49 protein-coding genes, 2 pseudogenes and 1 riboswitch (1 of these 52 only partly in view) are annotated in these 57,671 nt (G+C 37.2%); of the genes and pseudogenes, 14 read left to right on the top strand and 37 right to left on the bottom strand.

Translation table 11 applies throughout. From position 1 onward, the window contains the following. Window positions 1–803, bottom strand: the 5' portion of a protein-coding gene (locus LGO15_RS11400; protein ID WP_226087654.1) for a tetratricopeptide repeat protein. 157 nt of this gene lie to the left of the window's left edge; only the first 803 of its 960 coding nucleotides appear in the window; its start codon is at window positions 801–803; its stop codon lies off the left edge, out of view. 121 nt (window positions 804–924) lie between these two features. Here LGO15_RS11400 and LGO15_RS11395 point away from each other — a divergent pair, with 121 nt between their 5' ends. Then, entirely contained in the window at window positions 925–2,211 is a 1,287-nt protein-coding gene (locus LGO15_RS11395) for a M20/M25/M40 family metallo-hydrolase (protein WP_226087653.1), read from the top strand. A 45-nt stretch (window positions 2,212–2,256) separates the two neighbouring features. Here the strand turns inward: LGO15_RS11395 and LGO15_RS11390 are convergent, their stop codons facing one another. Genes LGO15_RS11390 through LGO15_RS11380 form a run of 3 tightly spaced genes read right to left on the bottom strand, consistent with a single transcriptional unit; the run spans window position 2,257 to window position 5,796 of the window. Next, the gene (locus LGO15_RS11390) at window positions 2,257–3,018 is read right to left on the bottom strand and encodes a DUF6339 family protein (protein WP_226087652.1); all 762 of its coding nucleotides are present in this window, start codon (window positions 3,016–3,018) and stop codon (window positions 2,257–2,259) included. 2 nt (window positions 3,019–3,020) lie between these two features. Then, window positions 3,021–3,866: a hypothetical protein gene (locus LGO15_RS11385; RefSeq protein ID WP_226087651.1), complete on the bottom strand. Its 846-nt coding sequence runs from the start codon at window positions 3,864–3,866 to the stop codon at window positions 3,021–3,023. Continuing rightward, window positions 3,856–5,796, bottom strand: coding sequence for a hypothetical protein (locus tag LGO15_RS11380; RefSeq protein ID WP_226087650.1), 1,941 nt, complete (start codon window positions 5,794–5,796; stop codon window positions 3,856–3,858). Before LGO15_RS11380 ends, LGO15_RS11385 begins: the two co-directional genes overlap by 11 nt. A 255-nt stretch (window positions 5,797–6,051) precedes the next feature. Here LGO15_RS11380 and LGO15_RS11375 point away from each other — a divergent pair, with 255 nt between their 5' ends. Further along, the gene (locus tag LGO15_RS11375) at window positions 6,052–7,440 is read left to right on the top strand and encodes a Sau3AI family type II restriction endonuclease (RefSeq protein ID WP_226087649.1); all 1,389 of its coding nucleotides are present in this window, start codon (window positions 6,052–6,054) and stop codon (window positions 7,438–7,440) included. Between the two features lie 122 nt (window positions 7,441–7,562). Continuing rightward, window positions 7,563–7,976 carry a very short patch repair endonuclease gene (locus tag LGO15_RS11370; RefSeq protein WP_226087648.1) on the top strand — a complete coding sequence of 138 codons (414 nt, stop codon included), beginning with the start codon at window positions 7,563–7,565 and terminating at the stop codon, window positions 7,974–7,976. 44 nt (window positions 7,977–8,020) lie between these two features. Here the strand turns inward: LGO15_RS11370 and LGO15_RS11365 are convergent, their stop codons facing one another. Next, window positions 8,021–9,268: a DNA cytosine methyltransferase gene (locus LGO15_RS11365; protein WP_226087647.1), complete on the bottom strand. Its 1,248-nt coding sequence runs from the start codon at window positions 9,266–9,268 to the stop codon at window positions 8,021–8,023. 400 nt (window positions 9,269–9,668) lie between these two features. On the opposite strand from LGO15_RS11365, the gene LGO15_RS11360 reads away from it, so the two are divergent. After that, on the top strand, window positions 9,669–12,746 hold the full coding sequence (locus tag LGO15_RS11360) for a UvrD-helicase domain-containing protein (RefSeq protein ID WP_226087646.1): 3,078 nt from the start codon (window positions 9,669–9,671) through the stop codon (window positions 12,744–12,746). An 11-nt stretch (window positions 12,747–12,757) separates the two neighbouring features. Next, window positions 12,758–15,418 (top strand): hypothetical protein, encoded by a 2,661-nt coding sequence (locus LGO15_RS11355; protein WP_226087645.1) that lies wholly within the window; start codon window positions 12,758–12,760, stop codon window positions 15,416–15,418. A gap of 430 nt (window positions 15,419–15,848) precedes the next feature. Here LGO15_RS11355 and LGO15_RS11350 read toward each other — a convergent pair whose 3' ends face one another. The 11 genes from LGO15_RS11350 to LGO15_RS11300 form a co-directional block, all read right to left on the bottom strand. Next, the gene (locus LGO15_RS11350) at window positions 15,849–17,696 is read right to left on the bottom strand and encodes an AIPR family protein (RefSeq protein ID WP_226087644.1); all 1,848 of its coding nucleotides are present in this window, start codon (window positions 17,694–17,696) and stop codon (window positions 15,849–15,851) included. An 18-nt stretch (window positions 17,697–17,714) separates the two neighbouring features. Next, window positions 17,715–18,719 (bottom strand): PD-(D/E)XK motif protein, encoded by a 1,005-nt coding sequence (locus LGO15_RS11345; RefSeq protein WP_226087643.1) that lies wholly within the window; start codon window positions 18,717–18,719, stop codon window positions 17,715–17,717. After that, window positions 18,716–21,409, bottom strand: a complete 2,694-nt coding sequence (locus LGO15_RS11340) for a Z1 domain-containing protein (protein ID WP_226087642.1) — start codon at window positions 21,407–21,409, stop codon at window positions 18,716–18,718. The genes LGO15_RS11345 and LGO15_RS11340 overlap by 4 nt, the downstream gene beginning before the upstream one ends. Further along, the gene (locus LGO15_RS11335; RefSeq protein ID WP_226087641.1) at window positions 21,402–22,874 is read right to left on the bottom strand and encodes an ATP-binding protein; all 1,473 of its coding nucleotides are present in this window, start codon (window positions 22,872–22,874) and stop codon (window positions 21,402–21,404) included. The genes LGO15_RS11340 and LGO15_RS11335 overlap by 8 nt, the downstream gene beginning before the upstream one ends. Window positions 22,875–22,983: 109 nt before the next feature. Continuing rightward, window positions 22,984–24,789 carry a DNA cytosine methyltransferase gene (locus tag LGO15_RS11330; protein WP_226087640.1) on the bottom strand — a complete coding sequence of 602 codons (1,806 nt, stop codon included), beginning with the start codon at window positions 24,787–24,789 and terminating at the stop codon, window positions 22,984–22,986. Window positions 24,790–24,933: 144 nt separating this feature from the next. After that, window positions 24,934–25,167, bottom strand: coding sequence for a hypothetical protein (locus tag LGO15_RS11325; RefSeq protein ID WP_226087639.1), 234 nt, complete (start codon window positions 25,165–25,167; stop codon window positions 24,934–24,936). Window positions 25,168–25,183: 16 nt separating this feature from the next. Next, on the bottom strand, window positions 25,184–25,492 hold the full coding sequence (locus LGO15_RS11320; RefSeq protein WP_226087638.1) for a helix-turn-helix domain-containing protein: 309 nt from the start codon (window positions 25,490–25,492) through the stop codon (window positions 25,184–25,186). Window positions 25,493–25,766: 274 nt separating this feature from the next. Beyond that, window positions 25,767–26,705 (bottom strand): DNA/RNA non-specific endonuclease, encoded by a 939-nt coding sequence (locus LGO15_RS11315; protein ID WP_226087637.1) that lies wholly within the window; start codon window positions 26,703–26,705, stop codon window positions 25,767–25,769. Window positions 26,706–27,082: 377 nt separating this feature from the next. Continuing rightward, a complete protein-coding gene (locus tag LGO15_RS11310) occupies window positions 27,083–28,174 on the bottom strand; it encodes an ABC transporter permease (protein WP_226087636.1) in 1,092 nt (363 codons plus the stop codon). Beyond that, entirely contained in the window at window positions 28,171–29,097 is a 927-nt protein-coding gene (locus tag LGO15_RS11305; RefSeq protein ID WP_226087635.1) for an ABC transporter ATP-binding protein, read from the bottom strand. The genes LGO15_RS11310 and LGO15_RS11305 overlap by 4 nt, the downstream gene beginning before the upstream one ends. Before the next feature lie 367 nt (window positions 29,098–29,464). Then, the gene (locus tag LGO15_RS11300) at window positions 29,465–30,331 is read right to left on the bottom strand and encodes a nitroreductase family protein (protein ID WP_226087634.1); all 867 of its coding nucleotides are present in this window, start codon (window positions 30,329–30,331) and stop codon (window positions 29,465–29,467) included. A gap of 502 nt (window positions 30,332–30,833) precedes the next feature. On the opposite strand from LGO15_RS11300, the gene LGO15_RS11295 reads away from it, so the two are divergent. After that, window positions 30,834–31,568, top strand: coding sequence for an SDR family NAD(P)-dependent oxidoreductase (locus LGO15_RS11295; RefSeq protein WP_226087633.1), 735 nt, complete (start codon window positions 30,834–30,836; stop codon window positions 31,566–31,568). A 175-nt stretch (window positions 31,569–31,743) separates the two neighbouring features. Then, window positions 31,744–32,250 carry a PadR family transcriptional regulator gene (locus LGO15_RS11290; RefSeq protein ID WP_226087632.1) on the top strand — a complete coding sequence of 169 codons (507 nt, stop codon included), beginning with the start codon at window positions 31,744–31,746 and terminating at the stop codon, window positions 32,248–32,250. 169 nt (window positions 32,251–32,419) lie between these two features. On the opposite strand, the gene LGO15_RS11285 is transcribed toward LGO15_RS11290, so the two are convergent. The 7 genes from LGO15_RS11285 to LGO15_RS11255 form a co-directional block, all read right to left on the bottom strand. After that, window positions 32,420–33,001 (bottom strand): CBO0543 family protein, encoded by a 582-nt coding sequence (locus LGO15_RS11285; protein WP_226087631.1) that lies wholly within the window; start codon window positions 32,999–33,001, stop codon window positions 32,420–32,422. Between the two features lie 347 nt (window positions 33,002–33,348). After that, the gene (locus LGO15_RS11280; RefSeq protein WP_226087630.1) at window positions 33,349–34,233 is read right to left on the bottom strand and encodes a proline dehydrogenase family protein; all 885 of its coding nucleotides are present in this window, start codon (window positions 34,231–34,233) and stop codon (window positions 33,349–33,351) included. A 227-nt stretch (window positions 34,234–34,460) separates the two neighbouring features. Then, on the bottom strand, window positions 34,461–35,165 hold the full coding sequence (locus LGO15_RS11275) for a DUF2711 family protein (protein WP_226087629.1): 705 nt from the start codon (window positions 35,163–35,165) through the stop codon (window positions 34,461–34,463). A 70-nt stretch (window positions 35,166–35,235) separates the two neighbouring features. Further along, entirely contained in the window at window positions 35,236–35,802 is a 567-nt protein-coding gene (locus LGO15_RS11270; RefSeq protein ID WP_226087628.1) for a GNAT family N-acetyltransferase, read from the bottom strand. Window positions 35,803–35,839: 37 nt separating this feature from the next. Further along, window positions 35,840–36,478 (bottom strand): PAQR family membrane homeostasis protein TrhA, encoded by a 639-nt coding sequence (gene trhA, locus LGO15_RS11265; protein WP_226087627.1) that lies wholly within the window; start codon window positions 36,476–36,478, stop codon window positions 35,840–35,842. A gap of 153 nt (window positions 36,479–36,631) precedes the next feature. Then, a complete protein-coding gene (locus tag LGO15_RS11260; protein ID WP_226087626.1) occupies window positions 36,632–36,904 on the bottom strand; it encodes a hypothetical protein in 273 nt (90 codons plus the stop codon). A 257-nt stretch (window positions 36,905–37,161) separates the two neighbouring features. Next, window positions 37,162–38,667, bottom strand: a complete 1,506-nt coding sequence (locus LGO15_RS11255) for a phytoene desaturase family protein (RefSeq protein WP_226087625.1) — start codon at window positions 38,665–38,667, stop codon at window positions 37,162–37,164. A gap of 232 nt (window positions 38,668–38,899) precedes the next feature. On the opposite strand from LGO15_RS11255, the gene LGO15_RS11250 reads away from it, so the two are divergent. After that, the gene (locus LGO15_RS11250; RefSeq protein ID WP_226087624.1) at window positions 38,900–39,250 is read left to right on the top strand and encodes a DUF2200 domain-containing protein; all 351 of its coding nucleotides are present in this window, start codon (window positions 38,900–38,902) and stop codon (window positions 39,248–39,250) included. Between the two features lie 259 nt (window positions 39,251–39,509). Here LGO15_RS11250 and LGO15_RS11245 read toward each other — a convergent pair whose 3' ends face one another. The 5 genes from LGO15_RS11245 to LGO15_RS11225 form a co-directional block, all read right to left on the bottom strand. Further along, the gene (locus LGO15_RS11245; RefSeq protein ID WP_226087623.1) at window positions 39,510–41,639 is read right to left on the bottom strand and encodes a heavy metal translocating P-type ATPase; all 2,130 of its coding nucleotides are present in this window, start codon (window positions 41,637–41,639) and stop codon (window positions 39,510–39,512) included. After that, complete coding sequence (locus LGO15_RS11240) at window positions 41,632–42,000, bottom strand: ArsR/SmtB family transcription factor (protein ID WP_226087622.1); 369 nt, start codon at window positions 41,998–42,000, stop codon at window positions 41,632–41,634. The genes LGO15_RS11245 and LGO15_RS11240 overlap by 8 nt, the downstream gene beginning before the upstream one ends. A 573-nt stretch (window positions 42,001–42,573) precedes the next feature. Beyond that, window positions 42,574–43,467 carry an amidase gene (locus LGO15_RS11235; RefSeq protein ID WP_226087621.1) on the bottom strand — a complete coding sequence of 298 codons (894 nt, stop codon included), beginning with the start codon at window positions 43,465–43,467 and terminating at the stop codon, window positions 42,574–42,576. Window positions 43,468–43,508: 41 nt separating this feature from the next. After that, window positions 43,509–43,606: riboswitch (cyclic di-GMP riboswitch) on the bottom strand. 300 nt (window positions 43,607–43,906) lie between these two features. Further along, window positions 43,907–44,191: a hypothetical protein gene (locus LGO15_RS11230; protein ID WP_226087876.1), complete on the bottom strand. Its 285-nt coding sequence runs from the start codon at window positions 44,189–44,191 to the stop codon at window positions 43,907–43,909. Window positions 44,192–44,308: 117 nt separating this feature from the next. Then, window positions 44,309–44,815 (bottom strand): hypothetical protein, encoded by a 507-nt coding sequence (locus tag LGO15_RS11225; protein WP_226087620.1) that lies wholly within the window; start codon window positions 44,813–44,815, stop codon window positions 44,309–44,311. Window positions 44,816–45,743: 928 nt separating this feature from the next. Here LGO15_RS11225 and cspC point away from each other — a divergent pair. Beyond that, complete coding sequence (cspC, locus tag LGO15_RS11220) at window positions 45,744–45,944, top strand: cold shock protein CspC (RefSeq protein ID WP_044394619.1); 201 nt, start codon at window positions 45,744–45,746, stop codon at window positions 45,942–45,944. A gap of 373 nt (window positions 45,945–46,317) precedes the next feature. Here the strand turns inward: cspC and LGO15_RS11215 are convergent, their stop codons facing one another. The 8 genes and pseudogenes from LGO15_RS11215 to LGO15_RS24345 all read right to left on the bottom strand — a co-directional run bounded on the left by LGO15_RS11215 (window position 46,318) and on the right by LGO15_RS24345 (window position 51,282). Next, a complete protein-coding gene (locus LGO15_RS11215; RefSeq protein ID WP_226087619.1) occupies window positions 46,318–46,959 on the bottom strand; it encodes a class I SAM-dependent methyltransferase in 642 nt (213 codons plus the stop codon). Between the two features lie 132 nt (window positions 46,960–47,091). Further along, window positions 47,092–47,442 carry a cell division protein FtsK gene (locus tag LGO15_RS11210; RefSeq protein ID WP_226087618.1) on the bottom strand — a complete coding sequence of 117 codons (351 nt, stop codon included), beginning with the start codon at window positions 47,440–47,442 and terminating at the stop codon, window positions 47,092–47,094. A gap of 193 nt (window positions 47,443–47,635) precedes the next feature. Next, entirely contained in the window at window positions 47,636–48,265 is a 630-nt protein-coding gene (locus tag LGO15_RS11205; protein ID WP_226087617.1) for a hypothetical protein, read from the bottom strand. Window positions 48,266–48,279: 14 nt separating this feature from the next. Continuing rightward, on the bottom strand, window positions 48,280–49,158 hold the full coding sequence (locus tag LGO15_RS11200; RefSeq protein WP_226087616.1) for an aminoglycoside 6-adenylyltransferase: 879 nt from the start codon (window positions 49,156–49,158) through the stop codon (window positions 48,280–48,282). A 107-nt stretch (window positions 49,159–49,265) separates the two neighbouring features. Beyond that, window positions 49,266–49,742: a hypothetical protein gene (locus tag LGO15_RS11195; RefSeq protein WP_226087615.1), complete on the bottom strand. Its 477-nt coding sequence runs from the start codon at window positions 49,740–49,742 to the stop codon at window positions 49,266–49,268. 22 nt (window positions 49,743–49,764) lie between these two features. Beyond that, entirely contained in the window at window positions 49,765–50,355 is a 591-nt protein-coding gene (locus LGO15_RS11190; RefSeq protein ID WP_226087614.1) for a group-specific protein, read from the bottom strand. Window positions 50,356–50,395: 40 nt separating this feature from the next. Next, the gene (locus LGO15_RS11185; RefSeq protein WP_226087613.1) at window positions 50,396–50,833 is read right to left on the bottom strand and encodes a hypothetical protein; all 438 of its coding nucleotides are present in this window, start codon (window positions 50,831–50,833) and stop codon (window positions 50,396–50,398) included. A 3-nt stretch (window positions 50,834–50,836) separates the two neighbouring features. Then, window positions 50,837–51,282: pseudogene (locus tag LGO15_RS24345) on the bottom strand (DUF4275 family protein). Window positions 51,283–51,486: 204 nt separating this feature from the next. On the opposite strand from LGO15_RS24345, the gene LGO15_RS11175 reads away from it, so the two are divergent. From LGO15_RS11175 to LGO15_RS11160, 4 genes are read left to right on the top strand one after another with little or no spacing between them, the layout of a single operon-like run. Then, window positions 51,487–53,607, top strand: coding sequence for an MMPL family transporter (locus LGO15_RS11175; RefSeq protein WP_226087612.1), 2,121 nt, complete (start codon window positions 51,487–51,489; stop codon window positions 53,605–53,607). A 49-nt stretch (window positions 53,608–53,656) separates the two neighbouring features. Further along, window positions 53,657–54,328: a response regulator transcription factor gene (locus LGO15_RS11170; protein ID WP_226087611.1), complete on the top strand. Its 672-nt coding sequence runs from the start codon at window positions 53,657–53,659 to the stop codon at window positions 54,326–54,328. After that, entirely contained in the window at window positions 54,325–55,719 is a 1,395-nt protein-coding gene (locus LGO15_RS11165; protein ID WP_226087610.1) for a sensor histidine kinase, read from the top strand. Before LGO15_RS11170 ends, LGO15_RS11165 begins: the two co-directional genes overlap by 4 nt. A gap of 3 nt (window positions 55,720–55,722) precedes the next feature. Then, on the top strand, window positions 55,723–56,118 hold the full coding sequence (locus LGO15_RS11160; protein WP_226087609.1) for a hypothetical protein: 396 nt from the start codon (window positions 55,723–55,725) through the stop codon (window positions 56,116–56,118). Between the two features lie 55 nt (window positions 56,119–56,173). Here LGO15_RS11160 and LGO15_RS11155 read toward each other — a convergent pair whose 3' ends face one another. After that, window positions 56,174–56,956 (bottom strand): GNAT family N-acetyltransferase, encoded by a 783-nt coding sequence (locus LGO15_RS11155; protein WP_226087608.1) that lies wholly within the window; start codon window positions 56,954–56,956, stop codon window positions 56,174–56,176. A 257-nt stretch (window positions 56,957–57,213) separates the two neighbouring features. Here LGO15_RS11155 and LGO15_RS11150 point away from each other — a divergent pair. Beyond that, a pseudogene (locus tag LGO15_RS11150) lies at window positions 57,214–57,616 on the top strand (TrmO family methyltransferase). Window positions 57,617–57,671 lie beyond the last annotated feature (55 nt).

The raw sequence follows: 57,671 nt of genomic DNA, 5'->3' as shown, positions 1-57,671 counted from the left end.
CGGCTGATCATTTGCCGAATATTGTCCTCAGTGACTTCCAGCTCGCTCCACAATGTAATTTTATGTTTTAAGTCCCGATAGGTTAATAACTCTTCCGCTGTTATTAATCCGTAGAATAAATAGAAAGATACCGGGTTTAAGCTTAATGTAAAACCATCTGGAAAAAGAATTTCCCTGCCTTGATCGGAAATTCGCAACATTACTTGCTTACCCTTTGGCTGAAAAACAGCAAATTCAGACTCACTAATTCTCGATGCCATTCCGTTTTCAATTTTCCTATAAAACATCCTTTCAAAAACGTCTTCATCCAGAACCAGGATCTCGTTCCGGTACTTTTCTACCCTTTCTTTTTCCAACTCGGAGTACAAATTCTCTTCTATACTTTGAATCTCCAAAATTGACTCTTTCGCAATTCTGATTCCACAGTTGACCATAAACATATTAGCAAGCATGGTTTGGGTATCATTCAACCCTTCTGTCGTACTCCCATCCAATGCTTTTCCAAAGTGAAAGATGGCCTTCGTGTATTCATTGTTTCGGTAAAATAAATAACCAAGTCGATAATTTGCTACAGGATGGTCCTTTTGAATTCTTAAAGCTGTTTCTAAATACCTTTTTGCAATATTTGGATCAGGCTTTTCCGCCATTTTGAAGTATTCAGCCTGAGAGACATAGAGCTTTACTAATTTTTTCTCAATTAGATGTTGACTGGTTCTATCCCTTTTCTTCCTGGCTTCCATTAGTTCGTCCTTTAACCGCTTTTCTTCGTCTTTAGGATGCAATTCCCTCTCTTGTCTAGCCACAGCGACTCACCTCAATATTCATTTCAACTTTTGCATGTAAAATCCCTCTTTTTCTACTGTGACTCGGTGTCACAACACGCTTGCTAAACTAAGCTTACCAAACAAAGGGAGATGATTATGAATGAAAAACAACATTCTATTGGCAAGACATGGGTTGCAAAAGGAAGATGCAAAGTCCTCACCGCAAGGAATCACTTCACAGTTACTAAACCGACTTATGATTGCACCTGGCTCTTTAGAAAATGATTCATCTATAATTAGCACATTACTCGAGGCTGGCCGGGAAATAAACTCTCCGGGTCCTGGAATGCTGATTGATCCGCTTGGAGGAGAATTGCCGCTTACTGACTTTGATCCTTACATTCGCGGCATCGTACGTTGGTTAAACGAGTTAGGTATCCATACCTTTGGTTCCTGTGACGGCCATGGCAAAAGGCCTGCACATATCTTTCTGAAGAAATTCCCGAACAGCAAACAGACTGAAATCATAAATGCCGCAGTTCCCGCAAATGTGAAATGCAGAATTGACGGTAAAAATGTCCGTCTTACTTATCCGCTAGATAATCAAATGCCGCTTCTCGAGATGGCTGAAAATTTATATCAACTTTCTCAGAATCCCGGCTACTTAAGAAACCTTCAAGCCGATAATTTTAAATATCAATTAATTGAATTGCTCAATATTCCTGGAGCAAGTACAGATGAGAGAGCCATTCGTTTAACTCTGAAAAATAAGCTGAATCGCGTACTCGACAACTGTTTCATCGATAAAAAAGGCAATCTTCTCGGCTATATGGAGTGCGGGACCGGCCCAACCATTCTCCTTTCGGCTCATATGGATACAGTAGAAGAAATTATATGTGGCCGTGAAATTATCGAGGAAGGCACTACCCTTAGTAGCTCAAAAGGAATTCTAGGAGCAGATGACCGTGCAGGAATTGCTGCTATACTTTCGATATTAAATAGAGTACGAAAGACCAATTTCAATGGAACGATAAAAGTGGCTTTTACAGTTGAAGAAGAAATTGGATGCCGAGGCTCACGTGGAATAGACAAGGATTTTATCGAGGATGTAGATGCAGCGATTGTTATTGACCGAAGAGGTAAAAGAGATATTGTGACATCAAACGGAGGTTTCGTTTTCTGCTCGGAAGAATTTGGCAAGCTATTCGAACAAGCAGGAAAACTGACAGGCATGGAAGATTGGCAAGTAACCCCAGGTGGAATCAGCGATGCTAAAGTGTTTGCCAATTACAGTATACCATCAGTCAACCTGTCAGCCGGATACCAAAATGAGCATACTGATTTTGAGACAGTTGACTATTTGGCTACGTTTGAGACCATGTTATTAGTTGAATCTTTGTTGCATAACAACTTAATTCAATCAGAAAAAGATACTATTGAATTTTAATATATTTTAAAACAAAAAGCATACCTTAATAGTATGCTTTTTGTTTTAAACAGGCTGCTCAACTTCAATCCCATAATACTTGACCAAATAATTATCTATCATCCTCTCAACTTCATCAGTCGTCAGCATATCCAGAATCATTGCACCGCCAACGACGTTCAAATACTTGTTAGCCTGAACAAAGTGATCTCGTTTTATGCTGATTCCTCTATTCTGCAACTTTATTATCGATTTTAGGATACCTTTTGTGATATTTGGATTTGATGTGAAGTTACTTGAGAAAAACACGACACTTCTTGCTGAAAAGTCCTTTTCACAAAAGAAGTCTGTAAGCCAATAAGGATTCTCAGTATTAGCTTCATCGTATGTCATATATCCAACCCACCATAACCGTGCCAGGATATGAACGAACAGCGATCTTTTGTTGCCGTTTTTGAAGAACATAGCGGTATTTATACGTGTATCATTTCCACTCTCCAATTCATTCTTCAGCCGATAAAAGGCAAAATCCCTAAATTGCAGGTGAGCCAATCCTGACCAAAGTCTTTCCTGGGTGGCTTGTGATACCGTTAAATGCTTTAATGCCTCATAAATTACCTTCACATTCTCTTTGTCACTCACTGAGTAATCTTCATCTAGATTCAAAGCTGGCATTTCAAAAGATACACTTGATTCTATTACTCTACCTTCTTCTTTAAAATATTCGTCGAACCATTGATGATTTTTATTATAATAATTTTCTTTATAGGCATCATAATTCGTCCGTAAATCCATTAATGTTTCGTCTGAGATAAATTTAAGTTTCAATGTCAATCCTCCGCACGGTTGAGTTTTTCAATCTCTTCAAAGCTTGTTTTCAATGGTTTTCTCAAGACCAGTTGAGCAGCTTTCAATGCAGAAAAAGTATCGGAACCAACATCCTCGAGTTTATGATTGTTTTCATCGAAGATTTTATCTAGCACTTGATACCATGTATATTCCTCAAAGTCCCCTTGGCTATCTTTGATTTTAGAAAAAATATATACCAAAGCTGGCATGAAAACCGCTGACAAAATAGTGTTTTTCAATCGAGAATTAGCATTTCCAGCATATTGATTATATTCATACTCTGGGAGTGCAATCGTAATATTGTTCGAATTTAAATCGACTTCCATAAACTCTTTCTTTTGAGATTTACTCACTGTAATAATAGAAGGTAAATTTAAAAGCTCCGCATTATCCTCAAACAATGTCGTTTCGATCGCCTCGCCAATTGCGATGAAGTTCCCTTTCTCAAACGTAATCGGAAAGCCTTTATACCAGTCACTCAATGAATCATTGAGATAATCCGTTATTCTATCTTTAGCGATGATAAAAGAATGAATTTGGATTTTTCCTCTTAAATTACTCGAAGGAATCGAAATCTCCAAAGAATCTTGGAAAGATTCATATGCTTGTCGAAAACTGGTTTGACCGCATTCAACATGGATTAAGAAAACAGCTTTCTGTTGATGAATTACCTCTTTAACGCCATTGTTGTCCAGCTGGAAATGGGCATTAATTTTCACTTCACCAAATGACTCAGCCACTTCAATTCCGGTTGAAAAACTGGAATCTATATAATCATCATTATTCATATAAAGCACAGGATATGGATATGCACTACTAATTTTCATACAGCTCCACCTCCATTACACAGTAATCCGAGTAGTCAATTTCAACATCAAGCATAAAGCTTTTATTCGCTTTAAGAGATTGCAAATAGATAGTATTAGCAGTATATTTCTCTACTAAAACCTCTGAGTTATCAGTTGCCGCCTTTCTAATTGGAAGATCATAATCACTTTGTTCTCCCACAACCTTAAATACCAGGCGACCGCTTGCCAAGGACTTTTGAGGAGTAACCATGAATCGGTATTTCCCATCAATCTTATCAACACATGCATACCTTTGTTGCATTTGAACCGGCTTCTTGCTTGGTTTACGCTCTCTCTTTTTGTCTTGATCTCCTGGATCATTATCATCCAGTTTATTATTCCCACCAGTTTCAGTTGATCCGCCTCCAGCATCTCCACCCCCACTGTGTTGACCAGTCCCGTTTCCACCCTGATCTCCAGTCGGCGTAATACCGAATTCACCTTTTAACTGTTCCTCTATGTCTTCATCTTGCTCACCCTTAGTAACAGCCTTCTTTGGGGGCTCTTCCTTTTTCTTTTTAGAAACAAGCGATTTAATCGAAGATGTTAAGGACTCAGTCTTATTCTTGCCACTGTCTGAGAGCAAATTTTTATTTGGCAGGAAATCACTTAATCCAACCGCATCCATGCTATCCGTGATTTTCTCCTGGAATAGCTCGTTCACCGTCTTTCTTATATAACTCCTCAAATCAGAATAAATCTTTTTTGCCAATTTCGGATCCTTCTCATATCTTTCAGGAGCCCATTCATTATGAGCAGGGTTCTCCATTTGCTTAAAAATGTTGTTCATATGGTTACCAGTGATCATTAGGATACCAGTAAAAGAAATGCTCCCGCTGATATTTTTCTGTTCGAACAGACGCATACCAGTTTTTCTCGTCATTAACACACGTCGATTCAAATCTTCCCCTTTAAACAAAAGCAGTTCAGCTTCGCCTTCTTCAAATGAAATACCATTCTTATATTGTTGTGCTGGATATTTTAGTTTTATGGTTTTCTCAGAGTTTAGGAGATTGAAATAATTTTTGAGAATCTCGTTCTCCTCAGTGCTCTCCAAGTCATGTATTAACTGTCCAAGATTTTCATGAGTGATTTCAAAATCATTAATCCTGACAACCAACTTCTTTTGGAAAATCGTAATGAAAAAATTATGTAAAACAGATCTTTTCACTTCATTTTCCCAATCCCCAACAGGTTCGAATGCAGAGACATAAATATCCGTACCAGTCTCTTTACGAATAAATTGAGAATCAAGCTGGATTGATCCAGGAATGGCAAGGGACCTTTCATTATGTGTAAAGTAACCGTTACCTAAAGTAATTTGATTTTCGTTCTTCTGGAAGGACATGATGTTGGCCACGCCAATATAAGATTCATATTCAGTAATATCTTTGGATGAATAAAAAAGTGTCCTTAGATTCGAATTCAGGAAAGGAGCCGATTTCCCTATGCCGAAGCTTCCGCCAGAGCTTTCACCCTTATTAGAAGATCCCGCTTCTTTGACTAATGAGCTCCATGGACTGCCTATTTCACCATCACGTGCACCTTCAAGCCCTTTAGTATTGAAGTCACTAATTCTTAAAAAGTTAATATTGCTTTTCCCTAAGAGACTTAAAGCGTTTTCGATAAAATCTTCACTTTTCTTATTTCTGCCACTCCAAGTAGCTTCACATTTATGGAATACATCAACAAGCTCATCCTTCTCAGGAAAGTCATTAGTATTCATCTGGAATTGCGAAAACTCCACTATGACAGGACTCTTTGTATCCTTTACGGCATCGAGGGAGTTCTGACAAACCTCCCTAGTCAATGATTCCAAAGCATTCCCTCTAAAAGTCTCTAGACCGGCATTATTTATTGAATTGATTAACCCACCAGTAGCAGCTGGAAAGTTCCAATAAGTATTCATTGTTAACCCCCAATTCCCCTTCAACAACTCTAATGTAATATTTTATGTTCTCTATATAGTAATATATTCACACTATTAATTATTTTAACATATTAACCCTTGAAAAATGGTAATAAATTTACTATTTCCAAGACCTTCTGTAGTCAATCTAAATAGGCAATCTAGTAATTCTATATGTGATGCTTTATACTATAGTTACATTTTTGTAAAATTTACCCTTTTGATATAAAAGCAATCTAGTTTGAGGTGATTGGTATGAAATACCTTACTTTGGATGAATTAGTGGAGAAGGCACAAGAAGCGGAGGGAAAAACCTTCGGAGAAATCGACACGTATGACAGATTGGAAAAGAAGAAAGCTAAGGGTGGATTAGGGCAAGTAATCGAAGAAAGTTTTTTTGGTTACACGGTGAATTCAGATGCAAAACCTGACTTTGAACATCTGGGTGTGGAATTAAAAGTTACCCCATTCAAACGCAATAAAAATGGTTCACTTTCAGCAAAAGAACGCTTGGTTCTAAACATCATTAATTATATGGAAGAAGTTAATAAACACTTCCAGACATCAAGCTTTTGGAAGAAAAACGAGAAACTACTCCTTATGTTCTATGAATGGCTTCCTGAAATTGACCGGAATGATTATCGTATTTATAAAAGTGTCTTATTTACTTACCCTAAAGCTGATTTAGAAATTATCAAACAGGATTGGGAAACCATCCTAGAAAAAATTAAGAATGGCAAAGCACATGAAATTTCAGAAGGAGACACTAATTATTTGGGTGCATGCACAAAAGGAGCCAATAAACAGAGTTTACGAACCCAACCTTTTTCTAATGTTTTGGCAATGCAGCGTGCATATTCTCTGAAGCCATCTTATATGACTGCCTTAGTTCGGAAATATATTAAGAATGAGGATTTGGTAAGTTTTGCTTCTGCAGTTGAATTGGAAAAGAAGACACTCAAAGAATTGCTTGTCGAAAAATTCTCCCCATATATTGGATGTACTGACAAACAAATAGCTGATCATATTAATATTAAGTACAATCCAAAATCCAAAAGTTTTGTACCCAATATAGTCAGTTCTTTTTTAGGTACCAAGGGAACCAGGTTGGATAATATCGAAGAGTTCGCAAAGGCTAATATTCAATTTAAAACAATACGGCTTGAACCGAATGGAAAACCTGAACAACATATGTCTTTTGAGAACATAGATTTTCAACAGTGGACACAGGAAACTTGGGAAGATAGCTATATTAGGCAGCGTTTCCAGGAAACCAAATTTTTGTTTGTTATATTTGAGTTTAAAGAAACCAAAAAGCAGAACCCGAATAGGAAGTTATATTTAAAAGGTATCAAGCTTTGGAATATGCCTTATGAAACGATTGAAACAAAGATAAAGGAATTATGGAATGAAGTAAAAAAAGTGGTCGACGAAGGGGTAGCGATTGAATACAAATATCATGGGGAAAAGTTAGTTGAAACAAACAACCTTCCTAAAATCGGATTCAATGGAGTCACCCACCTAAGACCAAAAGGTATAGATGGAAGAGATAAAATCATCCTGCCGGATGGTCAAAAAATGACGAAACAATGTTATTGGTTAAATAATAGTTATATAGCAGAAATAGTTAAGGAATTAGATTGATTTTTTGGTGTTTAAATGTCTAATAAGGACTTTTCATAAATTAGACCATTTACCTTTTCCATGTTTATTTTTCTTTCTAGTTGGTAGAAGATATTAACACTGCCCTGGGGAGGAGATAGACAATGGTAGACCAGCAAAGAAGTAAAATTATGTCTTCAATCAAGGCTGTTTCAAAATTGGAATCCCTTGTGACACAGGAGCTTTGGAAAAAAGGGTTCAGATTCAGAAGGAATGTACGTGGGATGGTCGGGACCCCTGATATAGCTATAAAGAAATATAAAGTGGTTATTTTCATAGACTCATGCTTTTGGCATTTTTGTCCTATCCACGGTAGAATGCCTAAAAGTAATATTGAATTCTGGAAGAAGAAACTTGAACGTAATCAAGAACGAGATAAAGAACACACTCAATTCTACCTTCAGAAAGGGTGGCATATTTTAAGGATATGGGAACATGAAATCAGGCAAGATTTTGATGAAACAATCCTAAAAATCGCTACTTTCATTAAGCATGCGAAAGAAGTGGAAGCTATATAAGCAAGAGGCCTTGACTAATCCCGTCAAGGCCTCATCTTTTTGCCTTAAAATAAACTTAGCTGCTGTGGATCATTTTTAATAGCTTCTTGCTCTTCTTCCTCAATTTCAAGTATGCGTTCGCCCATACGCTGTACCAAGCCGACAACAAGAGCGTTACCCATGCAGAAATACCTCATTCGATCTGACATGCCTTCAGTCCAGTTATCTGGAAAGCCATTGAGTCGTTCACACTCGACTGGAGTCAAAACACGAACTCTTTTGGTTTCTGGATCCTCAATCACATGACTGCTCCTGTTGGTTGTAGCCTCGCTAGTCAACATAGTTCGACCTGGCTTATCCAATGGCTCTGGAAATGCCATACCACCCTCCGAAAAAATGTAACTATGCCCACTTGCAGAAGTACGCTCTATTTTTTTGGGCCCTTTTAAATACTCGAATTTTTCGATTTGTGCATCTGATAGATAATATTTCTCATCCACGCTTGATTCTACAATCTCACTTAGCGTTATTGGTGATTCAAGTTTTGGTGTGAGTTCTTCTGTATAAACAACTCCATCCCGCATGATGCCCGCATTCATATATTTACTGCAGAAATGCTCAGAGATATCTACTAAATCCTGCGGCAATATAAATGAATCAGGTTTATATTTTGACGGCTCGTCTGTGACCGGAAAAGCATTAGCGAAGAAGCCCTCTTTTTTAATCATAAGTTCATCATCAATATTTTGTCTGGTCTTAAGATATGGAGAATCATTACGGATTGCGAAAATAAATACCCTTCTTCTCCTCTGAGCCTGTCCATATTCAGCAGCATTGATCACACGCCATTCTACGGAATACCCGAGGTCCCGGAAACTTGCAAGCATGACAGAAAAATCTCTGCCCCGTTGTGTGGAAGGGGATTTCAACAGACGATCGACGTTTTCTAAAAGTAAGTATTTTGGACGCAAATCGGTCGCTAATCTAATAATCTCCCAGAACAAGACCCCCTTCTTCCCTTGAATACCTTTTTCTCCGGAAAGTGTGCGAGCTACCGAATAATCCTGGCATGGGAATCCACCCACAATCATATCCACGTTTAAATCTATAAATCTATTCGCATCAACTTTTGCGATATCTTCATTAGAATGAATCCCTTTTCCATAGAAACGTCTAGCATAGCAATCAAAAGCATCTTGTGCCTTCTTTGAAGGTTCCCATTGATTACCCCAAACCACTTCAAATCCATTTGTTGCTTCCAAACCTAGCCGGAAACCACCTACGCCGGCAAACAATTCTGCTACTTTTATCATTCGGAACATCCTTTCGGTATGTTTTATACCTAAGAAATATTATATTAAATTTACCTAAAAAGATCAACAAATATTATTTTAAGGCATTAAAAATTCTACCTAAATTTTATATCCATTAGATTATATTATCATAATTTCCTCCTTCTGAAACAAACTATTTAATTTACAACTAGTTCCATACTTTTGCTTTCAACCTTGTTATCATTTCATCACAACAAGAACATTTGTTCTGCATTATTCCAGTGACTATTAATAATTCTACTTTAAGAAATGTCCAACTTTGTGTTATTACTTGTTTTAAACACACTCATAAAATAGTACAATTATAGTATTTAGTAGTATGTCTAATTGAGATATAGGTAGGATTTTTGCATTAGATTTTTATTAAGGTGGCATCATAATGTCTTTTAACATTCAAAAAATATTAAAGTATCTTGACTCAGCAAAAAATATTGAACAAATACTTGTTAGTACCTATCGCGAGGTTAAATTCCCTTTCAATAGACCAGGGGTTTACGAGAGAAACTTGGCTCTTTTCAATAAAGAATTATATGATTTGATTAATGACCTAAAACGCTTACCAGAGGTCAAGGAATTTGAAGAAAGTTACTTAAACAAATACTTGACTCGCCCTGCAAATAAAGTAGCCCTTCAATATTATGCGAATAACGCCTATAGAGCATTGGTATCTGAACTGCATTTTTATTTTTCTTTGAAAGAATCCAATTTATTCGATGATGTAAGAATGGATTATACCTATGACTTAGAAGCAAAAACAGATGTATTACTATATAAAAACGGCAAATCTCTCGGTTTACAATTATTTAGTGGGGATGAAAATTACCGATTATCAAAAGAAAAATCGATAAAAAATTTAAAACTAGGCTATAAGTTAATATTATATAATTTACGTGATTTCCCAGAACAGAAAAAGGAAATAACCTGTGATAACGGATCAAAATTAGTTTTATATGGAAAGAAGGATGTCCATTTTCTTTCAGAGTATTTACGTAATTTAGACAGTCATACTCCTGAAGAATTAATGGAAGTTGAATTAACAGATAGGTTTGAAATAGTACCGGACAAAATGAAACAAGTTGGCTACACTTCTTACAGCGGAGAAGTGCAATATTCATATATATATATTGGGGTGCAAACAAATCAAATTGAAGAATACCTTATGGTCCTTCGCAATAATGGTAAAAAAGTGTTCGTTTCGTATCACAAAGCCCAAGGCGATACATTCATCGCGATTGATGGTAATATTTTCACACTAAATGGAAAGCCTTTAAGTAAAATTGAGGGATTTCACTACTTAGAAAGTTATGGTACTTTGCTTAAAAAGTTCAGTTTTCACCAATATAAAATTGAGCATGCCGAGCCTGCAAATAACATTGCAGTAAATGCAGGAGCTGGCAGTGGGAAAACAACTACTCTTGTATCGCGCATTTTGTATTTATTATTCACTAAGCAAATTAATGCCTTACATGAAATCATTATGATTACATTCACAAATGAAGCAGCGAGCAACATGAAAGAAGCCCTAGAAGAAAGGTTAGAAAATCTATACCGTACAACCGGTAATGAAGTTCACTACCAATACCTTCAGCAAGTAAGTCTTATGAAGATAGTGACAATTCCAACGTTCGCAAAAGATATTTTAAGTCAGTTTTCCCACTATATCGGTTTAGCAGCCAATATTCAGATTACTGAGATGACGGTTAAGCGCCGAGAAATTTTGGAGGAATATTTAGACAAATGGCTTGCGAATTATGAAAAAAATCCATTTAACAACCTAGAATATTATAAAATCATTCGCTTTTTAGAAGATGTCTGGGATAAATTTAACCAAAAGGGAATTGTTGAAAAAGAACTTAATGATTATTTAAGACTTAATATGCAAGACGATTTACTTAAGGTTGCAGTAATTAATATTCTTAAAAATGCTGAGAACAGATTTACTTCGATAAAATTTGATGAGGATTTTTTAACAGTTTCTGATTTAACGCGATTTTTAAAGGTTCTAATAGATCAACAAGTTCCATTACATGAACTTAATAAGAGTTATAAATACTTATTAGTGGATGAATTCCAAGATACCGATATCGCCCAAATTCAATTTATCGCAACGATTGCCGCAAAAGCCAAGCTACGTCTAACCGTCGTAGGTGATACTAAACAAAGTGTTTATCGCTTTCGCGGAGCAGACTCAACAGCGTTTAGTGTACTCGATGAATATTTAGAACAGCTTAACTATCACAGGCTGCATATTTATCATTTAATTGAAAACTTTCGTTCTTCACGTTTATTAATTGAAGATGTAGAAAAGATATTTGGAAAATGGCGTATGAAGGAATTACTACCCTCAAGTGAGCTACCGATGTTTTCTCTTCAGGAAAATCATATGGATCAGGATAATATATTCAGGCTTTACAACCAAGAATTCACAATCGAGTATTTGCTCGAAGATTTTGCGCTAATGCCTTCGAAAGATGAAAAGTCAAATGTATTGGCAGTATTAGTCCGAAATAATCATGAAGCAATTTCTATTGGCGAAGAGCTAAAAAAATTGAATAACGGACCTCAATATGAAGTACGTACTGAGGGAACTCTTTATGTTTCAAAAGCAGCACGCGATTTAAGCATCCTTCTACATTCTTGGCTCTATTCGAAAAGTGATGATATCGGCCGAAACCAAGCACTATTCTCCCTTAGTGAAACAGCTTTTTGTATTAAAATTGATCAGGTGCATTTCACACTCAAATCAAGGAATCGAAATAAAAAATTCATTAACGCTGATGACTTTACTTTTAACATACCAGTCTCCTGGTATAATGCCTTAGAATTGATGAAAGCAAAACCAGTACTGTCCATTCTACAGGAGTTTTTAGACCAAAGCGATTATGAATCAAATTTAGCAGACCGTGGTTTTAATAAAATCGAGATTTTGAAATACGAACTTAATCTTGAAAAAATCATTACAGAGATATATGCGAAGTTCAACAACAGTGCGACATTAATTCAAGTGTATGATTGGTTAAAGCTACAAATTTTAACAAACCGTGAAAGTGATGAGGCAGAAATTGAAGAATCCTCATTTGAAGACAATTTTGTACGTGTTATGACGGTACATAAGTCGAAGGGATTACAATTCCACACTGTTCTTATCCCTTACCCTAATAACGCCTTCATACGTAAAGAAGATAATATAAAACAAGATATTATCGTACAAATTGGTGAGAAAGATCAATTAAATCTAGGATGGAAATATAAAGATGATAAGAGTGGATTCGAGGATAAAACAACTAATTATATCAAATTGCGTACTGAAGAGAACGAAGAACAACGACGTGAAGAAGCCCGTATTTTGTACGTAGCTATGACTCGTGCAAAACAATCATTAAAAATTTATGGTTTGAAAAATGTGCATGAGGAAGTGACCCATCCGAATACTTGGGGAGAATTATTGTTTATATAAGGAGAATAATAATGCCTGGCTATAAGAATTTGATTTTTACAAATGCAGAGGAGCTTTTAAATCCCAATAGCGCATTTGCAACCTTTAAAAATGCTATCCATATTACAGCAACCAATTCATTAAAAGCAGGAATGATGAAAAGTAATAGTGGCCTGAATCGCTGGTTTACAGGACCTATAATTTCATTTGCTGAATTAATGAAATACATTGGTGATGGCTGGACAAAAAGCAAGACAAGCCTAAAGCAGTATACATTATTATCCAAAGAACTACGATTGATGAGCGAACAACCCCCCTCTTCAAATCGTGATTTATTTGCAGCTATTGATAAAAATCAAGAGCTTTTATTAAAAACTATTCGATTATTGAGCGAATGTGGTTATACAAGTACTCAAGTGCGAAGTGTGTTAAGTAACTTGACTGAACAGGAAAACATCCTTTTAGATATATGGAAGAAAGTTGAAAACGATGAATCCTATTCAACCATACATGAATGGTTCACACAACTTTCTGCATCACCTAAAAAAGTTTTTCGTAAAACACTAAAAAAATTGTTCATGGATGTCATTGATGACGCTGAAAAGCGCATCAATGCCAATATTCCACATACTGAAACAGCTGATGAAGTAGTGTATAGCCGTATTAAACAAGGAAAAAAAAGTGTACTTGTATTACATGGGTTCTACTTCCTCGTGCCAATCCAGAAGCGCTTATTCGATCTGTTAAGCAAGAAATTTGATATCATTCATGTTGTCAACTATCAACCAAATTATAAACATGGTTTCCAAACGATTGATCAATTCCTGAATATACCGCAACTGGGTTATACACGTGCATTACCGTATACATCTACAGTGAACTACCACGCAAAAGAATTTTTAGATGCAATTAACGGTTCGTTTACAGCTCCTGTAATGGTAAACAATGAACAGGATATTAAAAAAGTGAACTATTTTGAATTTCAAACCCTTCAACAGTTTAAACGTTATAATCATAACAACGATGAGCGGTACGTTTCACCCCGTACAATTGAAGTGCGAGATTATTTAGCGCCTATTGAACAGGCTGAGCATAAAAAACTATCCGATTTTCCTTTGGGTGCATTTCTAATAAATATTCATCGTATTAATAGGCGGAAATTTAACGTAAATACCGCAAAATACGATGATACTGAGAATGTGACGCATACATTGTTACGTGAAATAATAAGTTCTGGATACTTATTGGTGGACGGTATTAACGCTCAGATAACACTCAGATCATTAGACATGATGGAGGAAATTTCGAGGAAATTCAAAACCTTTAGTGAGTGGTCAATATGTCTTGATGAACTTATTTTAATGAAAAAGGAAGCTGAGAGCCAATTTGCACATAGAAACTCATATGATAATGATGAACACCGGATGTATTCATTTTATCATGAAGCAATTGGTTATTTTTACAGTTCAGAGGAAGAGTTACTTTTATTAAAAAACGCTATCCTTAAAATTGAAGAATTATTTAACTCTCTCTTTAAGGGGACAGAAATCAACATTTCTCAATACATGGATATTCTAGAAACACATGTATCACAAAATATCCTACCTTCCTTAACAGAAGAACTTGATAATGAAATCGCTAAAAATATTCTTTCTGTATTGGAAGAACTTAAAGATGATTCATTAGATTATTTAGACCGTAAAGACTTAATGCAAGGCTTGCAATATTTCCTAGGACAGAACACTGATCTAGAAGATGAACATGAAGCTGAATTATACGGTCATGTCGATTATAGCTTAAACGGATCAATTAACTCTTTATTAAACAGTGATGGCCTTCAGTTTGAAGATAACCGTGTTATTCACTTTGGATTAATGGATAATGAAGCATTTCCGACAACGCAACCACTAAACATTTGGCCACTTTCAAGAGAATCTTTTGATTTGCTTTGTAAAGACAATTTGTATTTACGCCAATTACGAATGCGCAAAGAACTGGAAGTCGAAATTGCATGTTACCAGTTTTATCTTATTATGAGTAACGCAGTAAAGTTGAATTTCTCTATTGTTCGACGTCTCAAAGATCGAAAGCACTTAAAGAATAGTTTTTACTTAAACTTTTTAACATTAATAAAAGGCTCTAATAAACAGGTGAATGAGCTAATTACGAAAGAAAAATCAACAACATATGTACAGAAGGATATACAATTTAACGAGCGACAATATGAAATCCTTCCAGGGAAAATATTCAACAGGTGTCCAAAACGTTTTGTATACACGTTATTACTTGATCGCCGTCCAATGTTTTATAGTAATTTTCATGAACCATTTTTATTTCAACAGCTCATTGAGTATGATTACGTTCACGCACAAGAAGTCCTACAGAATAGACTTGCACAGTATCGTGACTGGTTTCCACATTGGTCGGAAACAAAGAAAGATGTATATCAAGCAGCAGCCATTGATTATGCTTCTAAGCATCCTGAAAGAATACCACGAAATTACACAGTAATTAACCATTGGACATACCATCATATACGTTCAGGTTTAAGTCTATTCGGTTCTCGTTCTAAAGGAGAGATAACTGATAGACGCGAAGAGAATGTTAATAATGTACCTTTCACTCGACCTGGAGATAATTGCAAGTACTGTCCTTTCCAACTTGTCTGTGAAGAGTCACAACTGTATAAATAATAATGAAAACCACCCGGGACGGGTGGTTTTTCTACGGTCGAATGCATTCCAATGAATCAGCTCTATATAGGCATGACGAGAAATACTATAATCGCCACCTTATATAGAGAGAACAAATGGAACCTCTTACGAATATGGGAGCATGACTTAAAAACAGATTTTAATGAGACCATTAATTTTATAGCTAATTTTATTGATGATGGTAAATCTAACAACTAGTTATCTGGATACAAGGACAAAGTTATTCCAGCCGGTTTTTTAAAACACCTGCTATAAACTTTTAGTAATTGGTAGTTTAAACTACTATAAGTTAAAAGAATGAAACATTTGAACCTAGTATTGTTTTAATAATTTTTCCTATAAAATAGAAAAACGACTACTTTCTAAACGTTAGTCAGTAGTCGTTTAATTAAAATTATTTGAACTAATTCTATACCATACTACTTAATACCTTAGAGGATTCTTTAACAAATCCTTTCCAGCAGTCCTCTTTTTTTGCCCACTGAGTAACGTTTTGCTCTCCCGCAGATTCTCTTAAATAATTTAGAGCATTAATAGCAATTACTTTAACTTTATCCTCCCACTTATCAGGTAAAGTTTGTCTTTGCCATACCTCTAATAAATCTATTTCTTTTCTGTATAGGTGATTTAGCATCGAAACCGTATAGTAAATAACATTTGCTCTATACCCTTTTAAATTCATAGATTCAACAATACTTGTGACAAACGCATTAATAATTCTTCTAGCTATCAGCTGCTTATAATATTCGCTATCAATCGTTAGTATATTTTGTGATAACTGCCCATTTTCATTTGATCCAATACTTTGTTTCCAAAATTGGCTATTTAAATCCATAAACCGCTTAAAAGCCTCTTCTCCACCCTTACTTGATATATGTGGATAGCCTTCCCACGACATAAAATACTTTGCAAGTTCTACCTTTGTAATGACTTTTTCTTTTGGATACGTTTTTTTAAATGCGTTTTGTTCTTTTCCCTTTGAACGTCTGCTAATATCAACCATATATTGCCCTCGGGCACGTTCAAAGTACCATTTTACTTCCTCTTTCCTGTTATCTTGTGCTGGTACCCATATTGTACGAGAAAGTTTTTCTATATCTGACATGAAGCGTGTATTTGCCAATAAATCTGATTTATTAATTTTATTTTGAGTATTTGCATACTCAGAAATCTTAGATATCATTTCATCTTCAAATGCATGTCGATCCAACGAAGTTTCATTGTTTGATAAGTCTACTGGTGTATTAATTATAGTCAGTTTAGTCTGGACATATACTCCATCTAAATTAATATCATTCTTATATGCTTGATGTATAGACGCTGTAGTTTGGCCTCCGTTAACAATTTGCCAACTTGTTAATGACCTTATCTCATATAAATTAGAGTCCCCAATCCGACTTATATCTCCAGCTTTAGCAACACTTGATATCCCATTGTTATAGGCAACAAATAATTCCCGTTGTCTCTCATCTTTTAGAGTATCCCTAATCCCTTTGTTGGTACCACCTCGCGCTTGTAAAAAGGAACGCACATTCCTTTCAACCAACTTTGGACCATAATCATCATATAATTTTGCTAATAATTTTGCTGGGATAACACCTATATAACAATCTATCAGCCCATATTCACTTTCATTAGGAATATGCATCATGTTAATAGATTGATTATATTCTGAGTCAAAAAGTATATCAAATTCCCTTATACCTTGTTCTGCTTCCGATAACTTGTACACTCGATCCATATCCCATACATGTACATTAACTGTTTCTATACCAGGAATAGTTAAGTCAATTGGTTTATTTGAGATATAAAATTTACTAGTTATAACATAAATATTTACTTCCTCAATCTCGTTTTTATTATTAACTATCATTTTTGTTACATCAAAATATTCCATAGATCGGTCAGCAAACTGAAGGATTGTTTCAGCATTCGTAAAAAAACGTTTTGCTTTGCTTGCAAATTCTTTTACGGTTGTCATATTTACAGTTGGTAATTCATTTACATCAAAGTATGGTTCATAATCTACAACGTACAAGTTTAAAGTACTTGCTTCTTCATGATATAAATAACCGTTAAGTTGAATCTTAGATTCTTTTTTTCCAAAATATATAACAGAGGGTTCATCCTCAGTATTAATATAAGGTAGGACTTCTAGCAAAAAAGGAGTCTGCCTACTCCCTGCTGCTCTTCCCTTTTGTTCTACAGTATCCATAAATTCATAATAAAAATCTAACTTTTTCTTAGTTTCGTTCACCTAGAATCATCCTTATTTTTAGCTAAATAGGTCATCAATTGATACTTTAAAATTTTTACAATGAGACAAATCAATAGAATATGTCACATTCGTAATACCTGTCGGTAGGTTTTTTGAAGTAAGTTTTGGAAAACCCTCAACAGCATTGTACCCTAATTCGTCATGTACAAAGATAAAATTTTCATCATAATCTTGAGCAATAACACCCGCATCTATTAGTAAATCTTTGAATTGTACTGCTAAAGAAGGTGCACGGGTTACTAGCCGTTCCTCAATTAGTTCAATCATATTACGAAGTGTTTTTCCCGTTGTTTTATTTACTTCAACCTTTAATACATATAAAAACAATTTATTAATGACAGGGTTTACTTCTAATTGCTTTTCACTGGATATCTTAATCTCATCTCTGATTTTCGGGGTGATTGTCTTGATTTCTATTCCATAAAACCTGCTTACAAAGTCTATGCGGAATTTTAAAGGGCCCTTCCAATCTTTAATTATTAAAGGTGGTTCTTGGGGATGGTAATCAAGCCACTTATTTATATAGTAAAGCTCACCAAATAGCCCAATCTCTTCTTCAATTGTTAACTTAGCATCAAATTTTCTTTTAAAAAAATTATGCCAGCGATCTAATGTTTCATATACTTTTGAATAAAGGGGCAAATCGTCATTAATTAAAATGTGATCAACTAAATTCTGAAGTACCCTTTCAAAAATTTCTTCACTCCCCTCTACTACTTGAGAAATTACTAGGAATTTTTTATCTTTTAGTGGCCCTACTTGATTAAAATATTCTTGGCCAATTTCAATACCTCTCCATTTAGGAAAAGTCTTCAATTGTTCATCTTCCCATCCTTCCTTGGATATATCTATATAAATTCTGCGTTGCAAGTTAAGTAAATCAATCCCTATCAGTATATATGGCTTGTGAAAATAAATTGGCTCCAACCTGTAAATGTCATCAGTTTTCTCATCGCTAGCATCTTCAATGAGATTTTTAAAACTCTCTGAGATATTAATCATTTATTTTCCTTCCCTACAGTATTGTTGTAAATATAATTACCTTGTTGTATTACTCTATTATTTGAATCATTATCTAAATCGGGTACTTCTGTAATCTCTGGGAACGAGAATGCCAATCCAATAGGAACAAGATTTTGGTTAAAATTAATATTCAGCTTTTTAAAGGCGCTTACTCCCGGATGCAATGGATAGATAAGTAATAGAGGATTTTGATTAGCTCTCAATGCTAAATTTGTAATTTTATCTTTAGTACGATTCTCTATATCAATAAATTCTTGATTCGCGGCAACTATTGCACCTATATCTATAACCCCTGTTCCCTTACTTTTATTCTGATCGATACTACGTATAACTGCACTTTCAATGTGTAATTTCCCTAGATTTACATTCCACTTATTAATTCCGTTATTTATCGCTTTCTGGCTTTTTAAAGTAGCTTCCGTTATATCTACAATAGCGATATTAAATTTTTCTAAGAATTGCTTGTTATTCATTTGAATAATATAATCTGCTATCTTTTTGCTATTAACAATTCTAGCTGAGGAGATAGTCTTATACTTTTTTAGAAAATCAACTACAATATGACTGGGAACGTCTCTAGAAATATGATACTTTGTTCTATAATTTTCCACTGCAAAATCTTCTATACTGTTAACTAATTCAACCGTAGCATCCATATTGTTAACATAAAATTCTTGGTTTTTTTCGAAACTACGAGTTTGTTGCATCGTGCCTGAATAAATGATAGGTGACTCTGCTGTTCCCATTTTAGCTGGACTAGTTACAGTCATTGATTTATGCTTTAACATCTTTATAGCATAGTCTTCTGGTGTCATATCTTCATTTTGGGCAAATATCTCAAACTCTTTTCTTAACTCACTCATAACCCCAGCAAGGTACTCGAAATTTTCAGCAATTTCTTCACTAGTAAAGATTCGACAAAGATCCATATAACCATTACGGAAACCAAACCAGCGTCCCATTTGCATTAGTGTATCGTACATAGAACTAGAACGATAATAGTACGAAATTGTTAGACCTTCTAATGTTAACCCTCTTGATAACTTATTCCCGCCAATCGCAATCACATAGAGTCCATTTTCTTTATATTTGTCGTATTCGAGGACATCTTCACTCTCGCCGTTAATTTCCATCACTTCAATTTTTCCTGCAACAACTTTAATTTGTTTGTATACTTCTTCCCATGAAAACTCCGTGAATTGTTGGGAAGATTTAGTGTTCCTTTGCACTTGTAAAAAGTCTTCTTCATACAATTCTTTAAGAATATCTAAGTATTCACTTTTATAATTATAAATTAGGTCGTTCGATAATCTTTTATAGAATTCTTTAATAACACCATACATTGAGTTTTGAATATCAGTTAACCTTGAAGTATGGATTAACATTGAATTATGTTCTCCAATTTGTTCTCTCAAATTTCTGATTGCAACAGAGATCAAAAAAGAATATATTGCCTCTTTCATAGAATCTGGTACTTCGATAAATAAATCAGCGTCATCCTTTGTTCTTATTTTATCTAAAACCTCAATATCTTTAGGTTTTAAATACCTAATATACATTGGCTTGTTGTCTTCTAAATAGCCAGTCGTATTAAAATATTCATCTGGACCGCAATATCCCCTTGGTTTTGGCAATGCAATTACAAAGTCTTTTGGATATAAATCCTTTCCTATCTCTGAATGGTTGGCATTTGCCTTTATCAAAAGGTTAGCGAAGGGAGTAGCGGTATATCCCACATATGATTTCTGTTCAAATAAACTTAATAACTCTCTTATTAAATGGTTAATTCGGCTTGGATCGTCCGCAGGTTTGCCAGAAGCATCAACACTGGCTTGATCTGCTTCATCATCAATAATTAACACTGGGGGACTCATCTCGGAAAGCCTTATACTATTTCTTAATATATCAATTAATTTCGGCAAAACATCTTTTTGTTTTTTCACTACAAGCAATATCGGCTTATCAAGGTTCTTAATACCTATTGTATTGTTGGTTGATATATCATCCTGCACTGTAGTCCATGTTTCAATTTGTGTTCCCCCCGTTCTAACTTGGGCCACACCATGTTTCTCACCCGTAATAGTATTGACTGTTCCTACAACCTCACGTTCTAATCTCAATTGAGTTTGGGAACGCAGATCATTATGCATTCCTGCTAGGACAATCACTAATTTATAGCCAACGTCAAAAGCTTTATTTATTAAACCAGTAAAGTTAGCTGTTTTCCCCGATTGAACATATCCTAAAACCAGTCCTCTTTTATCAAATGACTGGTCACTCTTTGGATTACCAATACTTTTTAAAATTTCGTTTGTTGTATCATTAATTGATTCCACAGTTTCAACTGGCCATTTTTTTATTTGCTTTAGGTATTTTTCATAACGCGGCCAAAAGTAAGAATAAGTAGGATGAGTACCCTTAAACCATGGAACATTAACTTTACTTCTAATTGTAGTCGCTTTCCTAACATTTATCTCTCCGTAAATTGAAAAAGCTTCCAGAGCCAAACTTTCCAAATCATCAGATGTAATTTCTCCATACCTTTTTTCTATCTTTTCTTGGGCCTTTTCTAATGCGATATCTAATGGATTTTCAAAACCGGTATTCTTAAAGGCTGTATAAAGATTTTCAAAAGTTACTAAATAGTCCTCACGAATCTCTTTATTCATTTGTTAACACGTCTCTTTCAATGATTTTTTTTATAGTAAATATCTCTACACCTTCAAACCCTGACATCATAGAGATTGTTTCTGCTACCTTTTCTATATCTAAATCTATCCCTGTACTAAATAATATTTCTGCATAATCAAGGATAAGCTTTTTTGTTTTCTCTTCTAGCTCCTGTTCTGCTTTTTTTACCATACTAACAGGTTGTAAGAGATTATTGGGCGAACCTAACTCCACTAATTTGAGATATACATTTATTGTTTTACCGATATTATTATCAACATTTTTAAGAATTTCAGTTAATATAGGATGATTCCTATTCAATGTATAGGAACTATTAATATCGTCTGTTGCAAGTTCCCAAGTATTTAATGAACCTTTGATTTTTTCGCCAGATCTACCAGCTTTTGTTCTGTATAGCATTATTTCTTTTGATATATGCCTGTTGTGCTTCCCAATTGCATAGAGATCTTCCTTTGCCTCATCTGGAACTGAAATTGAGGATTTTTTCACATCTATTTTCCAGTCGTCGTCTGCTGCATTAGTAAATTCAACTTTAATTCTAACTAATTCTGAAGGAATATCCTTGGAGAACATTCCAAACCAATCTCCATAACTAACCATTCGGTTCTCTCTATAAATATAAAATCCTTGTTGATCTCGCCACCCCTTAATTCCACCAGCATTTTTATAATCCAACATATTAAAAGTACTTGGGTGTGGTAAGACATATGGAGTAATTTTCATTATGTTCTTATTAACTCTTATAAGTTGTTCTTCCCCTTCAATTCGTCTCGGATTCCCCTCCAAAAAAGGGTTCCATGGGTCCAACTTATTGTCATTTATAGTAATGGTTAAACCACTCTCTATCATCACATGAAATACCATTTCTAAATATTTCTGTATTCGCTTTACTTTAGAATTATAACTATCATGCTTGAGGATTTTGTTGGTACCGAATCCACTGAAACGATCCAGTCTGTCTATAAAGACTATTGTTCCGTTATCTCCATTAATTTGGCCAACTTTACTTTTTATTTCATATGGAACTGTTTTGAACATTAGCCACTGATTTTTTTCACTGACATAATCCAAATCCCAACACCGTTCAGACACTATGCCATTACTTTTAGAAATTACACATAGTCTTTTTCCTAATGAAAATGAAGCAGTTTTCAATCCCATTCCAAATCGCCCAAGTTCATCCTTGGCTCTTTTATTTCGAGGGTCTTTGGAACCTATGGTCATTGCTTGTTGGAGTGTTATATCGGACATACCAATTCCATTGTCTTCAATCCTAATAAAACCATCACCCATGTCATATACAAAGTTAATGCGGACATGATCTGCATGTGCATCCACACTGTTATCAATAATATCTGCCACTGCTGTTTGAGAATTATATCCAATACTCCTTAATGCTTGTATTACAGGAGTAGCAGACGGCTGAGTATTTATAGTTTCCATAAATATTCTCCCATTTTGTTTACTCTGCTTACTATTTTTACCTTTATATTATTCTAACAAATTATTAATAAATAAGACAGCAACCCTCGAATGGATTGCTGCCTTTTAATTACTTTAATTCATCTTTAATATATTGGATAGGCTTATCTCCTAAGTAATGCAATATTTGTTCTGCCATAGCCCTAGCCATAAGCGGAGGTACTGCATTTCCTATTTGCTGATACTGCTTATCTTTAGACCCTTTAAAAATATAATTGTCTTTAAATGATTGTAACCTAGCTGCTTCTCTTATACTTAAAGCAACTGCGTTCTTAGGATGTTGCCACATCGACTTTCGAACATTTATAACAGTAGGGGATGGGCTGTCGTAATTTAACCTTAAATATACTGTATTTTGTGTACGAGAAGCATCAGTATAAGAGATCTCTTTCAGCTCTTTTGATAAGCTATGAAAGTTCTTTCCTTCACTCTTTTTTATTTCTTCAAACCTCTGTTTGCTTAAAGGCTCACTATTGGTATTAACATGATTATAAATCACTTTCTCGTCCATACCAGAACGAAAATAGTTTTGCATCACAGTTTGAATAGAACTCACATTATAGTCAAGTTTGTTATGATCTACATGTACTGATGGAGTGATATTTTCCAAATCGCCAATTGCATCTTTAACTGTAAATTCTTCTTTTAAGTGCTCAACTGGAGGAGGAAACTCGATTTTTGTATCTGGTTTCATATCATTTGACTTAACACCTAATATCATAAACCTTTGACGCTTTTGAGGGACACAATAGTGATTTGAATGCACAATTCCTGATTCTATCTTATACCCTAAATAACTAAAGAATTTCTCCAAATAAACTACAATATTATATGACTTTACACCTACTACTATCTTTAGTTTATTACCCTCTAAAACTTTGGGTTCTCCTATGGTAACAATTTTTTCTTTCGCAAGCTCACTTAGATATCTAAGGACCTGATTTACTTCTAAAAACCCCTGAAGGTTAGTAAGCGCGATATTATTATTTGTATTTTTTCCGGTAGTTATTATTCTTAAAGTATCAATAGCAGAACTTATAATTTCTTTTATTTCTTGTTCTATTTGTTTATTTTCACATTTATATTCTAAGAGCGCTTCAATAATTTTGTGGATTTCTAAAAGCTCTTTTTTCTCTTTATTTGTTATCGGATTGTATAGATTGGATTTATTTAAATTACGAACAACACTTCTCAACCTGGAAAGCTGAGTTTCTTCCGTTATAATAGGGGAAAAATCTGTCATCCTGACAATTTCATTAAATAAATTCTTATTTGTTGTTCTTTCTGTTTCCAGTAATATAAGTTCATCATCTCTCCAAAATGGCGTTTGATCTCCATTAATTTTTCTTAAGTGTTCTTCTGAACTATAAGCGAAAATACCACTATCGCTATGCTCAGTTACAAAGAATTTATGAGTCAAGGAATTCATTGTTTTAACGTTTTCCATTAAAAAAGCAATTGGTCTAATTTCATCAATTGCTCTTGCGAATTCTTTAACAAGTTGATTATTTCCCGATATTAAATAATTCTTTTGTCTATTTGCATTTGAAAATCCCTGACATGGTGGCCCGCCAATTACCACTGCTTCTAATGGGTTAATATGTCTATTTTGCATAAAATCCTTGAAATTTATTTTTGTGATATCACTTTTACCTTCTGGTGAATTGATAATAATGTTATTATTTTTCTCATGATTTTCTATATAAGTCTGGACTGCCTCAGCATTTATTTCGACAGCCCCTGCCACTTCAAATTTGCCCGTTTGTACAAAACCGTTACTTAAACCACCAGCACCAGCGAATAAATCAATTAACTGGTATTTGTCCTTTATATTTCTCAATTTCATCGCCCCATTAAATACCTTTAACAGCAGCATATTATATTAACCTTAAAATGACAAATAATATGCATACTAATTCCATGCTATATATATTACCATAATAAATCCGAAAGAAAGTCGATTAAATTAATATAAACGATAAATAAAAAAGAAATGAGGAGTAATCGTTTGATTACTCCCCTACTTTTGATATGCAATGGAATACAACTCCCTCAATGCCTTCCTTGCAGCCCCTCTCGCACTCATTTTATCAGTCCCAATCCCAATAAAATCCTTATAAGGCGGATCTTCCTGGCATATAGTCACGACTACTTTATAATGATCCTGATATTTAATGATTTCCATCTCAATCTCATCATTATACTCATTAATGAGCAGGGATACGCTGCGGTCTATATACTCTAATGAATTCATATAGGAATTCTCCATTCTATTGGGACCTTTTGTTTTTTTTATTAATGATCTTTATCTCTTCTATTTCCCTAAGCAAGACATTAATGTATTCCGCGTTTTCTTCTACTTCTTCTATTTTATTTACTAATTGTGATGGCTTCATTTCTAGTACAGCGGCTAATCTAAAGATGGTATCAAGCGAGGGATTGTACTGATCTCTTTCAAGGTCACTGATTGTATTCCGGTCTTTGTGGCTAAAGTCTGCTAAATCTTCTTGACTAAGCAGTAGATTTTTTCGTAGCGCTTTTAGGATTTTGCCAACAATAATGGTCTGTTCTTTTTTCAAGGAAATGACTCCTTTTTAAGACCATTAGAAACTTTTTTCACAAGATGAAACACGTAGTTAACTATGCGTTTGTTTCCTTAATGCAACATTTTTGATACTCATATAAAAAAGCGGCAATTTGTAAACTGCCGCGAATGTAAATCACCATACAAATTTAGTTGCTATGACTATGACCTTCAGTTGTTATTGCACAGACACTCATTCTCAAATTGTTTTGAACCAACGAGGTAATGTTCTTCGTTCATTTATTCTGCCTTTATGTTGTTATAGGGACTTACTCACCAACCATACCGTCGTTATCACGATCGTCCATATATTGGTATAACCAATGATCACTCGTGATTGGCATGCTGAAACCTGCGGCTTTTGCTTCTTTAATCGTCACCTGTCCATTTCCGTTTGTATCAACGCTTGAGATATCACTGTTTGTGTTTGAACTAGTTGAATCGGAAGGCTCACTTACTGTTGAACCGGTTGATTCATTTACTACCTCAGGATTCGCATTGTCAAATTCATCAACGATTTTGTTACCCATTATTGTATAAGTATACTTATAGCTTGAAGGAATCTGCGTTTGATTGTTCGGATATGTGATGATTGCTTCAAAATGAGTGGCTCCGCCTGCTTTACGGATCACATCTTCCATATAAGCTTGATCACCATGTCGGTTGAGTGCACTATCTTGAGGGGTAATATTATAAGCATTCGATACCCCTCCAAGAGAATCAGCAATCACATGTCCTTCATCTAAAACGTCACTTACGACACCGGGAACCTTTGCTTCATCAGAGTAGTATCTGCCAGAAGATAATACAGGTTCGTTACGGTCATCTTGGAGAATGATTTCGTCAGCTATGACACGTACTAGTTGCCCGTATTCATTGGTAAATGCCCAATATTCCCTGTCTCCAAAACCAATGTCAACGACGACATTTGGTTCACGATATCCAGACAAATCACCGCCATCCACTTCAATAAGTTTGTATCCTTGAAACAATTCATTATTGGGTTGGGTTGGTGTTTCCTCTTCTGCTGGTTCATCATCCACACTATTGGTCGGTTCTTCTTTTTCAGTATCTTCATTTGTGTTAACTGTAGTCACTTCTTGTGACTCTTTTTTTCCATCTGTTACGGATGGATCATCTACGCTGGTACAACCAACAATAAGAATGGTTGTTAAAAGTAACATTAAATAATTTATTTTCTTTTTCATTCAAGATTCTCCTATATATTGTTCATATCTCAAAATGGTACCATAAATTAACGTTATTAACCTATTGAAAATAGTAAATTCTATTTTAATTTATTTCAGTTGATCCTTTGTTAGAAGTGTACAATCTTAAATTTCAACTAAAGTCTTCATGTGAAATTTTTGTATCGATCCCTTAAAGTTTATGAACTCAAGCAACAAAAAAGCCTTATCCCCCAAGAGATAAGGCTGTACTATTTATGCTAGTGTTATCGTCGCAATGGCTGTCGAGTGTTTAGTTTTCGTTAAATCGAAAAGATACCTATATTTTTCAAAAAATAATCTTTTGACACTTTCCTGGATGCCTTCCCTGGTCAAACTGCATTCACCAGCTCACTGGCCTACTCCCATTTAAACACATAACTTGCGACAATAAAGCCGCCAATTAACCAACCACCAAGGATCAGTGTTTCTGTCCCTAATTGAAGGAATGGTGTACCAAGATTCATCGTCTCTCTCAAGGCGGAACTCAAATGGGCGATTGGCAGGATTTTCACGATTGGCTGGATGATGTCGGGCATATTATTAATCGGGAAGAACACTCCTCCAAGAAACAGCATCGGGAAGGTAATGAATCCTGCAATCGGGCCGGCGCTTTCTGGATTTTTCGCGATTCCGGCGATAATGAATCCGAGTGCCATGAAAGCTAGTGTGCCAAGGATGATGAAGAAAATCAAGGCAAGCCAGGATCCAGCGACATGAATACTAAAGACAAAATGGGCGATCAGAACGACGAGCAGCGCCTGGGTTCCGTTGAGCAGCAGGCGGGCGGTGATTTGTGCGGCGATGAAGGTGCTGGCTTTCAGTCTCGTTCCTTGCATTCTTCGCAAAATTCCTCTTTCACGCCAGGCGGAGATTTGGCCGGCGACTCCGTTCATGTTGTTGCTCATAATCATCATGGCGACGATTCCTGGAACAAGGAAGTCAACATAACGGATGGTCAGTGCTTTGATTCCCACTTTTTCAATCGTTACGACAGGCTTGTAGTCGGTAAGGTCCTTGCTGTATTGATCAATGATTCCATTCACAACAGTTAGGCCGAGCTCTGAGGTTGTGAGGTTTTTTTCATTATAATAGACAGGAAGTGTTGAAGACTCTTTCTGGTCCTCCAGTTTCACTTCGTATCCTTTTGGAATTTCCATGAACAGCTGGATGTCTCCATTTTTCAAAGCTTCTTTCCCACTTTTATCATCTTTGAACTTTTTCACCACAAGCCCCTCGTTTATGTAAAAACGATCGGTTAATTCCTTTGAAGCAACTGTTTGATCCTCGTCGATCAGTCCTACTGTTAGAGATAGATTGCTGTCATTTCCGGCAAAAGTTCCAAGGGCCAGCATCAGGATGATCGGAAAAAGCAAAGTGAAGAACAAAACCTGTTTGTTTCGTGCAAAAATCCGTAATTGTGCGAGCGTTAATTGCCAATAAGCCCTCATGATTCTCTGATGCTCCTTCCGGTCATGTGGATGAATACATCCTCTAATGTCGCCGATCGTGTCTGTAAGTCTTCAATTTTGAATGGATGTTCAGCAGAGGCATGTATCAAAGCGGTCAAGGTGACTTGAACATCATCCGTATACAACTGGACAAAGTTGTCTTTGATCGACACTTCCTCTACTCCATCCATCTTCATGAACCAGTCTTGCTCTGGAGGATTGCTCAAATGGAATTCCACAGAACTCGTGGACTGAAGCTTTTTAACTAGATTCTGTGGTGTATCAAGAGCAATCAATTCTCCCTGGTCCATGATACCAATGCGGTCACAGAGCACATGGGCTTCATCCATGTAATGCGTCGAGAGGATGATGGTTTTTCCTCGCTCTTTTAAACGGAGGACGATATCCCATAGAGTCCTTCTTGCCTGGGGATCAAGTCCTGTTGTTGGCTCATCAAGGAATATAACGTCCGGATCGTGGATTAACGCAAGTGCGATGGCAAGACGCTGCTTTTGTCCGCCCGATAGCCCTTTGATTCGATCCTTCCTCTTCTCTGTCAACAGCATATCGCCTATTAGTTCATTGATATCAACATGAGTCGGATAAAAGCTTCCATACAAATGCAGGATTTCTTCTACTTTTAACAATTCAAACAAGGAGGTCGACTGAAGCTGTACACCGATTACCTCTTTGACTTTGTTCACTTCTTTGATCACATCGTAGCCTGAAAGTAAGGCAGTTCCTTCGTCTGGCTTTCTAAGGCCGACCAACATTTCAATCGTGGTCGTTTTGCCAGCTCCATTCGGACCAAGCAGGCCGAAAATTTCTCCTTTTTCCACCTGGAAAGAAACGCCTTTAACAGCAGTAAAGCTGCCATACTGTTTTTTCAACCCTTTTACATCGACTATACTCTCGTAATTCATGATAAGCCTCCATTGAATGGCAATTCTGATCAATTTCATTTCATTTTTCGCGTCATTCCGCAATTTCTTTGCCATGATGATTTATATTCCATAAAAAGATCTGTAATCCTTCAAAAACTCGTCTCAACAGCAATGAATAGATTTTTTCATACAAAAAGACGGCAGTGATAAAATTGCCGTCTCTTCATTTTCGAATCCGTAAATTAATGAAAAAGTTCCTTGCCGAGAAAACGTGCCTGCGTTTCGAGGGAACTTTATGAGTATCCCTCGAACTATGTTTTATTATTGATCTTTATTATTAATAAAGAAGTGCTTTCTCAGTGATTTCTTCCGCTCATTTTTTACTGATAGGAGGTATTTCTACTTTTTAATCCTGTGTCCAGCTAACCATATACTCTGTCAGACTGTTCGGTAATTCTAGTCCAGGGTCTGCAATTTTCCAGTGACCCTTGATTCCCAGTTCATCGCATGCCAGCTCAAACTGAGCCATCGCAATGCCAATATCGAGTATTTGCATATCATATCCCAGCCTTGTGCTGTAATTTGGGGTATGTTCAATATAAAAATGGCAGTTTTGCCGATCTTCCGACAATAGAATTCTCCATGGCTGTTTGTTTGATGCTGAAGGCCCCAGCCTCACCATCTCGATGGGGATTTCAAATTGTTCGGCATTTGTTTTATCAAGCGGATTTGCAAATTTCCCGTCAAAAAACAACTGATCCCACGGTTTTTTATTATCGGCTTTCACTACATAACGCAGTGCTTTATCGAAAACTCTTTGCTTTTGTTGAGGATAGCCCGATGGCGTGATACATGGAATGAACTCTCCTTCTGAAAGCTGAATTTCTCTTTCAAAGGAATTCCTGCTGAAGGTGCCTCCCATCCAGCATGTTCCCAGTCCAAGCTCTGTCAAATAAATCACCATTTTATGAAATGTAAAAGCGAATTCCAGCAAGGAGTAGGTCTTATTTTCACAAAGACCGACCAGATAGACCTGCGGATTTTTAATAAATCCATAGGTGCCAAGCTTGATCCCTTTTTCTGAGACATTGTTGGTAATCTGAATAAGCTCAATTCGGCCTTTATTGCCAAAAGGTCCTATTAAATTGTTTTCAGATGCTATGTATTCTTTGATCCTTTCGTAATCAGTTTCCGAAAGCTTTTTTGTATCATATGTTCTAATCGATTGCCGATATTTCATTGTTTCAATAACCGGTTTACTATTACTCATCATACACCTCTTTCATTGGGAGCAAAGGGACGTACTCAATGCTTCCATCAGAATAATCCCAGTACTACCTTACCATGTTCCAATCTTGGAAATCATCTTCTTTTTACATAACTATATAGAGTAAAAGGATTCGCCCACTTGCTTCTCCCCATAACGACCAACTCCATCTCATCATTTTATTCATTAATGAATGGGATTACGATTCGTTGCATTACATCTACTGTCTGTCTATTTACCATAGGAATCTACTCCTTCTTATTTTTTGGCATTCTTCTTCTATTGTTGAGCTAATAAGATTATTTTTTTCTCTTACTGCAAGCATTTCCTGACATAGTTCCAAATGTGTCTTTCCATAGGCTGAGGCACACTTGAAATTTTTTTATTCAGATGACGATCTGCCAGAAATTGCAACAATGATCGCATCTGCCTTGGAAAAACTTATTACTTTGCGCAAAGTAATAAACATTATATAATATGAATGAACAAACCAAAGGGAGGAATTAAGATGGGGAAATTTAATAACAAGATTGTGCTGATTACTGGCGGGGCTTCAGGTATGGGAAAAAGAATGTCTGAGCTTTTTGTTGAAGAAGGAGCTTATGTCATTGCCGCTGATATTAATAAGGAACTGCTTGATGTAGTCAGTCAGCATGATTCCATTGAAGGCAAGTTGTTGAATGTAATGTCTGAGGAAGATTGGAAGAAGGCAGTTGAAGAGATTATCGCTGATCATGGAAGAATCGATATCTTGATCAATAATGCCGGTATTGCAACTGAAAAGCAGATGGACGAAACAACTATTGAAGATTGGGATTTGATGATGCGAATTAATGGTTTTGGTCCATTTGCAGGTATGAAACATGTGCTCCCACATATGGTTAAGCAAAACAAAGGGGCTGTTGTGAATATTTCAAGTTATACTGCTATGGTTGGTATGGGAGTGAATACCTACACTGCTTCAAAAGGTGCCGTTCGTTCCATCTCCCGTGCAGCAAGCACGGCCTATGGCAGATTTGGAATTCGCGTGAATACTGTATTCCCTGGTGTCATCCAAACACCTATGACGGAAAACTTGTCAGAATCCAGCGAGGTTGTACAGCGCCTGATTATGGCCACACCTTTGCAGCGACTGGGACAAGCTGATGACGTGGCACGCGCGGTACTGTTCCTGGCTTCAGATGATGCTTCCTACATCACAGGTGCTGAACTGGTCATTGACGGCGGTTTCTCTGCCCAATAGGTCAATTTAATTCCATACAAAAAGCATGGTTCACTAAAAACCATGCTTTTTGTTCGTCCTTTATACCTTCGCGCAGATGCTTGACTGGAAAATTCCATCTAGGTAGAATGAATGGGACTAAAACCCAATTATTTTGCCAGAAGGCACTAATGATATCCGGAAAGAAGTGAATCACATGTCAATCCAAATTGTTCTTTTAGGCTTGTTACAGGATCAGACCTATCACCCATATGAAATGAAGAAAACCATCATTGAAAATAAATGGGACCACCTCTTCCCGGTGACGGATGGGAACATTTATCATGCGATCAGAAAGCTTGAAAAGCATGAGTGGGTGAAAGCGGAAAAAGAAGAACAAGTCAATAATCGTCCGAACAGGACTGTCTATTCCATAACGGATGAAGGAAAAACTCAACTGTCAAAAGAAATTCAGCTCGTATTTGAACAAAGGCTGAAGGAGCCCCGCTCACTTTACCCCGCCACCCTTTTCATTCACTCATCTAACGTCGATGAAATAAAGGAAAACATCCAAAGCTGGATCATCGAGCTGAAGGAAGAAAATTCGGTCCAAACCGAATATCCAGCACAGCTTCCCCAATTGATCCACAGGCATTACAAGGAATCGAATGAGCTATATATCAAATGGTTAGAAGACCTTTTGAAAAATATCAAAAAGAGTTAGAAGACGTGGATCTGTCCTCTAACTCTTTTTTACGTTATTTTTCAGCTCATTTCTTCTGTTCCCTAAGAGTGAAAGTGAAATCCAAATCCAAACGAATGTAATATAAATAGCCGACTCCTGTAATAGCCTAGTATGCGTTTTCCTTAAACACCATTTCTTTTATAAAATTTTAGTTTGTTTTTGTTTTTGGATGGTGTTTTAAGTAAATAAAGACTTTAGTTAGGATCATGGCTAAAAATAAGATGAGCAGATAATTGAGAAAGAGATAAAAGTAATTCATACCATTGCCTAGTTTAATTAAATTAAAGGCAGCCATTAGAGGTTTGAATACAAAAGAGAAAAAAGCACTCGTTAAAACACCGTAAAGCAATACATTTTTATTGTTATTGATACACCACTGATAGACTAACATGAAGGTGACAGGTACAAGCGAAGCATCCAGGGCAAAATTCACTGGCATAATGGGGATTACCTGATACGGATAATATACATGACCAGTCCTCATGGCAATTGCATCGGAATAAGTAAACCAAGTGTGTATATTAAAACCATAAAACGCAATTTGAAAAGGCTTGGTTCTATCAATTTTAAAATAAACAATAATGAGAGGCACAACTAGCATAATCAAAATGACCCAGAATGGACCTGTGCCAATGTGTGAAAAATCCTTCCAGTAATCCATCCACAGCGAAACAACTTTCTCTTGTAACTCCAGGATCTCATTTAGCCGTTTTCCTTGTTCCTCGGTCATCTGCAGCCATCCTCCAACATTATCTTTTACAATAGTATTAATCAAAATCGGGAACAATATAAAAAAATTTCAATATACATGGAGATTAACTCTTCTTATTCCATACATTTAATGATATTCACTAGAACTACTTGATGCTTATCATTCATACCATTTAATCTGAAAGTATTGACCTTCGAAGAAATTTTACAATAACAAAAAGCGACAGTATCAAGTATACTGCCGCTTTACGCACTAATATGCTATCAGTTTCGTACCCAAATGCACGATGGATTTGTACAGTCAACAGGATGATGAGCAGTCCATGATGTCAAAGATATCCCATTTTGCTGAAAAAAAACTCATTTCTATTTCGCCACTAAGCCCTTCAAAACCAAATTCAAATTTTGCGGTCGTTCTGCCAGTCTTCTCATGAAATAACCATACCAATCATGCCCATATGGAACGTAGGTACAGAAGGAATATCCTTCTTCTACTAGTTCCAGCTGCATACCGGTTCGGAAACCATAGAGCATTTGGAATTCAAACTTATCTTTCGGAATATTATTTTCGATCACAAATTGTTTCACTGCATTTATAATATGATGATCATGTGTCGCGATCGATGTGAAACCTGGATGCAGCAATCTTTTCTTGATCAGTTTCAAGTAATTCGCATCTATTTCTTCTTTTCTCTGCAGGGATACTTGTTCATTTTCTTTATATGCGCCTTTTACGAGACGTAAGCGTGTATGCTTCAACCTATCAAGATCGTTTTCTGAACGGTATAGGTATGCCTGAATAACAGTTCCGATGTTATCGTATTCGTAACGCAACTCTTCTACTATATCAAACGTCATTTGGAGATGACTGTAATCTTCCATATCTATATTTACAAATATTCCGTAATGGTTTGCTGTTTTCATGATATCCTGGATATTTTTCAGGCAAAAGTCTTGATCCACATCTAAGCCGAGCTGTGTTAATTTAATCGATAAATGTGCGTCTACGCCCGATTGTTTAATGGCTTCCAATGTTTTTAGGACATTCTCTTTGGCTTCTATTGCTTCATGCTCATAACGCACAAATTCACCTAGATGGTCTACGGTAGCGCTAATACCATTAGAGTTTAAATTCTTCACTGATTGGACCATTCCGTCTGTATCCGTTCCTGCAACAACCTTACCTGCCCCGAGCTTGAATCCCCATTTTTTTGCACTAGCATTTAATAACTGATTTTTTGACAACGCCATGAAAAAATCTCTTGCTATAGCCACTGCACATTATCCTTTCTGTTTATAATTGGGAAGCTTTCTTATAAGTTAGATACCCTTTTCCTTTGTACGCTAACTTATTATTCTAATCTCTATGTGCAAGAGGATTTTCTTACAGAAATGTTTGCAGCAATTAAAAAGACAAACCCGCTTACCCAATACGAGGCTTGTCTGTTCTTATGCAGTTTCCCACACGGTAATACTCCCTACTTACTCCCATTCCGCACACTCCAATAGATCTCTGTCTTCTCATCGCAGTAAAAGCCCTCAAGGTTGCATGTTTTGATGATGTTCTTAAGCTTCTCCTTGGAGTCACAACAAATCATGGAGAAATGGCTGTCCCAATGGGTGGTGATCAGGATGGATTGATCATGTGTGAAGAGATTATGTCTTGTTAATGTATCCTGGCTGATGAGGTCATCGATATATTCTAGTTTTCTTTCGGTGCAGAATTCATCGCCTACCCAGATCCAATCGTAGTTTTCTTTTTTGATTGCTGCTAAGAGGTCATTGATGATAAGTTCTGGCAAGAATCCTTCGTCTGGAGGGATGAGTTGGTGCTGTTCACAGATGGTATCAATCACTTTTCCCAGTTTTTTAACCTGAAACTCTTTCTTTAATCCGAGAATCCTGGTTCGCAGACCGATATCGATTTCGTCATAACTGTTTAACCCGCTGAGTTCCATGAACTGTTTCCAGGAAACCTTTTCACAATGATGGATCATTTGATCTTTATCCACTTTCTCATCAGTATAAAAAAGGTCGGCATCCATGGACACTGGTTTGATGAATGGATGGAAAAAGATATAAACTTCCTCAAATATACCCTTATAAAATTCCTTTATGGACTCGTCTTCCCTTGCACAAATAGCATAACGATCAGGTTTTGAGAGAACTCTTCTCTCTTCCATTGATTCCGCCTCTCTCCTGTTAAGATTCTATCTGTATTTCAAGCTTTACACTCCATTCTTTTCATCAAAATCATCGATTTCCACCTGGAGCTGTGTGTTTTACTTCGCTGACCCTCACTCTCCAAATCATATGATCAAAGTCTTCACCCCAATAATTCTTTAATAAGATCTCTGGTTCTCCAAATTTCTTTTTCCAGATGGATTGGGCCCTTTTATACCCACTATCCAACCAAAATTCTTCAATCCCTCTTTGATGCAAGGTGTCATACATTGCCTTCAAAAGTAGGTTCCCTACTCCATTCCTTTGGTAATCAGGATGAACGAATACTGTGCCTACCTCCAAAAGATGATCATAAGAATTCTTTGCACATTTCCTTATGATTTCATTTGCTGGGCCATATTCAATAGAGCCAATGATTTTGTCACCTTGGAAAGCAATTAGAAAATACCGGTTTTCACCATTGCTTAGATAATCACTTTCTAAGTATCTTCTTTTCCCTTTGATCTCTTCATTCAGATCATCCAATTGATCCCCAATACCTTCTTGAATAAACGTATCGGTAATCACCGTTCTAAAAAAATCATTCAACTTCTCTCTATCCTCAGGTTTCGGCCTTCTAATCTCTACAGTAAGCATGCAATGCCCCTCCGATTTTTATCGATATTATTTAGCTTCAAGGCAGCAAACTCAACACCGCAAAGAAATGCATGATCGATCCGGCCAATACAAACACATGCCATATCGCATGGTGGTAATGGAACCCGCGCCAGACGTAAAAGATGGCTCCGACTGTATACAGGACTCCTCCAATCACGAGGAATACCAATCCTTGTGTTGATACATTCTGTGTCAGTGGACCCCAGGCGAATACGATCAGCCAGCCCATGACGACATATAACACGGTGGAGGTGTGCAGGAAGCGTTTGACGAACAATGATTTGAATACAGTTCCTGCTATGGAAAGTCCCCAGACGATTCCGAACAGCGTCCATCCTAATGCTCCTTTGACGGCGATGAACAGGAATGGTGTGTAGGTACCGGCAATGAAGAAATAGATGGATGAGTGGTCCATGACTTCAAAGACGTCCTTTGCTTTTCCGGGCGGAAAGCTGTGGACGAGGGTTGAGGATGTATATAAAAGAACCATGGTCACCCCGAACAAGGTGAAACTCACGACATGCCATGCTGTGCCGTACAGGGACGCAAATACGATCAGGATGACGAGGGCTGCGATGCTTAAAAGTCCCCCAATTCCATGGATGATTGCGTTGGCGATTTCTTCTCTCTTCGTAAAAATATGTACATTGGCCATACTGATGACTCCTTTGCTCTAATCCGTTTCTTCAATTATATTAGACCATTAGTATATCACCTATGACATTGATTGGTGAAAGGATATGGAGTTAGCTTAAGACGATGGCACTTATCATGAAAAAAGCAGAGATCATCATCACTCTGCTTTCCATCACCTTCTTCTCCCTCTCCAAACACCAAATTGAAAAACAATCCCTGTATAGGCAATGAAAATCGATAGCGGAATGATGGTCTTTTGATGGTTGTCCCAGAGATTTAGGACTGTTTTTTGAAGGTTGCCTTTTAGGTACAGATAATAGATATACACCAGTAAGAAGGCCAGAAATAATAAGAAGATAAAGCGAAGCATACGAAAGAAAGAGCTCCCATCGAAAAGGGATTTAGTGTTTTTACTTCTGGTGTTGGAAAGCACAGTCTTAACCATCAGCCACACCCCTATGAATTCATAAAGAAATACTCTTTTATACTATTCTTTCTCTTCAGCGCATTTCCTTTGATCGCTGTAATAAAAAACAGCTCTATCCGAGATAAAGCTGCAGTAGTGAATGTTCTCTTTTTACAGTTTGTTTAATTGGTTATCATCCACATTCATTCTTGATATCTTTAAACCAATAAACGTATACTTACCATCCCTCTCATGTTTATCTTGCTTCCTCTCCCTTGGTTGACATATTGATGTTCCTATTGGCCCTGCTCAGTTAAGAATGGCTTTTTATCTTCATGACACAGTATCCTGGCAATATTTCTGCCGTCTTTGGCAGCGATCGGGATTCCGCCACCTGGTGTTGTCCATTGTCCAATATGATAAGCATTTGTAAGTCCGGTAATCTTCTTGGGAATTTTCATTTTTATATTGTGAGGTGTCAGTTTCCAACCCTCAAATGCACCATTCCACACATTGGTAAAATGGAAAAATGTCTTTGGGGTAGCGACGTCAATATATTGGATCCTTCCAATGAGATTCGGATAAACTTCTTCGATCGCTTGTTGTACATCTCTGGCTAACTGCTCTTTTCTGCTATCATAAAGCTCCCTGTCCTTATACAATTCATCCCAATACTCCCATTCTGAAAAAATATTAACCTGAAGGACTGTACCTTTCTTTTTATTCAGAGTGTGATCAATGTTTTGAACACGTATTGTCAATCTTTTTTCAAGCTTCCCTCCGCCAATATCAATTCCATTGTTTAGGGGAATGCTGACTCCATGTGGGATATCTTCCAATTTGTCGGCAGCTCCGTAGCTGCAAATGAGAAGCGGCTTAAACGGCTTGCTTTCTTGGTAAAACTTTTTCATTTTACTATCCATGTACTTATCTTGTAAAAACTGTTTATATGTAATGAATCCATCAGCTGCAGATACGATTCTCTTCCCTTCCACAATGGTCCCGTCTTGAAGTTCAATTCCGGTTGCTGTATGTTTGTCATCGACGATTATTTTTTCAACCGGCATTCTTATGTAAAGTTCGCCCCCTAGAGACTTGTACCTTTCTGCAAGTCTTTTCGCAAAAGCCAAAGAACCTCCTTCTGGTATGCCACCGTTCTTTGTGAAAAAGTTATTTAAGGTTGTAAATAACGAAATGGCAACGAAATCATCCATTTTCATGATTTCAGTTATTACTTCCTTAAGATAAGGGGAATGAAAGCTTTCCAACAGTTCGCCAATCGTGATTTTTGAATACTTTCCATATACCTTTATTGAAGGTCCAAGCTGTTTGAACGTTTTCAGCTTATCCAAGAAATTAGCAATATCATCAGGCTTTTCAAAGAAAACTTCCGCTTTTGCCATATCATTCAAAGATTGATTCAACTCATCAATAAAGTTCTCATCCTCTGGCGCAAGTCTTTTTAATTCTTCTATAAAAATAGTTTTGTCGCGTTTGATGACAAAGTCCTCACCATTTGATAGCTTAATTCTCAAAAATTCTTCAGGATAATAGATTGGCACATTATCAAGTACTGTAAGCTCTTTCCACATCCGATTATAACCAGTTCCTTCTTTTGTCCCCATTAGCCAATGGATGCACCCATCAATATAAAAGCCATCCTTATACCAGCCTGTGCATACTCCTCCAGGCAGATAGTGCTTTTCATAAATCGCTGTTTGATAACCGTTCATCTGCAAGTAGATTCCTGCCGAAAGTCCTGATACACCTCCGCCAATAATCAACACATCTTTACTTATCATACCGTCACTCCTTTTTTACAGCTTCAACCTGGACCTGCTATCAGTCCCTCTTGGTATTTAATACTTATCATTCTACTTTCATTTAAAAAATTCCTTTATTGGAACAAGAGACCATATCTTTCTTTCGTAAATTCCAATAGATGACCTGGAACATATACAGAGAAAAGCAGCGTTTGAACCTGCCAATTTTTCATAATATAATGGAGTAAACGATTATAAGGGAGTTTGTACCTTGAGCAAACATAAAGTCTATACAATGAGCTTCGCAAGTGTCTATCCACATTATGTCAATAAAGCCGAAAGAAAAGGACGCACGAAAGAAGAAGTCGACCATATCATCGCCTGGCTGACAGGATATAGCCAGGAAGAATTAGAAGCAATACTGGAAAAAAAGACAGACTTTGAGACCTTCTTCGAAGAAGCTCCTCATATGAATCCTTCGAGAGAATTAATCAAAGGCGTGATCTGTGGTGTCCGAGTGGAAGAAATCGAAGAACCAACCATGAGGGAAATACGCTACCTCGACAAGCTGATCGATGAATTAGCAAAAGGGAAAGCAATGGAAAAGATTTTGCGGAAATAGAAAGCAGACCCTGAGGCTTCCGTTAATGCAGGGAAAATCTTATATCACCTCCAAAGAAGCAGCAGAAATAGCAATGCAAACCACACTGAATTTAATAGTTAAGTTAGTATACAAAAAGCTCAGAGCCGTAAAAAAGCCCTGAGCTTGTTTTATTTTAGTGTGTTGTTGAACATTAGCAACCTTATGTTTAAGTATTCTCCTTCAAAGCTGTTTGAGTGCTTTTAAAAAAAGAAGCTTCCCATTCCTGGGAAGCTATTGTTTATTTGTCTTTAACTCCGAGAAGTCGGAGGCTGTTCAAGGTAACAAGTAAAGTAGCGCCCATATCAGCGAAGATCGCAATCCAGAGAGTGAGCCATCCTGGAATGACGAGCAATAACGCAACCAGCTTGATACCTAATGAGAAGGTTATATTCTGTTTAATGATCGCTAAAGCTTTTCGGCTCAGTTTCACGGTAAATGGAAGCTTTCCTAAGTCATCTGCCATCAGGGCTATATCAGCTGTTTCTAATGCTGTATCTGTCCCTGCACCTCCCATAGCAACCCCCACAGTTGAAGCTGCAAGCGCAGGAGCATCGTTTACTCCATCACCGACCATGGATACACGGTTAAATTCTTGTCTGAGATCCTTAATGTAATTAAGCTTATCATGCGGTAACAGCTCTGCTTTAATATCTGAAACGCCTACTTGATTTCCGATGGCATTCGCAGTCCTTGAGTTATCACCAGTTAACATGATTGTTTTCTCGATACCCAAAGAATGAAGTTTTTGAATCACTGTTTGACTCGTTTCTCTCACTTCATCTGCAACAGCAATCAAAGCGGTAATTTCTGATGACGTTCCAGCAACCATCACGGTTTTCCCCTGGCTTTGTAAGGTTTCAATTTTCTCTTTTAGTTCGGACCTAATTCCGTCAGTCAGGATTTCTTCAAACAAATTCGGGCTGCCGACAAAATATGTCTCACCGTTGATATTCCCTTGTATTCCTTTTCCCGTTATCGAGGTAAAGTCAGTAATATCAACACTCTTATAATCCAGGTTTTCTTCCTCTGCCTTCTTCATGATCGCAGTAGCCAGTGGATGTTGAGAACCATTTTCTAATGCTGCAATAATTTTTAATTGTTCGTTTGTTGCCCCATCTTCCGAGAGGTAATCGGTAACAACAGGAACCCCTTTTGTTAATGTTCCTGTTTTATCAAAAGCAATGGCCTTGATCGATCCCATTTCTTCAAGATGAATTCCACCCTTGATTAATACGCCGTTTCGGGCTGCGTTTCCAATTGCAGTAACAATTGATACGGGTGTAGAAACAACAAGGGCACATGGACAGCCGACTACCAATACTGCTAAACCTTGATAGATCCAGGTGTTCCAGTCAGCTCCGAAAAGTGGAGGTATGACGGCAACTCCAAGAGCGATCAACATAATGACCGGCGTGTAATATTTTGCAAAGCGATCGACAAATGCCTGTGAAGGTGCTCGCTCAGCTTGTGCTTCTTCAACCAAGTGGATGATTTTCGCAATGGTTGTGTCATCCACATGTTTCGTTACTTTAACCTCGAGAAGCCCTTCTTCATTAAGAGTTCCGGCAAAAACTTCATCATCAATTGTTTTAGCCACTGGCACAGACTCCCCAGTGATCGCTGCCTGGTTAATAGCTGAAGATCCCTTTAAAACGATGCCATCCATCGCAATTTTTTGCCCGGGTTTGACAATCATAATATCTCCGATCAGAATTTCATCGACAGAAATCATCATTTCCTGATTGCCTCTTCTGATCAAGGCTTCCCTTGGAGCAATGTCCATTAATGATCGAATGGATTGGCGGGCTTTATCCATTGAGTAGGTCTCAAGGGCTTCACTGATGGCAAACAGGATGACAACTGTAGCACCTTCTCCCCATTCACCAATGAAAGCTGCACCGATGACGGCAATGGTCATCAAGGTTTTCATATCAAAATTTAAGCGATACAGGTTCTTCAACCCTGTGTTAAACAGTCGGTAGCCTCCTATTAGGATCGAGGCTGCGTAAGCAATAATGGAGGCGATATTCTCTTCTCCGTTAAACTGTCCGGAAATCCAACCCATAAGCAAGAAAACAAATGATGTGATGACCGTAGCATGCTTTTTCAAAAATGGTTCTTTCTTTTCTTCAAATCGTTCCTTCTCCGGTATAACTTTAAGATTCTCAAAGGCCCCTGCCTTTTCAAGTTGTTCAATGGACGCATTCCCGTATAATACAAGTTTGGAAGCTCCAAAGTTAACACTTGCATCTGAAACACCCTCCAGGTGTTTTACGTTCTTTTCGAACGTAGTCGCACAGCCTGATCAGCTGAATCCCTGTATGCGGTATACATGTTTTTCGGCTGATTGTTCAATCGCTTTATCCATGAACTTTCCCCTCCTTTTCATGAGTAAAGGCTAGTTGAATCAGTTGTCTTACATGTTCATCATCTAAAGAGTAAAAAACCAGCTTTCCATCTTTCCGATATTTCGCCAGCCCCATGTTGCGGAGCAGTCGTAAATGATGGGAAGCAGTTGCGGTTGTACACCCTACAATATTGGCAACGTCACACACACAAAGCTCATCTTCTTCACTTAATGCAAAAGCAATTTTTAACCTTGTATCGTCTGCCAATGCCTTGAACATTTTAGAAACAGAAAATGTATTATGTTTAGATAAAGAATCCTTTACCCGGTTCACTTTAGGTCCATCAAAACAAGTTATCTCACACACATCATCATGTTTCAAAGAATTCTCACCTCTCATTCAAACATTTATTTGAGTATCAGTATATGCAATGGATTTCAAATAGTCAAACGATTATTAGAATATTACACGAAACACTCTGGTTGGTTAAGGTCAGATTTTAAGGAACTGCATAAGTTGGGGCGATTCCAGATGTCTTCTTTTTATTGTTTCAATCACAGTCGTAATTACTAAAGAAAATAGGATTTTTGAATGAAATTAGTTAAAAAATTACCGATAAAAAAAGAATGGAAGCCCATTCTTCTCTGTTATTCGCTTATTTCCAGCTGGATTTTCGGCATTTTGTGCATATCTCTGGCTGTTACATGTGCAATGACATTGTAGTTGCTAGATTCGTCAAACATTTTTCAATGATTTTCGTTTTGAAGTAATTCTTCTTCAAAAATAGTCCCTTATTTACATATTTATCTTAGTAAATCGATTGACGTAACTGTAGGGGCACAAGAAATTCTGCAGTTAATACTCAAAATCAGGTGAAAAACCCGCTAATTACCTTTATAAGGTATTTAGCGGGTTTTTCTAAAGGTGATTTTTTTTATCCCTTTGCCAATGTTCTTAGGGAGCCATTATCATCCAACTGTGTAAATGATGAATGGCAAAAGTCACATCCGGTTGTGGATACGCACTCTTCACTAAAGAAAGCTGACTATACATATGAGCAGCACCTTCTTCATAAAAACTAACAAGATTGGCTTCTTCTGATTTGCCAGTTTCTACTCCAATCACAATGGGTTTGCCAAGAGAGGAAGCATATTGTACTTCATTTCTCACTAGCTCAATAATTCCGTTTCCTCCTGCAGCCTGATCGCGGTATGCCATTATAGTCGTAAAGCTTGTTGTCTTAATCGCCCAATTAGCTAAATTACCTTTCCCGTAAGTATTGCTGTAGGCAATTTCATCAAACCAGAAAGGAATATCGATTCCAAATGTAAGTCCAAGTTGTTCTGAAGTAATAGCAGCATGATTGATAATATTTTGATATGCAAGTACAGTATTCTTGAATTTAGAGTTCCAGCCACTATATAGGTATGGCTCTATATCTAAATGAATACCAGTAAATCTTTGTGTCTGTGAGGCTGATTTTTGGTAGTTCCCCACCCAATTAAAGAATTCCTTAGAATAAGCAGAACCTTTAGAGGAAACCCATTGTGGTGAGCCATCTAAAGCGTGTATTTCTATGCCTTTTTCAGTTGCTTTTTGAATAAATGTTTTATAAGTATTGAAAGGGATGTCTTTATTAACTTGAAGGTAAATTTGCTTAACTTGATTGTTTCCTGCGAATGAAAGGATCTCGTTTCCTTGCGTAGCAATCGTTGAAGTATTCCAAAGCCATGTTGCCGTTGGAACTCCTGCGTTAGCATGAGCTTTAATGGGTTGAGAAAGGGTTTGAAGAGGACCAAAACCCATAAGTAAGACAAGACTTAATAAGAGGTATTTATTGATATTCATATTCTCCGCTCCTTATAATGGCCAAGACACCATTTTGGGAGTCTGGCAACCTGGCAACCATATGCAAAGGAAATATCTCTTTACACTAAGGCCCATGGCTTTGCGTCCTTGCCTTTCAACAAGTTTGCCTTTATCAGTTTTTTATTTAATTTGAGTATATCCTGTCCTAAAAACAATTGGAATCAATTTTTTTGAACTATTTCCAAAAAACAAAGTACAATACTTAGTCTTGTTCACATTATTGGGTAGGATAAAAATAACATGCATTGGATTGCTTTTTCACGTTGGCACTTCACAAGAGAACCCGTTACTGCATGTTGGCGTAGTACTTTTTTATAGTATCATACAACTTCAATGCGCATACCTTGTTATTGAATATACGCACCTTTTGTTATTCATAAAGGCCTGCACATTATATAAATGAAAGGACAAAAAGTCATTATTTCCTGCGTATTCTTTCTAAAAATATAGGTGCTATATTTAGTAAGATCGAAACAATCGTCAAAAACCATAATGCCCTTGCCATACCAGGTACTACATCCGCCAAAGCCGCCCAATCTTCTACTTTTACCCACCGAGATACATAACTGTAATCTGCACAAAGTGTTAATGCTGTAAATGATAATCCCATCGCCATCGCAAGCTTGTAATCCTTCCCTGCTGAATACATATAAAGATTTATAAACGTTGCTACTATTGCAATGACCCCAAATATTACCCACATAACTATACCTCCGTATATTTTTAGCCGTTTGTTGAATAAGGCATTCAACAAATTGTTCCTCAATCCTTCTTGCATGATCGAACCCTTAATTAAAATATAAACTTTACAAATAAACATCTATTCAAGTGGTTTAAGTAGATCCTCTATTAATTTGTTTGATATGTTTAAAGCTTCTTTTCTATTTGTTGCAGGTCCAGATATTAATAGCCCGCCTTTAGGGTCCCATTCATATGTGGCATTATCACTTACAGACTCAAGCAGTTCGTAAACGATAATAGTTAGCTCACTTAAATCCTTATTTATATAAAAAAAGCCGTAGGGGGAATCCCCGATTAATAAAGAGCCGCCGTTTTCAATAAAAACCACTTCTACTTCCTTCTTATCAATGATAATATTTTTTGGCAACTCTCCTTTTATATCTATGGTTCCTTTAAAACGATCTTGGTTAAAAATTTTTCTATACAATTTACCTTTAATAGTAATTGTAACTTCTTCATTTAATTGATTGCTTTTATTTCCAACTCCGTAAACGATTCCTTCAAATGCTTGATTGATTTCTTTGGGTAAGGAATACCAAACCCAAAAGCTAACTATACCTATAAGAAATATGAAACCTAATAACAACTTCTTTCGATTTATTGGAATACAGCCCCCTAATTACAATAATCCATGTATCAAATAAATCACTGAACCTAATGGTGGAATGAGTTGCAAATCCATCTCCTCATTTCCAGTTACAATATGTATCGATTTATGATTATTTTTATTTTCATTGATATTTTTTCTTCCTAAAGATTAAGTCTATAATGAAAGCGGTAATCAATGATATAGCTGAAAGTAAGATAAAATCGTACTAACTACAGCGGCTAATAACCATCCATTCCCCAACCATATATATGCCCAGCCAAATATACCAATGATTCCGAAGGATAAAGCTATGTAATACTTCAGCCTGCTTTTATCTGGAAAGTATAAGTTTATAGCATAATAAATTAATGAAATAATGAAGGTAAAGGCGATGATTAGGAAAGCATCCATGGAAAGACTCCTTACGTAGCAGCTGTTTTATACTTTAGGTTCTTTTAAATCTATATTTATATAAATTCTGAAGGGCCATTAACCACACCCCTAACGATTCACCCAGTATGCTATAACTATTCGCTACCTTCGGATTGATTCCCTTTGATTTCTTTAATAAAAACCACGTTTTCCCCAACCAGTTTGTTCTATATGATGAAAACATCTGAGGCAAACATAAAATCTTCACAATGGGCTGCGCGGGGATCTATCCACTTGATGTTACAAAGCTTAGGATTAAGGACTTACATAATAACTTCTTTGTTCTTACAGCAACCTTCATAGTCAGCGGGAATAGACTCTTTCCAAGTTATGGCCGGGATGATTTGCTATATTTTTCGATCCCTGTTATGATGAATTAGAATTATTTTTGTTCGGTGTAAAGGATAGTATAAGTATTAACTTTTCGTCTTGATGATCACTTTGGGCAAGGATAGTAATACGTTGTGCGATAACGCACTAGGAGGCAACAAAAATGGAACAAGGTACAGTTAAATGGTTTAATGCAGAAAAAGGCTTCGGATTCATCGAGCGCGAAGGTGGAGACGACGTATTCGTACACTTCTCAGCTATCCAAAGTGAAGGTTTCAAATCTTTAGACGAAGGTCAAAAAGTTACATTTGACGTTGAGCAAGGTGCTCGTGGAGCTCAAGCTGCTAACGTTCAAAAAGCTTAATCTTAAATCGTTTCTACAAACAGGCTCTTTCTAGGGCCTGTTTTTATTTTTCCAAATATAATTCCAATAAAAAACCCCGCTCAAGATCTGAGCAGGGAGATGGAACCGGTAATGTAAAAAGATTTAAAGATAAAAGGTTTGTTTATAGTATAACATACTGGTTTGAGGATAGGCTGATTTTATAAAATTTATTTGCTGCGTAATAGCTACTAATACTGTTTCATTAGAAATAACATGAACAGATGGCCAAAGGAAGGATCTCTGTGTACCTTATTTAGGTCCTTTTAAACTCCCTGCCTTATATTTGAACAAACTCATCAAAAGGAAAAATTATGCCTTCGTCCCCTTACCATCGCTATATAGGAACAGAACATTACGAAAGTTTCATTGAATCCTTGCTTCCTATAACAGCAACAGTATGATACCCTCTTGAATCTGGACCTCTGATAAAAGATACGTCACTAAATCCTGCATTCTTCATAGACGGTATTAGTTTATTATCAGTAATACCTCTTATTCCTTCCCAGGTTTCCTCTTCTTTACCGTCAGAAAAAGTAAGGATTATATTTCCTTTTGGTTTTAGTATCCTAAATATTTCTGATAGTGTCGCAGTTATATCAGTCCAAAAATAAATTGTTTGGATACTAAGGACTGTATTGAAATTTTCATTTTGAAAGGGCAAGTTTTTGAAATCTGTTTGTACTAGTTTTACTTTTTTTTCGTTTATTGCCCTTTTGTTTCTCCTTCTTGCTGATCGAATGATTGTTGTAGAGATGTCCAAGCCGACTATTTCTTCAGCTAAGTCCTTTTCAAAAATTAATTTAATTGCATAACCTGCCCCACATCCTAACTCTAAAATCCTGTCCCCTTGTTTAATATTCATTAGCTCTAATGACCAATTTGTTTCAGTCTTGTGCTGTCTCACCATTTTTTCACCAATATATGTACCAATAATTCCTTTTGGCGTTTGATATTGACTATCAATAAATTCTCTAGTAGCTTTAAGGAAACCCATAGATAACTCCTCTTGAAATGTTCTAATACCCTATAATCTAACAAAATTAGGATTAGCCCTTTTTTATCAATTAGCTTGATGCAACAGTAATCCTTCCGTGATTTTTGCATCAAATACTTTAACGCATATTGTTCAGAATATTAGCTCATGGACTACGCCGCCTAAATTCATAAATAAGCCTATTAGTGCCAAACAAAAACCGATTATAAATGTCCACGGATTATCTTCTTTTTCTCTATCAAAAGTTCCAAAGGTTACGATACAAAAGATGATTGTTATAATTGGAAAAGCAACATATAGTGGTCCGAAGGCAAAAGATACGCCACCTATAAACATTGCTATGATGCCAAAGGGATTTTGTCCCTTAATACGTTTTATATATTCCCTATCAGCTTCTGAGATTTCCTCATGATCCGCAAAATATAATTTCTCTTTAAGTTTGGTAAATCCAAAGAAATCACTTACCTTTTTTAAGAATTTCATAAATCCTCCTACCCTTGAAGCAACTTGATGTTCGATTCTTGGCGATTAACCTATTAATAAATTGGAATACCAAATATTTAAGCGCTATTCGAAGTCAAGAAATACATACCTATAAGGATCATCATTACAACCAAAAGACCTAAGAAGAGACGTTTCAAGTATAATTCCCCCTTATCGTTATTCTTGTTACCGGTTATTCGATATCATCATCTGCGGCTTCATATTCAACAACACTCATTTCTATGCCCTTCGGTAGAGTTTTCTCTATATCCTCTATCTTTTGGAAAATCTGATGATTCGATATGATATCCAATGCATCTCCATCATACGATATCCAAAATAATGTTGTATCCTTCTCAAAAGCTGCTACCAATACATCCATTGTTTTACGTCTGAATATTGTCGTTACTTTTCTTCTGTCACTACTAAAAATGTCTTTCTTAAGTGACCACACAGCTAAATCATTCATACTGCCACTTGCATAAAAAAATGGAATGAGCACCCGAAATTGTTCTTCATTTCGCAAAATAAATTTATTGTACGATTCATTCCCTATTAAAAGCACTGAACGTTCTATTTTGTATCTTTCAATCAGCCCATTTATTTCCTCCTGATAATAAAGATCAAGAGTGACAACAGCATAGATCGGAAACTGATTTAATTCCTTCATCCAATCACAGTAAAAAACAGTAGGATCCAATTCACAGTGATCAATTTCAAACAAATATTTGTATTCTCCATCTATATCAAAAGGAAAGTGCCCACTAAAATCCGGTTGGTCTTTTATATAGTTTCTTGGCAAATATCCAACTTCTATCTTCATACTCTTTCTCACCTTTAAATTTCTTTTGCATCCGAAGGCAGATGCCTCACATGTTTAAGGAATTCCGTCATGTTTTTATCATCTTCAAATGGATATGAGAATGATAAATGATTTCCCACATCCATTGCCAAATTTCTAAATAACTCACATGTAACAAATATGGAGTCCCAAAAGTTTTCATAGTCACCATCGGAATAAGTTTTTGCATACATCTCCCAATATGGTTCTGGCAGATAATTTTTAAAGTATTTGCCCATCTTACCTGTTGAGACCTCGAAGTCATATCCTGTTCCAATCCACCATGAAACCATTTCATCAAGTGAAGCTCTCGTCGTATTTTCATACATTAATTTTGCGTATGGCAATTCGTCTCGCCAAATTCCTTTTGCAACGTTTTGTAAACACCACCAAAAATTATTGGTACAACTCACAAACATCGCTTCTGATGGCTTTTTTACTCGATAATCAATATCTGTGGGGTGCTGAATGATCGGTAAAATGTTGTCCTTATCTAATAATGGAACTGTTAGTTTATCACTACCATAACCATTAATCATTGAGTCGATTGTTTCGATATGAAGGTCAATTCGATTCCCATCAGTAAAAAGCATTAAATATCCATAAGAACGTTCAAAATCCCTCTTCAAACCAATTTGTTGATCCATTTTATCAGGCTCTTGAAGCATCAATAAATCCCCAAAGATATTAATCCAATCTTCATCTTCTAAAAAAGATGCAATTTCCGTCACTACATATACAATATCGTAATCTTGAAAAATATCTTTTGGAACAGTAGGGTTCGTTCGGGATCCGTTCATATAGACAGCTCGGATTCGTTCATCCTCTTCAGCTACCCTTAGTATTAAATCATACATAGCTTTTTCACTTCTCAAGTGTACTCCTCCCCAGTAAACTATCGTTTCTTTTTAATCAATTTAAACACAAACAAGCAAAAGACCATTGCTTGCTTGAAATCTTGGACAATTTGCTCAAATAGTACCTACTCCATAAACTCAATTAACTCTCCTGGGACTTGTTCAAAAATGTAAACTTCAGTGTTCTCGAAAGGTCTGTGCTTCAAATAATCGGAAAGAGGCATCATACTTTTCCAATACTCTTTTATTAATTCCTCCTTTGACGGCACCCCATCAATAAAATGCCCTTTACCTCCATCATATAGATCTTCAAGATGGGCAAATAAATCACTTGATATTTCGAAATTAAAAACTAAAATCTTTTCACTGAACACAGGAAAACGAAAGTAAGGTTTTTCAAATGGTTCCAAATCTGCACCAAACGCTACTTTGAAATCGATCCATTTTGGTGAATTTATTGGCCTGAATTGTTCAGTTAGTTCTGGAAAGAATTTAGCCCCTCTTGAATACCATCTTGTTGCTGTTCTATGATTTAATCCTTCTTTTAAAACCCTTTGCGGGGAAATATTTAAGTCATGATCATACCTATGATATAAAAACAAAAGGTTCCCTCCATTTTTATTTTCACAAATCCACACAACTCTTTAATAGTTCCGATATTAGCTTTGGACGCTTTTTGTGGATAAAAATTTCTTCAATAGCTACCACTGCATACCAGGGCCGTTCACTTCTGACAGCTAATACGGTTTTGTCATAGAGCAAATGTATCCTTAACCGTTTATCTATTTTTACCGATGCAGCTAACTCTTTATAGACCTTCTCCATTTTGTCATGATCAAATACTGCCTCAATGGCGATCTTTCCATGAAACCCGTTCCACCAGGCCAAGAAGAACTTTACACTTTCTGAGTAACCTGATTCATTGTCCTGAAACAGCTTTTGATAGAGTTCTTTATCTAACTGAAGTACTCCATTGTGGTCATACATATAATTTTTAGAATTTTTATCGACTGCCTCTCTCCAAACTTCAGCAAATGTCTCTTCAAATCCTTCCTCAAGTAACCCCCAAGCTGAACCATCGACATAGGGAAACAAAGGTTTTTCGATATCTTTATTTTTACTGTTCAAATAAATGTTTTGAATCAGGATTAAGTAATTTAATGAACATGGTGCATTTACTTCCAATTCGAACCCACTTTGATATTGTTCTTGCATAATCCTCTCCTCCTGATTCTTTTATTGAGTCGCCTCCTGGCTAAACTCTCATATTTCCAATCCTTTTCAGGAACCAAAAGCATTTTCCTCTTAAATGACCAAACCATTCACTTTTGATTGCTTCATCAAAGAACCAGAAGAAAAGAGCTGAACCCACAGCGGTAAAAAAGAAAAAGCTGTTGTTCCATACACTATTTATCCAGTTTCCGCTTTCTGCATCGAAAATGAAGGTCGGTAAGGCAACGAACAGCGCTCCGAGAAAAATATGAAGTAAAGCTCCTGAAACGATCCTAATTGCTCCATTGCTTCTCCGCGTGAGGAAATCAGATAGAATGGAAGATGGAATTCCGTAAATAAAGGTAATCGGAAGGATGTACAGACCGAAGAATAACCCTACCCCTGATTGATCAAGGATTGAGAACAGAATCACCATCATCATTGTTGCCCCTACTGCGGAAACTAATTTTCTTATGAGCAAATTCTATTCCCCCTTCCTGCAAAAAAATGGCCCAATCCATCCTTGCTCATGTGTGACAACAAAGGTCCAGTTAAAGTCACGATCGACAATATATAAATCCGCATACTCACCATCAGTCATCAATAGATCTGCCGCCCTCATATCTGAAGAATCCTTTACCTTCCACACCTCATCTGAATGCTGAAAGAAAATCAGGCATGTATCTTTGTATTGTTTGTCGAATGCCAATTCCGCCTGTTCTTCCTTTGCGCATTTTCTTTTTTCATAGCTGAACAAATGCCACAGAAACCCGCTTGCTCCGCCTTTATCATGAAGAAATATCTCTCTTTTTCCTTAGGACTTAAATGTGAAGCAAATGCAGCCTCCCACTTTTGTCTTACATCATAACCGAAACCTTCTGTCTTGCTGATTTGTAATTTCTTGCATTTTAATTTATCAAAGAAATTCATGAATTGCCTCCTGTATGACATGCCTTACTATCCATTCTCTGTTTGCTTGTTAAATTCCTCTTGCGAAATGTAACTGAAAGTTGAGGTTGTGTTTATTTTCGTAGTTTATGATGTTCATTGTTCAGTGCTTGTTCCGAATAATACTTTCCGGAACTGTGCTGATGTTCAATTAGATTTTAGCATCGAACATAGGAGGCCATATTAATGAAGAAAATGCTTTATTCCATCACAGACTGGGTTTCAACGAAGCGCGGAATGTGGATCACAATCATCGCCTGGCTCGTGCTGATGCTTGGTTTGAGCGCAGGTCCGCAGCTCGGAGATTACAAAATAAACAATTTTCAATCGCTGCCTGATGAGGCTAAGTCCATCATCGCGCAAAATAAAACGGAGGAATTTTTTCCGAATGAACAGGGTACTCCCGGTATTCTCGTTTTCCATAACGAAAACGGCGACATTAATCTCGACGAAGTGAATCAAATCCTTGATGGAATCATTTCAGAGAACATCGAAGGAATAAGAAATATCGTTGATACTCGTTCCCTTCCACCGCAGGCGCTGAGTGGTTTTATCTCAGAGGATCAATCGACAATGATTGTCCCGATGGAGCTTGAACAAGGATTGGGCAATGACGATTATGCTGAAATCAATGATAAGGCAACTGAAATTGGTACTGGAATCGCTGATAAGCTTGACAGTACAGCTTTTTATATCACTGGTCCTGCCGGGATTTCAGGTGATAGCATCAAGCTATTTGAACGGGCAGACTTCGTACTGTTATTGGCAACGGTCGGAATCATCCTTATCCTGCTAATTGTGATCTATCGATCGCCATTGTTGGCCATCATTCCACTATTGGCGACAGCCATTGTCTATCAGGTCGTGAACCAGAGTGTTGCCCTCTTGGGAGCTGGCGGACTGGAAATCAATAATCAAACAACATCAATCATGAGTATCCTTCTGTTCGCAGCTGTTATTGACTATTCTTTATTCGTATTCTCACGTTTCCGCGAAGAACTGAACCATTACGAAAATAAATTCGATGCCATGAAGCATGCGATGCGTGCGACAGGTGAACCGGTCTTTTTTGCCGGCGGAACGGTATTAGCAGCAATGCTTGTGCTGCTGTTTGCAGATTTCCGTGATTACCAAAACTTTGCACCAATTTTCGGAACAGCGATGTTCTTCATCATGCTCGCTTCGGTGACACTGGTGCCTGCCTTATTCACTTTATTCGGACGTAAGGCTTTCTGGCCGAAGGTGCCTAAATATGGTGTGGAAACAGAGGTCAAGCATGGAGTCTGGGGACCGATTGCCAGATTCGTTGTCAACAAGCCAGGGCTTTCCGGCGGTCTAGTCGCGATTTTCTTGATTGTTTCTGCCCTGAACGTTTTCAATTTGGAATATGAATTCGATATGGTCAAAAGCTTCCCAGAAGATTTGCCTTCACGCGTTGGCTATGAAATAGTGGAACAAAGGTTTGATAAAGGCGAGCTAGCTCCTACTACACTATTGATAGCAGCTGATAACTCATTAACCGAAGCAGATGCTGTCGAGATTACCGAGAAGCTGAAGGGTGATAAAGAAATTGCTTCTGTCCGTCTATCAGCGATTACAGAAAACAATGAAGCTGCCAAGTTCAGCATTGCTCTCGCGATGAATCCCTACTCAATTGAGGCGATGGACTATATAGAGGATTTGCAGAAGAAAACACCAGAAATACTTGACGAGTTAGGTTTGGATGCTGAGGCTTACTATAGCGGCGTCACTCCAAAGCTGGTCGATGAGCGTGAATACAATAATGGCGATATCATCAAAATCGTTTTACTTGAAACGGCCCTGATACTTGGATTGCTCGTCGTCTTGACTCGCCGCTGGAAAATGCCGATCTATATGATGGGTACAATCCTGCTCTCTTTTGTATCAGCATTAGGTCTCGGAGTATTCCTGATCGACGTGCTCTTCGGGTATGATGCTATCAGCACCCGCGTTCCGGTTTATGCATTCATTTTCCTAGTTGCACTTGGAATCGATTATAATATAATTTTAGCGTCCCGATTTATTGAAGAACGCAAGAAACATAATGTGAAAGAAGCACTTGAAATCGCCATCCGCAATACAGGCGGCGTAATTTCATCCGCAGGGATCATTTTGGCGGCAACGTTTGCAGCCCTGACGACAATGCCAATCGCCGATCTGTTCATCTTCGGTTTCATGGTAGCGATCGGAATCCTGATCGACACCTTCCTTGTCCGAGGCATGCTGCTGCCTGCATTGATCCTTTTCTTTGAAAAAGATAAGCAAACCAGTCCGGAGATTCAATAAGGAATAGAGAGGGCCTCCTCTCTCATTCCCTTTTTAGGAGGCTGAAAAAATGAGAATTTTGGTTGTCGATGATGATGTAAATATTCAAAGACTCGTAACCATCCATTTAACACAGGAAGGATATCAGGTTTTCAAAGCCAATGATGCCGAGGAGGCATTATCACTAATTGAAAAACAAAACGTCGACCTGGCGATTGTCGATGTGATGATGCCTGGAATGAATGGCTTCGAATTGACAAAGATCCTTACCGATGATTGGGAGATTCCCGTCATCCTCCTGACCGCAAAAGGCCAGTTAAGCGATAAAGAAGAAGGATTCCTGTCAGGCAGCGAGGATTATATTGTAAAACCTTTCGAAGTGAAGGAGCTTTTATTCAGGGTGGCCGTTGTCCTCCGGAGAATGCAAAAGGTAATCGATTCGATCATCCAGGCCGGGAATATGAGGATTGACCGCAACAGTTTTGAGGTGGAAATTAATCAGGAAACGATTCTTTTTCCGCTGAAGGAGTTCGAACTGTTGAGCATCCTCGCCTCACGGATCAATAAGACCACTCCCCGCGCATCTTTGATTGAACAAGCCTGGGGAGCGGACTATGAGGGCAGTGAACAAACGCTGAATACCCACATCAACCGCATCCGGGACCGTCTGAAAAAGCATTACGCTTCAGTGGAAATCCAGACAATCCGGGGAATTGGTTACAGACTAGAGGAATTGAAATGAAAACTTTATACCGTAAATTCATCATCGCAACCGTTCTCATCCTTGGAATCAGCATTGTGATTGCTTTCATTTTGGCCAACTGGGTCTACATGACCTCGACAAGAGAACGAATCGACCTACAGAATGTAAAAGTTGCTGAAGAGGTTGCATCCAGTCTTGAGCAAATGCACTCCACAACTCATATAAGTTTCACTGGCTATCTGGATTCAATCAGCAAACTAGGCTATCAGCTATATGTACTAAGTGAATCAGGTGAGGAGTTCTTCTTTGGTGAACCTTTTTCGAAAAAGAACCTCCCAGCAGAAGCAATAAAGGTGGTTGAAGAAAAGGAAATCTATCATGGAATGGACAATTCAAACTCTCCATGGATGATGATGAACCATTTTTCCAATCAGCTGGATAATACCGTCGGCGTCCCCTTTACGATTGGTGACGAGGACTATGGCTTGTACCTGAGACCCAATAACAAATTGTTATTTTCAGATGTCCATGTCATTTTCGCCTGGTTTTTCGTCGCGGTTTCAATCGTCAGCATCAGCGGTGTCATTTGGTTTGCCAAACACCTGATTCAGCCGATCACCAAGCTGACTGAAGCCACAAGGGAAATCACCAGGGAAAATTTCAACTACCCATTGAACATACATCGAAGTGATGAGATTGGCCAGCTTGCCGAAAGCTTCAGCAGGATGCAGGTTCAATTGCAGCATAATGATCAAGCGCGGAAATCCTTTATTAATAATGTATCCCATGATTTTCAATCACCTTTGATGAATATCCAGGGATATGCGGAGCTTTTAAAAACACAGGCCCTCGATGAGGAGCACCTTGAATATGTCGATATCATTGACCAGGAATCGAAGCGGCTGTCCAATCTGACGAAACAGTTGTTGCTTCTTACTTCACTTGATCAAAAATCTTATCCAATGAAGCTTGGTGTCACAAGGATTGACACACAAATCAAGGATACGGTCAGAAGGCATCAATGGCGGCTGGAAGAAAAGGAGATTGAAATCTCCTACCACCTCCCCCCTGCCCCCATTCTCGCTGATCCTGAACTTTTGATGACAGTCTGGGACAACCTGCTTACGAATGGAATTAAATACAATCAAACGGGCGGCAGTATTTTCATCCAAATTTCTGGAGACGAAGAATATACAACGGTCATCTTCAAGGACACCGGAATCGGCATGAATAAGGAGCAAGCTTCAAAGATCTTCGAACGCTTTTACCGTGTCGATGCCGCACGAAAGAAAGATGGAACAGGATTGGGACTGTCGATTGTTAAGCATATTATTGAATTGCACAACGGAAAAATTGAAGTGGAGAGCGAGATTCAAAAAGGTACCACTTTTACGATAAAGCTCCCTATAGAAAAACAGACGGAGGAATAAAAAATGGAACAAACTTGGAGTATTCGACTAATACGATTTGCGGCGATCTTTGGATTGATCGGAACATTCATGGGCTCACACATGGCGGGTGGCGGCGACTATGCCATGCGCCCGATCCATGCCCACATCCTCTTGGTCGGCTGGTTATCCGTATTCGCCTGGGGAATCTTTTACAAAAACTATCAAATTAAGTATAAGAAACTTGTAGCCATTCATTCTATCACCGGCATGCTTGGTTCTCTCGGACTCACGATTGGCATGTGGATGTACAACCTCAACCCATTCAACCTGGATGATACATTCGTGATGGTCTTGTTCATCGTCGGAGGATCGCTGTTACTGGTCGCGTTTATCTTGTTTGTGGTTGTTACATTTTTCATTGAAAAGACAGGAAAATAAGATTGAGACTGAAAACAAAAAGAAATGACCCAGGTCATTTCTTTTTGTTTGAAAGTTACCTATTTTGAATTTCGGTAATGCTTTTTCCCCCTAAAAAGGCGTGACCTGTCGTAAGTTTCATGATCGTATCAAAACCGTAACGGCTATATACCTTTTCAACCCTTTCGTTGATAGGGAATACCCATAGATTTTCAAAACCCTGTTTTTGCACTTCTTGCTGAATATGTTGAATGATATGTCCTATTAACCCTTTACCTCGATATTCCTCTAGTGTTGCGACACTTTCCATACGAGCTTGGCTGCCTTGTGCGAAGATACAGGCAGTGGAACAGGCAACTCCATTGAACCTTAACAAGAAGTGCTGGTAAGCGGGATGACTAAACTCTTCCTTTAAAGCTTTTTCTCGTACGGCACGGCCGCCAATCTCTTCAATGCTGCATTCGATTTCCAGTGCTTCCTGAAAGTTAGCTTCGGTAACTTCTTCAATTGAAATTCCCTCATTCTTATCCAGCTTCACCACTTTTTGATTCCATAATTGTACAGGTCCCGTTAATTCCTCATATCCAAACCCTCTTGATTTTAACTCACTGAGCAGTGCAGGTTGTTCAGCCGGATTGTGAATGTAAAACCGTGGAATGATGTTTACTTTTTTGTAAAAAGACAAGACTTCTTCGACAACTTTATCCGGACTTTCAACCAGCTTATGAACATGGGCATGATTCGCATCATAATATGCAGGCTGATCTGGATTTAAAAAGAGAATTCCCCACTCCCTGTCATGGCGTGTCGTAAACGTAGCCAAATAAGCAAATTCCAGCTCAAGTATTTGATCTAACATGTATATCAATCCCCTCAGTCGATTGTTTTGGATGATTAATTTTAGCATAATAATCCAGGTTAAAGGGATGTTGTCAGAAAATGGGGGGTCTTGACAGCTTTGCCCTCTGAACCTTCAAACCTGTCACAATATCACGCTTTTCTTGACAGCTTTGGTCCTTACTCCATCAAAGCTGTCACAATAAATGTGTTATTTATTAATTTTAAAGAAAATCTAAGCGAGTGGAAAAATCAAATCAATGGATTGGAGATGTTAAGATGGGGTCTGAAATAAAACCATTGGGATTTTTTGAAAACGAACGAAAAGAAATCCAAGACGATAACTGGGAATCCGTCCATAGTTTCATTGAATTGCCAGATGAAATCGACGCTTAGGCTTCTACGGAATTGGATCAATTCTCTCACGTTGAAGTGGTCTTTTATTTCTATAAAGTAAGTTAAAGCAAGACACCCTAGAAATAATCCAGAATTCCCGCTCGTCGGTAATTTTTCACCAAGAGGAAAATATAGACCAACCAAAATCGGAGTAACAATGGCTAAAATCGTTAAAGTGAAAGACAAAAGGCTATATGTAAAGAGGTTGGATGCCTTAGACGGAACACCTGTCCAAGATATCAAACCCACAATGGTTGAATTTTTACCGAGGGAAAAGGTCCAGTAGCCTCGTTGGTCAAAAGAGATTATGAAAAATTACTGGTAATTAAACAGGTTTAATA

The sequence above is a fragment of the Mesobacillus sp. S13 genome, from assembly GCF_020422885.1.
Taxonomy (GTDB): domain Bacteria; phylum Bacillota; class Bacilli; order Bacillales; family Cytobacillaceae; genus Mesobacillus; species Mesobacillus selenatarsenatis_A.
The sequence above is the reverse complement of the archived record's forward strand: the minus strand, read 5'-3'. Positions and strand labels throughout refer to the sequence as shown.

Coding starts and splice junctions, on each gene's coding strand:
- LGO15_RS11395 (WP_226087653.1), top strand. CDS start 925: ATGAAAAACAACATTCTATTGGCAAGACATGGGTTGCAAAAGGAAGAT.
- LGO15_RS11385 (WP_226087651.1), bottom strand. CDS start 3,866: ATGAAAATTAGTAGTGCATATCCATATCCTGTGCTTTATATGAATAAT.
- LGO15_RS11380 (WP_226087650.1), bottom strand. CDS start 5,796: ATGAATACTTATTGGAACTTTCCAGCTGCTACTGGTGGGTTAATCAAT.
- LGO15_RS11375 (WP_226087649.1), top strand. CDS start 6,052: ATGAAATACCTTACTTTGGATGAATTAGTGGAGAAGGCACAAGAAGCG.
- LGO15_RS11370 (WP_226087648.1), top strand. CDS start 7,563: ATGGTAGACCAGCAAAGAAGTAAAATTATGTCTTCAATCAAGGCTGTT.
- LGO15_RS11365 (WP_226087647.1), bottom strand. CDS start 9,268: ATGATAAAAGTAGCAGAATTGTTTGCCGGCGTAGGTGGTTTCCGGCTA.
- LGO15_RS11360 (WP_226087646.1), top strand. CDS start 9,669: ATGTCTTTTAACATTCAAAAAATATTAAAGTATCTTGACTCAGCAAAA.
- LGO15_RS11355 (WP_226087645.1), top strand. CDS start 12,758: ATGCCTGGCTATAAGAATTTGATTTTTACAAATGCAGAGGAGCTTTTA.
- LGO15_RS11345 (WP_226087643.1), bottom strand. CDS start 18,719: ATGATTAATATCTCAGAGAGTTTTAAAAATCTCATTGAAGATGCTAGC.
- LGO15_RS11340 (WP_226087642.1), bottom strand. CDS start 21,409: ATGAATAAAGAGATTCGTGAGGACTATTTAGTAACTTTTGAAAATCTT.
- LGO15_RS11335 (WP_226087641.1), bottom strand. CDS start 22,874: ATGGAAACTATAAATACTCAGCCGTCTGCTACTCCTGTAATACAAGCA.
- LGO15_RS11330 (WP_226087640.1), bottom strand. CDS start 24,789: ATGCTGCTGTTAAAGGTATTTAATGGGGCGATGAAATTGAGAAATATA.
- LGO15_RS11325 (WP_226087639.1), bottom strand. CDS start 25,167: ATGAATTCATTAGAGTATATAGACCGCAGCGTATCCCTGCTCATTAAT.
- LGO15_RS11315 (WP_226087637.1), bottom strand. CDS start 26,705: ATGAAAAAGAAAATAAATTATTTAATGTTACTTTTAACAACCATTCTT.
- LGO15_RS11310 (WP_226087636.1), bottom strand. CDS start 28,174: ATGAGGGCTTATTGGCAATTAACGCTCGCACAATTACGGATTTTTGCA.
- LGO15_RS11305 (WP_226087635.1), bottom strand. CDS start 29,097: ATGAATTACGAGAGTATAGTCGATGTAAAAGGGTTGAAAAAACAGTAT.
- LGO15_RS11300 (WP_226087634.1), bottom strand. CDS start 30,331: ATGATGAGTAATAGTAAACCGGTTATTGAAACAATGAAATATCGGCAA.
- LGO15_RS11295 (WP_226087633.1), top strand. CDS start 30,834: ATGGGGAAATTTAATAACAAGATTGTGCTGATTACTGGCGGGGCTTCA.
- LGO15_RS11290 (WP_226087632.1), top strand. CDS start 31,744: ATGTCAATCCAAATTGTTCTTTTAGGCTTGTTACAGGATCAGACCTAT.
- LGO15_RS11285 (WP_226087631.1), bottom strand. CDS start 33,001: ATGACCGAGGAACAAGGAAAACGGCTAAATGAGATCCTGGAGTTACAA.
- LGO15_RS11280 (WP_226087630.1), bottom strand. CDS start 34,233: ATGGCGTTGTCAAAAAATCAGTTATTAAATGCTAGTGCAAAAAAATGG.
- LGO15_RS11275 (WP_226087629.1), bottom strand. CDS start 35,165: ATGGAAGAGAGAAGAGTTCTCTCAAAACCTGATCGTTATGCTATTTGT.
- LGO15_RS11270 (WP_226087628.1), bottom strand. CDS start 35,802: ATGCTTACTGTAGAGATTAGAAGGCCGAAACCTGAGGATAGAGAGAAG.
- trhA (WP_226087627.1), bottom strand. CDS start 36,478: ATGGCCAATGTACATATTTTTACGAAGAGAGAAGAAATCGCCAACGCA.
- LGO15_RS11260 (WP_226087626.1), bottom strand. CDS start 36,904: ATGGTTAAGACTGTGCTTTCCAACACCAGAAGTAAAAACACTAAATCC.
- LGO15_RS11255 (WP_226087625.1), bottom strand. CDS start 38,667: ATGATAAGTAAAGATGTGTTGATTATTGGCGGAGGTGTATCAGGACTT.
- LGO15_RS11235 (WP_226087621.1), bottom strand. CDS start 43,467: ATGAATATCAATAAATACCTCTTATTAAGTCTTGTCTTACTTATGGGT.
- LGO15_RS11230 (WP_226087876.1), bottom strand. CDS start 44,191: ATGTGGGTAATATTTGGGGTCATTGCAATAGTAGCAACGTTTATAAAT.
- cspC (WP_044394619.1), top strand. CDS start 45,744: ATGGAACAAGGTACAGTTAAATGGTTTAATGCAGAAAAAGGCTTCGGA.
- LGO15_RS11215 (WP_226087619.1), bottom strand. CDS start 46,959: ATGGGTTTCCTTAAAGCTACTAGAGAATTTATTGATAGTCAATATCAA.
- LGO15_RS11210 (WP_226087618.1), bottom strand. CDS start 47,442: ATGAAATTCTTAAAAAAGGTAAGTGATTTCTTTGGATTTACCAAACTT.
- LGO15_RS11205 (WP_226087617.1), bottom strand. CDS start 48,265: ATGAAGATAGAAGTTGGATATTTGCCAAGAAACTATATAAAAGACCAA.
- LGO15_RS11190 (WP_226087614.1), bottom strand. CDS start 50,355: ATGCAAGAACAATATCAAAGTGGGTTCGAATTGGAAGTAAATGCACCA.
- LGO15_RS11175 (WP_226087612.1), top strand. CDS start 51,487: ATGAAGAAAATGCTTTATTCCATCACAGACTGGGTTTCAACGAAGCGC.
- LGO15_RS11170 (WP_226087611.1), top strand. CDS start 53,657: ATGAGAATTTTGGTTGTCGATGATGATGTAAATATTCAAAGACTCGTA.
- LGO15_RS11165 (WP_226087610.1), top strand. CDS start 54,325: ATGAAAACTTTATACCGTAAATTCATCATCGCAACCGTTCTCATCCTT.
- LGO15_RS11160 (WP_226087609.1), top strand. CDS start 55,723: ATGGAACAAACTTGGAGTATTCGACTAATACGATTTGCGGCGATCTTT.
- LGO15_RS11155 (WP_226087608.1), bottom strand. CDS start 56,956: ATGTTAGATCAAATACTTGAGCTGGAATTTGCTTATTTGGCTACGTTT.